Below are 57,671 nucleotides of genomic sequence, written 5' to 3' on the forward strand. Positions count from 1 at the left end.
ACAGGAACTTAACCAGATGAAATGCCTTGACAACAGAGTGCTTTATAGTATTATAGACATAATTAAATACGTTGAATTTTCTTATCAAGAGTAGGTGGAGGGACTGGCCCGATGAAACCCGGCAACCGACAAACCTTTGTTAATCAAAGGAATGCACGGTGCTAATTCTTGCGGAAACGCTGTTATAAAGCGAATCTGGGAGATAAGAGTGAGGATATGACTTTTTATTCTATGACCTTTCTCTGATTCCAGAAAAGGTCTTTTTTGCTTTCATGAACCATTTTTTAAAGGAGGGACAAGATGCCGATTACGATTCCTGACAATTTGACGAAGGATGAAACTCTTAAGTATCACCGGGAAATTCATCCACTTCGTATTGCATTGCTAAGTTTAAAAAGTTCGGCGAGTGGTCTTAAAACTTTACAGCAGTGCAGGATTACCCGAATAGAATGTTTTCGATTTGACAGTGATTTTACAGAAAAGCTGCAACTTGGCGACAAAACTGATATCTGCGGGCTAATTGCTATCTCCACAAGTACAGGAGCAGTTGGCATAAGGGAGTTTGCGGTCCCTTGTAAAAGCCTAAATTGCGATTTGACTATGTGGGTTGCTACTTTTCAGCGAATGAAAGGTCTGACCTTGATGGAAAGTATGAACTACGCTCAACTAAAGCAAGAGGCATGGGGACCCGTAAGATTAGAATTAATTGAGTCGGCATTCATGGATCTACTTGGAGATATTGAACCGACATTAAAAGACAATAAGGATCAAAGATGCTATTGGGATCAATCATATTTATTCGAACATACGCAGGCGTACGTTTCATTTTAATGGAAAAAATATACTTCAGGCAGAAGCCCCATCCACGAATCATGTGGATGGGGCTTCTGCCATATATTACGATTTCCCGGCAAAAGAACATTATGCCGCGTTTCTTCACATTTGAACTATACAGCAAGTCGAGCTAATTCGCCGTTCTGTCCGATATATTCAATTAATGTCTTGTAGGTTTGCAAATCAATAATTAGGCGACACTCGTTTTGGTCTTTGCGCCATTCCAGCCGAACTTCATCTTTCCCTGAAGGAATCACGGCAAATTCGCCGTTAAAAGCATCATATTCATTTCTGAATCGAATAAGCTTAATCAATCTTTGGACAACTTCCTTCTCCAGCGATTGTTCGATTTCCTCAAGACTGAAATTATGCCGGTTGATCTCCCGCCCTTCCCCGGTCTTCTTCACATTCTCCAGATCATTCTCGCCTGCCAGAAGGCCGACATAGTACACTTGCGGGATTCCCGGGACGAAGAATTGAATCGCTCTTGCCGCTAAATAGGCGTCGTCATTACAATCCAGCACAGAATAATAGGAGCATCGAATTTGATGAACGTCAAAGCCGTCTGCAGCCTTATGTTTATCCGATACGATAAGACTGAGGTTCGAGCCTCTTTCTACGCACAGATCTACCAATTTTCTGGCTTCTTTCGTATCGATCAAATCGTCCATGTCAGGCTTAACAGGTATACCATCATGACAATCCAGCATCGTAAACTGCTTCTCGGGTCGAGTCTTCAAATAATCATAGAGACGCTCGCTAGATTTATTGATCAAAGTTTCAAGCACCGTATATGGCAGTATAAAATCATAAATCCAGCAGCCATGTTCGGCAAGCTTGTACTGAATGCTGTAATGAGCGTGAACCTCAGGCAGCAATTCGATGTCCAGGGATTTCGCAACTGCCATCATCCAATCGAGGAATTCGTAGATGTCTGGCTCGACAAAAAAGCAGCTTGTTCCCAGCTTCTTGACGATGTACCCGACTGCATCCAAGCGAACGATCTTGACATTCTGCTGCTTGAAATTGTTAAAAATTTCGATTAACAACTGCTTTACAGCATACGACCGGACATCCAGATCAATCTGTTCGGATGGATCCTGCTTGCCGAACGTCGTCCATACCTTCTCTTCCTCACCGGTTTCTTCAATGATAAAAGTAGAATAGGGGACGGGTCTGCGAAGAAACATGTTGTCCATATCTTCTTGAACCGGCTTCCCATCCGCCCATATTTTATCCAAAGTCAAAAAGAAATCGGCGTACGCCGATTGGCGCCCTTTTCTAAGAAAATCCCGGAAATATTCGGACTGCCTCGAAATATGATTGACCATCACATCGACCAATATATCAAACCGTTCGCCAATAGATCTAATATCGTGCCATGTGCCGAAGCTCGGCTCAATTTCCAGATAGGTAAGCGGGGCAAATCCTCTGTCTCCGGAAGACGGGAAAGGAGGCAAAATATGAACGCCTCCCTTAAACACATCGGAAAAGTGTTGAAAGAGCACCTGTTTCAACGTCTTCAAATCACCGCCCAAGGAATCGGGATATGTGATCAGCTGCACTTGATTTTTTACTGGCATAAAATAATCCCCTATAATCCGTATTTTTCTTTGATAACCTCAAGATGCGGTAAATCCACGATGGCTCCGGTATACTTCAATTTATAGGCACTGACGGCAAATCCCAGGGAAAGAGCCTGTTTCAACGGATAGCCTTTGACGATCGCCGCATAAAATCCCGACCAAAATGCATCGCCGGCTCCCGTGGTATCTACGATCTGAGTAGCCAAAGATTCGAATGCAATCGTCTCTTTTCCATTAGAAACGATGGCGCCTTCCTTCCCTAATGTCAAAATAACCAGCTTAGCGCCCAGCTCTAAGAAATGTTCGAGATAACGCTCAGGTGTCGCTCTCCCAAACAATCTCTCCGCATCGTCCTCTGAAGGCTTGATAATATCAACTTTACCGATCATCGATTTTACATAGTCGATTCCATTCTCGCCCTTTTGCCATATCATCGGATGATAGTTTGGGTCGAAACCGATCAAAATATCGTGCTTTCTTACCGCATCCATCACGTTTTCGATTGTAGAGCGGGACGGGATCCTCGATATCGGCCAACAGGAGAAGTGGACGATTTTGGAGTCGATTACGGCATCTACCAACCCGGATGTATAAGCTAATTGATAATCTGCTCCCCTATAAAATATCGGAATCGGCGTAGATATACTCTTGGTTACGACGACCATGCTCGTTGAATCATCCACACGCTGAATCAGATCCGTTGCAATATCCGCTTGCTGCAGTTGATCGACGAGAAATCTGCCAAACCCGTCATCTCCGACTGCAGAAGCTACAAGAGGGGTGATCCCTAAATTCTTTACATTCAAAGCAATATTGGAAGGAGACCCTCCAAACAACTTTCGGTACGTATCACATTGATCGCTATCGTCATATTCCGTTGTCATCATATCGATCAGAAGCTCGCCGACAGTCAAAATATCATACTTCTTATCACTTAACGGTATACTAGCCTCGAATTCAAACACGTTTCCATCTCCCGACTTTTATTGCAGCGCCCACAATAAAGCTTTTTCAATGTATTCATTCCAAAAATCCCAGGTATGCCCTCCCTTGCTTTCCACATACGTATTCTCAAGCTGTTCCGAAACTAAGAAATCGTGAAATCTACGATTGACATCCAACAAAAAATCTTCGGTACCGCAAGCCATATAGATCGATGGAATCGCCGACTGTTTCCCTTTTAAACCCAAGACCAGCGCCTCCGGATCTTTATCGCTTCCTTGAAGCTGATCCAAGTCGCCAAATACTCTTGTAAAATATTTATAATCCGCTATGCCGTCTTGATAATCGCTGCTTGCGTTAGCAATCTTATAGGTAATAATGGCCGAAGACAACGCGATGATCCGGCTAAAATGCTCGGCATATTTGAAACCGTTCCGAATAGCTCCGTACCCTCCCATGGATAGACCGCCGATGAAGGTGTCTTCTCTCCGCTCGGACAGAGGGAACATTTTCCGTGTAAACTCCACCAGTTCATTTCCGACGTATTCTCCGTATAATGACCCTTTATCAACATCATCCACATAAAAGTGGTTCTCCCCTGCCGGCATAAAAACCGCAATACGGTGCTTGTCGGATAATTCTCGAATTCTCGAGAAGCTGATCCAATCTGAATAGCTGCCTGTATAGCCATTCAACAAATAGAGCGCTTTGAGCGGCTTCTTCTCCGCTTTCGGCATTCCCGGAAAATCAAAATCATCCAACGGAACAAGCGCATTGAACGTGACTTCTCTCCGTAAAGCCTTCGAGTAAAAATGAACCTGCAGTGTCGCCATTGTATTCATTCTCCTTTTCTCTCATTTCAGGACTATGCCCTCGTCTTACAAGTAAAGAAACGGCTCCTTTGCATCGACAAAAGTAACCGGGAGTCCATGGACCAACGGCTTCAGCCATTCGGCCATAAACTTCATTCCCCATTCCTCGCTCCGCTCATGACCTACGACGATCATGGCTTTATTCAGTCCGAGCATGCGGGCGTCGTTGACATAAGCGCAAAGCGTCCATTCCACGATTTCACCGCAGACGATGACATCCAAGCTTTTATTTCGCATCAGCTCCATGGGCATCTGCTCTCTGCCAAGACCCAAACTACCTCCGCCTACCAAAATTCCGACTCTGGAACACTTCATCTCGGGATCGCCTACGATCTGCAGGACATTCATCTCCAATTTGTCTTTAAAGAAGCCGACCAGTTCTGTCAAAGTGACCTCATCGATTCGGTACGTGTGCGGCGGATGCTTTTCCAACAAATTGTCTTCCCAGCCGATCTCTTTAATCAGTCCATCGTAAATTCGGTCTGTCTTGGCCATGTGCATGTAATCATGGTACCGCCATACAGCAATCTGGTGTTCCTCTAACAATTTTCGCTTTGCCTGATACACAGGGTCGTCCTGCAACCATTCCAATTCGTCTATTCCAGTATAGAAGGTAGGCTCGTGTGTGATAATCATATTGGTCCCGCAAGTGACAGCCTGACGAATCACATCGACCGTTGCCATAAACGTCGTTACAATACCGGTTACCTCTGTATCCGGATTTCCAAATACGAGTACATCGCCGGTTTTTTCCAGTCTGAAAGTGCCGCAAGAATCCGTAATAATTGCATCTATGACCTGCTGAACATTCATGCTATAGCCCTCCTTCAATTCGTAAAGCGATTAACCTTTTACCGCACCGACAACGACGCCTTTCGTGAGATATTTCTGAAGAAAAGGCAGTACGATCAATATCGGCACGATTCCGATAATACCCATTACCATCCGTACCGCCGTGGTTGGAAGATCGGCTGCACCGGCTCCCAACAAGCTGCTCGCCTGACTCGATTTTAAAAATTGAATATTACTCATCAGACGGATCAACAAATTCTGAATGCCATAATATTGAGGTTTCGTGACAAAGTATAGGGCATTAATCCAATCGTTCCAGTAGGCAAGTCCCGTAAACAAACCGACTGTTGCCATAACCGGAACCGAAAGCGGCAGCATAATGCTGTAGAACGTTCTTATTTCGCTGGCTCCGTCAATTTGAGCCGATTCGATAAGCGCGGAAGGCACGTTATGCTTATAGAAATTCCTTACCAGCAAAACATTGAATCCATTCATGAGTAGGTTCGGTACGATCAATGCGGCCAACGTATCCTTAATCGAGAACACTTTGGTCCACATCATGTAGGAAGGGACTATACCTCCGTTAAACAACATGGTGAAAAATACGAGAAATGCAAGGACATTATGGTACTTGAAATCTCTCCGCGACATGGGATAGGCAAGCATGGCCGTGATGGCGAGGCTGATGACGGTTCCGACAACAGTCACAATAATCGACACTCCGTATGCCCGCACAAAGGTTGACACATTGCTGAACAAGTATACGTAGGCATTGAAGCTCATTTTATTTGGAAAATAGCTATATCCGTCTCTAATTAGCGTCTTTTCATCGGTAAACGATGCCAGCAGCATCAATATAAAAGGCAAGAAAGCAAATAGGGTCACCAGGGTCATGGCTGCTGCAGAAAATATCGTAAATGCCCGTTCTCCTCTTGATTGTAAACTTGACATGATGGATTCCTCCTAAAACAGTGCATTGTCGGAATTAACTTTCCTTACAATACCATTGGCTACTATGACTAGAACAAAGCCTACCAGTGACTGATACAGACCGGCAGCAGCCGACATGCCAATATCGTTAACCTGCATGAGAGCACGATACACATAAGTATCGATGGTTTGTGTTGTGCTGTATAAAGCCCCCGCATTTAAAGGCACTTGATAAAAGAGTCCGAAATCGGAATTAAAGATTCTTCCTACAGACATTAAGCCCAGTATGATAATGGTTGGCGTCAGCAAAGGCAAGGTGATCATCGAAATTTGTCTGAGTTTGCCTGCGCCGTCAATTTTAGCGGCTTCATAAATGCTTTTATCGATTCCCGCAATAAATCCGAAGTATACGATAGAACCGTATCCCGCCGTCTTCCAAAGCTGTATGATCACAAGGATGAATGGCCAATATTTAGGCTCCGAATACCAATTAATAGCTGGTATGCCAAGCGGCTCTAGAATCGAATGGTTGACAAACCCGCTGTCGGCATTCAAATAAGCAAATACGAGAAAGGATACGACGACCATCGATACCAGGTTCGGAAGAACCAGACCCGACTGGAAATACTTCGAATAAAACTTACTCAACAGCTCCGCCATCAGAATCGCTATGAATATAGAAACAATGGTGCCAAGAATGATAAATGTAACATTGTACAGTATCGTATTTCTTGTCATGATCCACGCATCGGAAGTCCGGAATAAAAACTCGAAATTTTTCAATCCGACCCAATCGCTTCCGAATATGCCTTTGGCAAAATCAACATCTTTAAAAGCGATGAATACCCCGAACATCGGAATATAGTTATTGATCAACAAATATAGCAAACCTGGAGCCGCAATCAGTAAAAGCGGCAACGTATTGCTTACTTTCTTCCTGTTTTTCTTTATTGGCTTCTCCATGCCACTGCCCCCCTTAAGGAAGACAGAATGGAGCAGTTTACGGCTCCATTCCTCACCACTTTTTTTATTTTTTCTGCTCAGCAATCCATTTGTCCAACTGCTCTTGCTTTTTCTGAATGATAGTTTGCGCCCCGGCATCATTCAATGCTTTTACAAACTTAGGAATCATCGTATCAGGATCTAACACGCCGGTGATCAACCCTGGAATGTATTGGTTTACCACATTGTTAACTGCGCTCAACTCCGTTTTTACGGAAGATTGATCGAAGATAAATCCGAAGTACGGCGACCTTTTCGTTTCCTTGTTCTCTTTCAGTTTAAGCTCGATGTCCTTCCAATCCGAGCCTTCGAGTTGATATTGAAGCGACTCGGAGCCGAGAATACCGGAGGATAGCTGTGCAGTATACGGTACGCTTGCAGCATCCTTGCCATCCGGATATTTAACGTGATGATCGTCTACCTTGACATAGTTCCGACCTTCAACACCATAAAGCATCGTATTCAATAGATCCTTATCCGTATAAGTCAAGTTCAAAACTTTCATTGCAGCATCAGGTACTTTAGTCGTGCTCGACATCATCCACACAACGAAGTCTACGGCTTGTGTATCGAAATAAAACGGAGCAATTCGTTTCATCGCGATATTTTTACCGGTCTGAGCGCTTACTGCTTTGCCGGCTTCCATTCCGCTATAACCGCCCAATGTGGAGAACCCGCGCCCCGATGAAACTAAATCGGAGTAATTGGTCGACGTTGTGGCTGCATCTTTCTGCAAATAGCCTTTATTGTACCAATCTCTCATCATGTTAACGCCATTTTTGAAGACATCCGTCTCATAAAGATTGACTACTTTATTGCTATTGCCAACAACGACCCCGACCCCTGACTCATCAGTTAATAGATCGATGTCACTTGTTCCCCTTAACAGTCTAATCAGATTCGTATCGCTTGGATTGACGTTAATCGGCGCAAAAGGCACGACATCCGGGTGATTTTTCATTAAGGCATCGAATACTTTCGGCAAATCGCTGACCGACTTTATATCGTCTGCCGTAAAACCCGTTTCTTTCAATAAATCGGCGTTATATACAAAATTCAGTGGAACCGACATTCCTTTGTTGGCGGGAACGCCGTAAATATGACCATTCATCGTTGTTGCTTTCAATAGACCCTCACCGAAGTCTTTATCCAGAATCGCTTTTGTATCCTGACCGTATTTGTTGATTAGATCCTCAAGCGGATAAAGCTGTTTTTTAGCGGCATAACTCGGGAATTGGCCTGGGCTGGTGAATAAATCCAACTGTTCGCCGCTTTGAAGTGCCAAATTTACTTTTTGCCCGTAGTCTGCTGGACCGTACACTTTAAAGTCCACTTGCACATTAATCTTCTTAGTTGTAATTTTGTTGATCGCCTCATTAATGCTGCTCAAATCATCGGGAATTTTATTGAATGACGGCAAGGCGATGACAACCTTTTCCATCTTGCTGCTGGACCCGTCTGACTTTGAACCGGGTGATTCGTTCGATTTGTCAGTCCCGGTTGAGCAGGCTGTCAAGACGGTGCCGAATAGTGCTACAGACATGACTGATGCTAAGATACCCCTTGTCCTTATCATAGTTTGAAGCCTCCTGAGTAATTTCTGAATACGATTTCATTTTAATCCTTAACGGTCTGTTTATCTTTAAAAAATCAGCGTTTTTTTTGTAAAAATCAGTGATGTCGCAAAAAGAAAAAGGCCATTTCGGCCTTCTTTGCATTATTGTTTATATTTGGCTCTAAAAGAATTCGGAGTCTCACCCGTTATTTTTTTGAAAACTGTTGAGAAATAAGAGATGCTGTCAAATCCAATCTCGACGGCAATCGTTCCGATGCTCTCGTTTCCTTGAATGAGCCGTTCTTTTGCAATATGGATACGATGCTCATTCAGGTAATCTTTCATCGATAGTCCTGTCTTGTTTTTAAACATTTTCGCAAGATAATCAGGTGACAAATAGACGCTGGCCGCAACATCCTCGCGACTCAGTTCCTGATGGTAATGATTGTGGATAAACGTTTTCACCTTCTCCACAACACTTTCGGACTGCTTCACTTCTCTTAAATAATCGATTGTTTTATTGGTTACGAAAGCAGCCCATTTCATCATGTCCATGACACTATGTTCGGATTTCTGCAACAAGATTCCGGAGAAATTATCGGAAAACAATTTATGTGCATGTATTTTATTTTTGTACAGTATCGAATAAACAAGCTGTATAAAGTCCTGTTTGATGGAATGCATGATGCCCGCGTCAAGTTTATTGCTTTTGGTGAGCGATTCGAGATCTTTTTTTAGCTTGTTCACGATTTGTACTTTTTCGCCTTCGATAAACAATGACTCGAATCCGTTCACATCAAGCGTATAGGAATTATTCGTTTCATAATCAAAGTGGTCTTCCTGGTAATGAACATTACCTTTATTAATAATGTTATTCCTGTCCATGACCTCCAAGATAGTTTTCGTTGCATGCAATACGTCAATCGGTACTTTCTTGCTTAAATAACAGGTCGCAGTACACTTAAAATACTCCCGGCAATAACGGATTTGCTGTCGGCATCTCGTTGTAATCTCTTCCAGCGGACTACTTCCACTGATGATCGTCGCAATATAGTAGCGATCGTCTTGCTGATAATTGATAACATGACTGAGATGTAGATTGTCCAGCATCGTTTCTGAAGTCAGGTTGGAGAATGCATAGATGAAGGTGCTTTCATTCCAGTTATCCTCAATATCCGATTTGCCGATGCTCGTTAGCACTAGAAAGTAACCATGTTCCAATTCCAGAGGTAAGTCTCTCTTTCGAATTTCCCCATGAATCAGGTCTAAACGAGGGGAAATCTGGGCAAATAAAATATCCCTCCAAAAGCTTTGCTCGACAAACGATTTATTTTTTAACCAACTGGCACCGAATTGGCTGTATGCTTGCAGCCGTTTTTTCGCCCTCAGCGTATTTACAGTTTTGGCGAGAGCCGCTTCGACCTTACTTTTGTCAAAAGGCTTGATTAAGTAAGCGTCCGTATTGTAAGAAATCGCCGTCGACGCGAATTCAAAATTTTCATGACAAGTAAAGAAAATAAATGCACAGTCATGATGGTTATCCCGCACCCATTTGATCATGTCCAATCCAGAACCCTTGGGCATTTCGATATCGCAAATGATGATATCCGGTTTATCTGCTTCAATAAGAACTTTGGCATCGGCAATATTATGCGCCGTTGACACAGACCCAATCCCCATTAAATTCCAATCAATAAAATCACGCATGACCTCTATGGTAGGAATATCATCATCAATCATGAGACACTTCATTCTTTTCCCTCCTATGCCTGATCCACGGATGACTGAAAAGGAATCCAAATTTCCACCTTGGCTCCGGACGGTTCGTTGTTGGAAATCTTTAATAAACCATCCCTTTTATACAGTAAACGCAACGTTTTTTTAATATTGGAAATGCCGATTCTTTGCCCCGTATCATTGAGATTCGTACCGGCCGCATTAACTTCTTTTATAATCTCCTCAGGAAACCCTTCCCCGTTATCTTCCAATGTAATTTTGACAAAGTCCTCTTGTTGATACGAATACGTTTCCACTTTAATAAATATCGACAGAATATCTCCGTAAACCAACGCATGCTTGAAGGTGTTCTCAATAAAGGTTTGGATGAGAAATTGCGGCAGCATATGTTGTTCCAAGTTTGGTTCGATATCGATCATGTGGAAAATGTGATTTGGAAATTTGATCTCTTGCATGTGAATGTAATTGGTCACGTGGTCGATTTCTTCCCTTACCGTTACGTTTACTAAGCCTCCCTTGAACATATATCTGAGATGCTCCGACAAATAGTTGATCAGTTTTCTGATTTCTTCGTTTTTATTGTGATACGTAAGGCTTGAGATGGTTGTGATGGCATTCAGGAAAAAATGTGGTTTTATTTGCATCTGAAGATACTTAAGCTCAGCTTTGTTTCGTTCCAGCTTCTCTTCATAGGAATGGATTTTTAACTGTTTGATTTCTTTCATCATCGATGTAAATGAAAGAAAGAGCTTGGCGAACTCGATGGACGTTTTATGCAGCGGCAGCTGGTAGTCCCAGTTTCCCTTCTCCAGTTCTTTCGTCGCTTTGACTAGTTCCAGAACAGGTTTAATAATTTGACGTGAAAGTGAAGTTAGTACAGCAGGCACGATCACTAAGGAAACGACTCCAAGAGAAATAATCACCCATTGGATAAAATCCAACCCCGAAAAAACGCTCTTCCGTTCTATCATATTCGAAAGTTTCCCGATCTTCGGAATGTCCTCTGAAATGATTAAATATTTGCCATCGAGCTTGTACGAAGTTTTAGCGTTATCCGGCAGCGGGCTCAATCGAATAAGGGATGGATCGGTCGAAGTAAGCAACCTTCCGTTTTTATCGATTATTCCATAATGGTTTTGGGAATCTGAAGTTTTTTTCACAACATTCATCAAGGTGTCTGCCTTAACAGCTGCGCCAATCATTATGTCCGACACCTTGAAGCTTTTTATTTCATAACTTATTCCATTCACTTGAATCGAGGACCATTCTCTTCCGATCATCGTATTCCCCGCGAATTGTTCACTCTTCAAATAATCGGATAAAGTTTGATTTTCATTGGAAAGTATGTTTTTGCCGAACTGCATCAAAAAGAGATGTTCACTGGGCTCCAAAATAAATAAAGCATCAATGCTTTCGTTATTGGACACTTTCGAGAGCAACGCATTTTTTAAGCTCAAGGCCTCGAAGTATTTGCTGCTTTCATCTTTTTTCGGATATAGAACGATGTCATCGATATGATTCTCAAATACTTCATTTAGATCTTTGGAGACGCTGTTCAATCGATTTTGGATATTCGTAATGTGAATCCCCATCGTGTATTTGGAGCTATTCACGATATTCGTTTCGACCACATTGAAAGAATATACATTGCTAATGATCAGAACCGCGACAAGTATGGTCAATATCAACGTAATTTGGAGCGAAAATTTGTAAACGAACGAAACCGGCTTTGCCCTCTTAAACATATCAGCCTTCCTTGTGAAAAGCTCTTGCCAAAGCATCCACATATCCGTTTCGGGCACGTTGGCTGACTTCTGCATCGGGTACAACGTGTTCGAAGGCATGGTAACATCCGGGATAAAGTTGAAATTCCACATCGACGCCGGCTTGGGCCAGCCGTGCAACATACTCGATCGTCTCATCGCGAAACGGATCCAACTGTCCAACACAAGTATATGTCGGTGGAAGGCCCTTCAGGGTCTCCGCTCTCATTGGCGCTGCATACGGAGAAATGTCGCCTTCGGCATGTTCGCCAAGATACATCTTCCAAGCCGCCAAGTTGTTTTCCCTGTTCCAAACTGCAGGATCCGTGATTTCGTGGCTGGAAGGCGTCAAATTCCGTTCATCGATCATCGGATATAACGGCATTTGGAAATGGATGGATGGACCTCCTTTATCACGAGCCATCAATGTTAATGCTGCGGTCAATCCACCGCCAGCACTACCTCCGCCAATCGCAATCCGCGACAAATCGATATTCAATTCATCCGCGGCGCCCGCCAACCAGTTCAAAGCAGCGTAGCAATCTTCGATTCCCGCCGGAAACGGATGTTCGGGGGCAAGACGATAATCGGGGGAGATGACAACACAGTTGGCGGTTTTTACGAAACCTTCGCAGAGACCTTGTTCGCCATCAGGGTGTCCTAATATGTATCCTCCTCCATGGATCCAAAGCAAAGCAGGCAGCTTTGTTTCATCCCTCTGTGATGGTTCGAATACTTTGATCAACATCTCTTGTTTACCTGCACCGAATATTGTACGGTCGGTGACACGAACAAAATCAGACTTCAACGATGGCGGCAAAGGGGTTTGCCTTATAATTGCCAAATCATCCGGAAGCCGAAAAAGCGGAAGGGACTTCAAAGATTCCCTAATTTCCGGTAACACTCTGTTCTTAAAGTCCATTCAACAAGCCTCCATTATTTGTTACGTAGTATTTCGTTCAATTAAAGTAACCGGTAAAGAATTGATAATCGGCACTTCCTCACCATCAATTTGCTTTGTAATCAAATCGATTGTTAACTCGCCCATCTTTTGAATAGGTTGCCGAATCGACGTTAGGCGCGGAACCACTAATGATGCGATCTTCACATCATCATACCCGATGATTTTCATATCTTCCGGAATTCTTTTGTTTAATTGATAACAGGCTTGCATAACCATCGCCCCGATCACATCGCTGGTGGCAAAAACACCGTCTACATCCGGATTCTCAAGAAGGAAGCTAACAATTGTATCCTCACTTGCCCCAGTATCTAGATCGTGTACCTCTAAATTCAATTGAACATATTCAACCCTTGCATGTTGCAGTTCCTCAGCAAACCCTTGTAACCTTCCTTCGGCAAGCAGACCATGATGGTGCGGTCCGCCAACTCCGCCTTGAATATATGCCAGCTTTCGGCAGCCTTTGTCCACAAGTAACCTTGCTGCAAGTTTGCCGCCCATCAGATTATCAGAGGTAATAACAGGAATCGTATCGTCTACGATTCGATCGAAAGCTACGATTGGAAGGTTCAGATTCCGATAATGTTCGACATCCAAAACCATGCTGCCCATAATGATGGCGTCCACTTGATTTTTTTTCAGCATGTCGATGTATTTGTGTTCTTTCGTTACATCTCGATTCGAATTGCACAATAGAACTTTATACCCGCTTTGGTCTGCGTAATATTCTAAATAATGAGCTAATTCAGCAAAAAAAGGATGGGAAACACTCGGAATAATGAGGCCGATCATATTCGACTTTTTTCGAAATAAAGAACGAGCCATTTCATTGGGATGATAATTTAGCTCCTTCATAACCTGATAGACCTTATCCCGCGTCGCCTGGCTGATATATCCCCGATTATTAAGCACACGGGATACCGTAGTCACGGAAACCCCTGCTTTTTCTGCTACATCATCGATATTGGGCATGCCTTGACCACCTGACTTTTTTAAAGCCATTATACGCTTAATTTTCTTTTTTTTCAGCCGAACTCCGTTCCATATTACGGGACCTTTATTTCAAGGCCCCTTCCGTTATCCCTTTGATGATTTGGTTTTGAACAAAAAGATATAAAACAAACACAGGAAAAACCGTCATGATTAATCCTGCCATCAAGGGTGCGTAATCAACAGAATAAGACGAGAAGAAAGTAAACGTAGAAAGAGGCAATGTTCTTTGTTCCGGCGACAGTAAGACCAAACTGGGCAATAAATAATCATTCCAGATCCAGAGTACATCCAAAACGATGAGCGTCACGATAACCGGTTTCAATAGGGGCAATACAATCTGGAAAAAAGTCCGCAGCCTCGAGCTGCCCTCTATAAAAGCCGATTCTTCCAATTCGTAAGGAATCCCTTTGATAAACCCATGGAAAGTAAAAACGCCGAAGGGAACGCCAAACCCCAAATATAAAAACAGCAACGTTCCCTTCATATTGAGCAGACCCAGCTTTCCGTACAGCATGACCAAAGGAATCATGATGACCTGGAATGGAAGCGCCATAGAGCCAAGCATCATGAAAAATAGCACAGTATTCAGCTTCCATTTGTATCGAACAAACAAATATCCGGTCATTGACGAGAACATAACAATAATGAAAACTGCAGCGACTGTAATAAACATAGAATTGGTAAGTCCTTGCATGAATTTCATGTTGGTAAGTGCAGTAGTATAGTTCTCGAAATGAACATTGCTTGGGATCGATAACGGATTTTCGATGAACTGCTGCGTTTTTTTGAAAGAGTTCATAACGACCAGCAAAAAAGGAATTAAAAAAACAACTAAAAGGACATACAGTAATACGGATTTGATCCTTACTATGGACTGTCGAAAAGCCATCACGATTCGACCTCCAATTTTTTGAGTAAGTAGGATTGAGTAAGCGCAATCAATGCTACGACAGCAAATAAGACAACTGCTTCCGCCTGCCCGATTCCATATTGATTGGACAAGAACGCTTTTTGAACGATATGATAAGAGGCTAATTCGGTGGAATGAAAAGGTCCGCCTTTCGTTAGGGCAAGGTTAATATCGTAAGTTAAAAACGAGCGAGAGATGGAAATAAAAATACAGATGACGATGGCCGGGATCGAAAGCGGCAATATGATTCTGCGAAGTCTTGAATAACCCTTCGCTCCGTCTATGCTCGCTGCCTCCAACACATCATGAGGAACACCTGAGAATCCGGCAATATAAATGATCATCAGATAGCCGACTAATTGCCAAGCTGTTGCGATCACGAGCGCCCAAAATGCGGTATCCGTATCCGTTAACCACGACGATTTAAACAATGCCCATCCATATTTACTCCCTATATAGGGCATGATCTGCGAGAATAGCGTCTGCCACAAATACCCTAACACGATTCCGCCGATTAAGTTTGGAGTGAAAAAACCCGTTCGGAGCCATTTCTCTCCTTTCACCCCGCTGGTCAACGCCAGTGCAATAAAGAAAGCTGCCATATTGGAGATCAATACGGTAAACAATACATATCGAATGGTAAACCACAATTGGGCAAGAAAAACTTTATCATGAAAAACTTTGGCATAATTTGATAAGCCGACAAATGATATGTCGGCCGTTCGGACATCCCAATTCGTAAACGTCAAGTAGAGTCCAACCAGGAACGGAATCAAAACAACTGCAGCAAACGCCAATACGGAAGGAGCCCCAAAAAGAAGAAAGGTTCCCGTATTTCTTATATAAATCTTACTCCTCATAGCGCGCACCCTTTACAACCAGTTTTTAACATTAGCCCTTATTTCCCGGCATTCGATTTCCAATAATCCTGAACCTCTGTCGTGAAAGCCTTCTGGTCGGTTTTTCCTACCAAATATTTTTGCATGGAAGCGCCTGTCTTGGACCAATAGTCTTGCGGAAAATAATTAATGACACCGATATTTAAGATCTTCCCTTGATCGACATATTTCGTTATGGCATCAGAAATCACATTCGTACCTTTTGCCTTTACATCCTTATAGGGCAAGGATAGACCCATTTTGGTCACAATCGCACTTTGCCCCTGCTCGCTAGTAACCATCCATTCGACGAATGCTTTAGCCGCTGCCTGCTGCTCTGGAGTAGATCCGGATTTATCGATAGCGAACAACTTCGGTTCCGTATAGGCTACTTGAGTGTTGCCGTAATCCGCTGGGTTATTGCTAATCGGTACCGGAATGATTCCAAATTCTTTATCCCTACCTTCAAACGTGCCAATGACAGACCAAGTCCAGTCTCCCATAAAATAGAATGCTGCATTGCCTTTTGCGAAATCGGCGCTGTCTTTATTGTAATCTGCGACAAGCGGATCGTTTTTTCTGGCGTTGTATTTCTTTAATAAATCAAATGTGTCCATCAGACCGTTGAATGGCTGATTGTCCGCCAAGTTGGCTTTGCCATTTTTCAAATCGTCTACAAACTTGCGGTTGTCTTCCACTTTTTGCGATTGCAAAGAATAGGCCAATCCCAGATAGTGAGCTCCTAAGGACCAATCTGCCCCGTGAATCATCACAGGCGCCTTGCCGGTAGCTTCGATTTTTTTGAACAATGCTTCCAAATCGTTACGGGTTTTGATGGAAGCCGGATCGAAAGCCCCCCCTATCGATTCCTCAACTACCCGTTTGTTGTATAACAAGCCATATCCTTGAGCAGTCCATGGAACGCCAAGTAATTTTCCATCCAGCAAAGCGCCGTCAACCGCTCCAGGCTTCGTTAATTTTTCATACTTCGTCTTCTCTGTCTCTAAGTCCATGAACTTATCTTTGTATTGGAGAATCGTTCCCGGATCAAGATTTGCTATTGTGGCCGGGTTTCCGGATGCCAGCAGGGATTGAAATTTCTCTAACTGAGCCCCTCCAATCGGTGTCGGAATTAATTCAATCGTTACGTTAGGATTCTGCTCGTGATAAGTTTTAAAAAGGGCCTCGAACACGTTATTTACTTCAGCTGAAGTATTAAAGAAAGTAAGCTTGACTCCCTTTGCATTTTGAGCCGCCGGCGCGGAGCTTGGCTCATTGCTTTGGGAACATGCTACCAATGAGGAAAACAATATAACCGTACAAACACCCGCAGAGATATTCTTCATCTTTCTCATACCTTTTCCCCCTTGAAACTGTAATTTGAATACGCTACCAAAATTATGATAACCGGTTGACATATTGTGTGTCAACCGGTTGACACAAACAAAAATGTTCTTTATGCTTTTCTACAAAGACATACCAATTTGAAAACATAACACCGCTTACATTTCTGAAGATGCCCTGATAAGATCGACTCAAGATAAGAACTCTTTGCTAAGCTTCCCCCCTTTTTCACATTGTAAGAAGGCTATATGACAGCGCCTACAAAACGTTTAATAATGAGGCCGCTGTTAAAATGAAACGGCCTCTTTTTTTACTCTTTTTATTTCGACCTTTGATCCCGATACCAATCGTTAACTTCTTGAGATATTTTATCTCCCCCATAAGTAAACCACTTGTTTACAAATGAATCAAAGTCGCTATCCGGGGAATTATTGAACAGGATTTCTTGAAAAGTCCGCTGTTCCAGTTTTTGAAGAAGTTCCCATTTTGTTTTCATAGTTGGAGTAGGAGGACCTGTGAACGCTTCTTTCTTGGAAGCTCCTCCTGGAGAGAACAATACGGGCGCGATTTCCTTAGGAATTGCATCTACTACTTTTGATGGAATCCGCGCTCCGTCAAAGGTCAGCGTATAGGATGCCACTCGAACGGCTCCCCCCGGAATCAACGCAGGATCAGTAGAAGGGGCTCCATCGACTACCGTCCAATCGTAGTCCTTGTTTGCTAAGCTGCTATTCGGCACGGGTGGCGAGAACACCATTCAGATGAACTACGCCATCAACATCTTGAGAGCTCAACTGGCGAATGTATCGGCGCCTCCTCCACTGGTCCAAGTTGAGCAGACAGTCAGTCAATTACAGATGATGACGGCAAAAGTAACCCCTTCGGCGGAAGGGATTAAAGAAACAGCACCTTCTTCAAGCAACCCACAAAGATGAATCAATTAATATTGGAACTTTTTTCAGATAAAACGAACTGGGTACACACCCACGAGACTGTTGCGCGGGCAATCATCCAATCACTCGACTACTCCGCGATTAAGACGCCCATTTTGCCACGGAATTCGATCTTCTATTCGGAGGGACCTTCGAGACGCTTTGTCTTCATGGAAATCCCCCCCGCACTGCCATACATTTTCATAACCGTTTCTTCAAAAGTATGAGACTCTCTCAACTATATCTACATATCAATTTCACCCCCTTTATTTATTTCCGGTTTCATTTCTTTATCCGTTTATAACCCCTTTTTATTCCAGGATAGCTATAATAGTTAAAACTGAATTTCTAAGTAGTTACCTGCATATTGTATAAAAGTTTCCTTCTCGGCTTCCCTTAGTGACCCGCAGCCGTCACTCGCGCCAAACAACTTAATAATGAATGTCTGACTTTGACTCATTCCTGGGTAGGAACCTTTTCTTTCTTTAATAATTAAAGTTCGGCTCTCCTCATCCCATACCATAGGAATTAGAGCAAAAACATCTTTTTCATAGTTATAATTGTCACCTTCGTCTTCGTAGTAATCGAAATAGCCGTGTTGCCCCGTGTAGACACGAATGTATATATTATCATCGGTTCGTTCTTCAGCAAACTGGATGCTCCTGCCCATAGGCACGATCGATCCAGCCTTCACATAGAGTGGTATACGATCTAATGGTGCCTCTGCTTCTATCGTTTGCCCACCCGCATAAATTTGATTCGTCCAGAAATCGTACCATTCCGTTCCTGTTGGCAAATAAACATATCTGGTTTTCTTCACACCTTCTAGCACTTCAGAATTACTATTGTAGTACATGGGCTCAGTGACTGGATTTACTAAAAAAGCAGGACCAAACATAAACTGATCTCCAATGTTATATGTGTTCGGATCTTGCCTGAAGTCAAATGATAACGCTCGCATGAACGTATAATCATATTGATGAACGTGGGCAGATAAGGAATATATGTATGGCATTAATTCATAACGAAGTCTAAGGAATTTTACAATGGCCTCATATACAGGCTCACCTGGCTCACCAAATCTCCATACCTCCCTGGGGGTATCCGTTCCATGGGAACGGAACATAGGAAGAAACGAACCGTACTGGAACCAGCGAGCATACAATTCCCGGTACCCCATATCCTGGGTGCCTGCGTCGTAATCCCCACTCCAAAACCACAGGTCAGGTTTGTTCTGGACAAAGAAAGCTCCGATATCCACTGTCCAATATGGCGAACCCGTTGCGCAGAAATTTAATCCAGCTGGAATTTGCTTCCGCAGCGTCTCCCAATTCGCCGCAATGTCCCCAGACCATGTAATCGTACTATAACGATGCTGCCCTGCATAAGCTGAACGAGTCAGATTTACGACGCGTTTGCTTTCAGTGGTTTGGCGTTGCCCTTCATAAATTCCTTTGGAATGAAGCAAAGAATATGCATTAATATACTCCGGATCGAGATAAAGCTTCGCTTCTTCTGTATTAATCAGCATCCGTTGTTCTGGCTCAAGCTTAACAGCTCCGCTCCAATCGGATTCGAAAGGCTCCGTACAATCACACCACCAAGCATCGATACCATGTGCAAAGAGACCTTCGTTTGCCTGCATCCAGTACAATTTTCTACCTTTTTCCTGGAAAGCGTCATAAGTCGCTCGATTCCCCAGCAAGCATCCACTTTCATCCATTTCCTTATTGTTATCGCTCTGTGGATTCATAATTGGCCAGATGGAAACCATCAAACGGACATTCATCCGGTGAAGCTCCTCCATCATGGCTTTCGGATCCGGAAAGCGCTCAGGATCGAGCGTTTTCTGACCCCAGAGTTCACCTGTCCAGGACTTCCAATCCAGTACAATGCAATCAAGCGGCAGTCCTCGTTCACGATACTCACGAACAACGGCTATCAATTCTTCTTGCGACGTATATCGTTCTTTGGACTGCACATAACCGAACGACCACTTGGGCAGCATTGGTGCTTTTCCAGTTAATTGGCGGATCCCATGCACAATCCCGTCCATCTCCGGACCATAAATGAAATAATAATCCATTTCATCATCAACTTCTGTCCATAAATAGGAACCAAAAGCATCGTCTCGGAACGTCATCATGGAATAGCTGTCCATTATAATGCCATATCCACGCGTAGATACAAGGACAGGAACAACCGCCTTCATATTTTGTTGATACAAGAATTGATGCGTTCCCCGCAGATTCATTACGCCTTCTTCGTGCGAACCTAAGCCGTATAAAGCTTCTTCTTCCATCCATTCAAACTCAAGCTTTGTATGGAATGCTTTGCGATCTATCACTTTTCTAACGTTGTCGGCTCGGACACGCAGGCCATCGGCCCCCTGCCCAGCTTCAATATTGGCAGATTCATCAAACACAGATGTCATAACATCCATGGGGACAAGCGTTTTTCCTCTACGATCAGGCTCTTTGGTTAATACAGCACCTGACGCATCGAGATAAGTAAAAGCACCCGTCTTCTTTAAGATACGGATTGTCAGATCAGCCGTTGAAAATAGTAAATGACTCTCCTTATCTTCTACGGTGAAGGGAATCTTTGGATCAGGTGAGCCTGTGATCATTAGACTTTCTTTCGTACTAAATTCAGCGTCCAATGTATATCGAATCCTAATGATCTTGTGAGAATAAGGCACCAGCATGATTCTTCCGCTTGTCGTTTCTAAAAGCAGGCGATCTGCCTGCACCGTATGTTGAATGATTTGCATCATGATTCTCCTTGTCAAAAAAATGTCTATTCATTAACCTTTTACCGAGCCAGATGTCATACCTGAAATAATGTACCGCTGACCTAATAAATATAAAATAATAGCTGGTAGACAGGTCATTACAATATCAGCGCTGACCAGATTCCAATCCATTTGATATTGGCCGAAGAAATTATAGACCGATAGAGTCATGGGCCACTGCTTCGCATTGTTTAAAAAGTAAAGCGGGAGTAAGAATTCATTCCATGTATTAATGAAAGCCAAAATAAACGTTGTCACCACAGCTGGCATTAATAATGGAAAAATGATGGAGAAGTATAGTCTTAGCGGGCTGCAACCATCGATAATACCGGATTCGTCGAGTTCTTTGGGGACGGTTCCCACAAATCCATATAAAATAAATACACTGAATGGAATTTGTACAACCGCATACAGAATAATAATTCCGATTTGCGTATTCATTAAATGAGTCATTTGCATTATTTTGGTTAATGTAAAATAATTGATTGGCATGGCAATGCCTAAAATTAAGAAAAAGTAAAAAAAACGATTTAAGCTTGAACGATTTCTAGCATAAATGTATGCAGCCATAGCAGATAATAAAATGCATAAAATCGTAGAAACTCCGGTATAAAATAAACTATTTAAAAGAGAACGAAGTAATTTCCCTTTTTCAATAACAACCAAAAAGTTTTCGAAATGTAGTTGTTTAGGCAAATCAAAACCCATCGAGCTAGCCTGCGTTTTATCCTTTAATGAATTAACAACAATTAACAAAAGTGGCGCTAACGTGATGATACTTACGATCCAAGCAACGATATTTCTCAAACCATTTTTGACCATGTTCAGCTTCATTTGCCCACCCCGTCTTCTTTGCTCATCAATTTGACTGCAAAAAAGCCAATCACGATCATAACAAGAAACATGACTGTAGACAAAGCAGTACCTACCCCATATCGACCGAGAGAAAACTCCTTAAACACACCGGTATAGAGCACTTCTGTTTCGTACCCCGGTCCTCCGTTAGTAAGCGCGTACACAATATCAAATACTTTAAATCCATAAATAAAATTAAGAACCGTCGTAACCGTAAGCGCTGGCATCAAGAGTGGAATAATGATATGCCTGAACTTATTCCAGAAATTGGCGCCATCCATTTCGGCAGCCTCATAGTACATATCCGGAATGGCTTGAAGCCCTGCCAGCAGAATGACCATAATATAACCGACTCCTTTCCAGGTATCGACAGCAATAATTGATTTAAACGCTAAATGGATATCCGTGAGCCAACTCTTAGCCAAAATCCCCAAACCGATGGATCTTAAAAACTCATTTACTAATCCAACTTCAGGATGCAGTACGGATTTAAAAATTAATCCTACAATTAACGTAGGAACGATAACTGGCATAAATATAACGACACGATGAAAGTTTTTACCTCTAATGCCATGATTTAAGATCAGAGCAAGGAAGAGCCCGAGTCCCGTTTTTAGTATGGCCGTTGCTATTGTGAAAATAACTGTATTATTCAAATACGATAAGTACTTCTCATTTCCAGAGAAGATTGTTCGAAAATTATCAAGTCCTACAAATTCAATCCCTTCGCTATAACCGTTCCAATCCGTAAAAGAAAAGTAAATTCCCATAAAGCCTGGAATTACAAAAAAGAGCAGATACAGTACCAATGCGCCAATTGAAAAATAAAATGGATATATGCTTTTGTTCATTGTAGGTTTCTCCACCCCATATTTATCTTCAGTAACAACCCAGCAAGAGGAAATATCCTATCCACTGGGTTGTTCTACTTTATACGTTTAATAGATTATTGTGCCCAAGCAGCGTCTTTTGCTGCTTTCGCTGCATCACTTCTTCTTTTGTCAATGCTTTTCAAAATATCTTTAGGCTGCATTTTCCCTGCAAACATCGCTGAAATGTCTTTCCCCATATCCATCCACTGCGGATTCAGATAACTGATCGATGTTTGATACACGGTTCCTTGTTTTTTACCATAGGTATCGAAGAATGCCTTTTGATCAGGTGTGTAACGGTTTTTAATATCTTTGAAATTCAAGGCTAGGAACTTCGGTTCATTATCCAAATAGAATTGTAAGTTTTCTGGCTTCGTAAGATACTGGAAGTATTTCTTTGCCAAATCAATATGTTTGGATCCTGAATAAATAAATTTACTAGGTGCAGCAGGGTTCACATTTAATATCTGATTGTCAGCAAGCGGCATCAAGAAATAGCCAAACGTATCCGCTTTAACATCAGGGAATGCTTTTTCGATTTGAGCCGGTAATCCAAGGTTATACACGGTCATGGCGAATTTGCTGCTTGCCATGTTCTTTTCTGTATCGGCATACGTATTAGAGAAGTAGTTATCTCCCATGTAGCCTGATTTCGCAAGATCATTGAGTTGCGTAAGTGCTTGTTCCATAATCGGAACGTTCGCGAATTGTTCCTTGTTACTATTCAGCTTATCCGTTAATCCAGGATTAGCTTCTTCGTATTTAGCACCAAGTTCAGGAAACCAAAGCACATGATGCCAACCATCAGAGACTGGTTCATAAATAGGCGTAGTTCCTGAAGACTTGATCTTTTCTGACGCCGCTTTAAACTCAGCATAATTAGTCGGTACTTTTAGATTGAGCTTTTCAAATATTTTTTTGTTATATACAACAACCCAGTCATAACTTGGATCCCAAATTGTTAGCGCATACACCTTTTTGTTAAAAGATCCTTGTTCTACGAAAAGAGGATCTTCTCGTTTTACCCATTCTTCACCGCTCAAGTCAACGGCATTTTTTTCGACACCGTACAAATTGTTCAAATCAAGCTGCCCGTCCTGTCCACCGAAAATATCCGGGGCTTCCTTCGCATTGAGTTTCGTCTTCAAAATATTTTGATACTGATCGGCTGGAACGATTTGATAATCAATATGAATGCCTGTTTCCGCTTCAAACTTCTTTGCCAGCTGCATTTCGGAATCTTTGATCCAATCCTGGCTGGCCATGTAGGTCAGTGTAACCTTTTCTTTAGGCATTTCTGTTGGTTTTGCACTATTTGTAGCACTGCTTGAGGCTGCTGGTGTTACTGTCGCCTCTTTGCTGCCACATGCTGCTAACATCGAAGCCATAACCCCAATCGTTACTATCATCGTAAATGATTTTTTCATTCGATCCGTATCCCCTTTTCGCATTTGGTTTATGATGTTTACGCTTTCATTATATATTCAATTGATCTCTACCTACCATGGATTCAGAATGCTTAATAAATGGACTTTCTTTACCTCGATCAAATTTCTTTTGACAATTCACTATAAACATCGCAAACTAAAAAAAACAAATACCAACACATCCATTCAGTAGGAGACTATGGTCATTCACAAACGTACAATTCAATCCGTCCTTTTTCAGACCTATTCCTTAATCATTATCGTGGTATTAACTTTATTGGTTGCTCCTTTTTATGTTTGGTCATCTGACTTATTAAAGAAAAAGGCTATCGAATCTCTTGATAATCTTTCACAATCTATGCAAGATAAATTGGACCTAGAGATAAAAAGAATTGACTCTGTATCTTTAAATATTTTATATTCCAATTTAGTGAAAGACAGATTTCTCAAATTCACTCAGGAATCGGGCGACTCGATCAATAACAATAAGGATTTAGCAGACATTTTAGTTGCAGCGAATGGACCTGCTCTCCCCGTTAAGCAGATTAATTTATATGATTTAGAAGGCAACATGTTTGGATCCGGCATAGACAACCGGCGAATCAAAGTAACTTTGGCTAATAAACCTTGGTATCGGGAGGTTCTCGAAAATAAAACAGGCAAACACATCACAGTTCCAGAGAAGGATGACGAACTTTCATTATTCTTATCCTCAAAGGATGCGTTTTCCATCTCACTGGTTCGATTGTTTTTTGATGCTAACAATACCCCAGAAGGTATCGTAGAAGTCAAGCAAGATGCAGACAAATTATTTACCAACATCACTGATTATGTGAAACACAACAATTGGCAGCAGGTTATTGTGTATAATGATTCCGGAGACATTATTTACCCTCTTGATCCCAAAGCCAAGGACTTGGTTTCTTACTTTAGTCGTTCGCAAATCAATTCCCCCTCGGAATTGAAATACATTATTAACCCTACTACAAATGAAAAAGAAATCTATAGTATCTCTCATTCTGAGTACACAGGTTGGAACATTGCTCTAGTTGCCTCGGAAAATCATTTATTGGGCCCATTAAATGATTTCACGAAGAGGATTGCTATGGTCAGTCTGGCCATTCTGCTGCTTGCTATTTCGCTTTCATACCTTGCGGCTAAACGAATCACCAAACCTATTGCCAGAATGCATGCCGTTATGAAATCCACAAATTTAGAAGACATCACATCTAGTGCGCATCTAAAATTAAATAGCGGTTTAAATGAGCTTGATCGCTTGCAGTTCGCTTTTAACAAGATGAGTGAACGCTTGAAAGAATCCATGGATCAATTGCTGATGTCCCAGCTACAAGAGCTCCAAGCCAAAATGTTAGCGCTTCAATCGCAGATGAACCCTCATTTTTTATATAATACGTTAGCTACGATTTCCGTCATGGCGGAGGAGAATTTGAATGAACAGATCGTAACCATGATCGAGAATCTATCTGTTATGTTAAGATATATTTCCTCTGACAATTCATCTCAAGTCCCTTTAGGAACTGAACTAGATTACACCGAAAAGTACCTGCAATGTATTAAAATCAGACATAAACAAAACATCGTATATTCGTTTGAAATTGAAGAGAACATGCGGAATATTCCAGTTCCCAAATTAATTATCCAACCTCTTGTTGAGAATTCACTGAAGTACTCCTCCAAATTCTTGCCTCCATGGACGATTAAGATAAAAGGGTATCAGGAGTTCGACCACTGGTTTGTTGAAGTCATCGATAACGGTCCCGGATTTGATCAGAGGGCTATCGCTGAATTTAACAACAGGATTCAGGAAATCGAACAGTCCGGGATATTTCCCGGCTTGAAGCTTGATGGTATGGGGTTATTGAATATTTATCTCAGGTTGAAAATTTCTTACAGTACAGATATGTGTATGGAAACCGTTAACCTACCTGATGGAGGGGCGAAGGTTATAGTTGGGGGAAAAATTTAAAGGGGTGAGGGGAAATGGAGCATACCGCACAGATTCGCGTTGTTGTGGTTGAAGATGAAGAATTAATTTTGAATAATATCGTTAAGAAAATTCAATCTTTAGATCCTTCCTTTGTCATCATTGGTACTGCTCAAGACGGCTTGTCAGCGCTGAAGGTTCTTGAAAATAATGCTATCGATGTTCTATTTACGGATATTCAAATGCCAGCCATTGATGGATTAGAGCTGTTAAAGCAAGTGTCACTTCAATTTCCCCACATAGAAACGGTGATAATCAGTGGTTATAACAATTTCGAATATGCTCGCCAAGCAATTAAATTCAACGTGAACGAGTACTTATTAAAACCGATCATCACCAGCGATTTGGAACAAGTACTAATCAAGATCAAGATGTCGTTTGAAAACAATAGGAAGTTACCTAAGTCACTGCCTTCTTCCGAGAAGAATATGCGTGCACCTGAAGAAATTGTGAAGATGATTCAATTATATTTAAAAGAAAACTTTTATGAAGAAATTACACTGGAGTCGATCTCCAGGCACTTTAATTTTCATCCTTCTTATCTTAGTAAAATCTTCATCAAACATTCGGGGGGACCACCATCCAAATACTTGACAACAGTTCGCATCAATCATGCCAAATATTTGCTTACAAAGGAAAAGGATCTCTCCATCAAAGAAATCTCTCAACGTGTAGGCTATCCAGATCCTTATTATTTCAGTAGAATTTTTAAACAAATTGCAGAAAGAACCCCAACGGAGTATCGAAACTTGCATGAGTGAATTAACAATTACGGGGTATCAGAATGATGAATTGTCAATTGGGGGAAAGGCGCTCGGAAGGTGCAAGGCTGATAATAAAAAAGCGTTCCAACAGGAGCGCTGATCCCCGCCGGAACGCCGTGCCATATTACTGCGCCGTGACTGTGATGCTCATGGCGCTATTTTGGATTTCAATGGATCGTTCCACTGGTTGGTCGTGCGGTTGAATTGCGAGCCGTTGTTCCACAGCTGAACCGTCAAAAAGCTATTGAAGCCGCTTGCGCTTCTGCTTCAACCCCTGCCATATTGGGCAATCAGCCTCTCGTATTCGGCTTGCCAGGTTGGTCGAGAATAAGGCCGTTTCGTTCCCACCCGCCCAAGCGGAAAACGTTCGGTCCTTCTTGGGAACGTACGGTAATGACCGGCCCCTTAACCTCCCAATGGTAGAGATCGCTGCTGTCTGCTGCATACATATGAGAGTGATGTCCCTCATCCTTGTACCACATCCGGAAGCGGCCGTCCGGCAACCGGTAGACGCAAGCATCAATAACATTACCCGAGCTCAAACCGAGCTTGGAAACAAAATGCCTTGATGAGAAATGAAATACCACTCCCCGGAAACCGATAGTACATTTTTTCTTTTAGCAATATGCGATTTACCGGTTTCCTGTAGTACATAAGCTGGAAATGAAGGGTATCCAAATTCCAATAAATCTGCGCATCGATCACAAACTTTTTCTGTGACTTGCTTTTCCTCAATATTACATAGTGGACAAAGTAATTTTGGATTCATATTCACTCACATCCTTTATTAATCTCTCACGTTTCATCAGCGCCGGATCTGGTCAGATACGCTCCTCCGATCAACAATATACTGCTGACATAAAACACAGAGACAAGTCCAACAGTTGAACCTACTAAGCCAAAAAAGAGCGGTGCGATTAATTGAGATAGCCTGTTGGACGCCAACCTAAGTCCAAGGACTTCACCTGTTCTCGTTTTGGGGGAAGCATTGTAAGTCGTGGTCATCGACAAGGGTTGCCCACAACCCAAACCTGCTCCCATTAATGCGCTTAGCATAAAGAAAATAAACAACTGATTTGTAAATGGGACTATGAAAAACGAGATCCCTGCTGTAAGGATGGAAGCTATTAGGATTTGGTTTCGACCAAAGAGGATAGTGAGTTTAGGCAAGAAAAATCGGATAGCGACCATACTTATTCCCTGAACGGCAATTATCCATCCAATGATACTCGGTGAAATATTCAGTTGTTTGGCAAATAGAGGGAAATATGCCACAAATATATCTCGAGAATACAGAACAAGTGCACTAGAAACCAACGCTTTCCTTAAAATTGGCATTTTCAATAGACTCAGGGAACTTGCTAAGGATAAACCAGCCGGCTCGTTCTTTCTAAAAATGACAGGCAAAAAATAAGACAATGCAATCGGTATCACACCGATGAAAGTTGAAACGAGAAAAGCAAACCTATAAGAAAAATGTTCAACCAGATATCCTCCAGCGATAGGCCCCATTACGCTACCGAATGACATCGCCATACTAAACATACTGAAATATTGATCCCGGTTCATAGAATTTGCAGAATTCCCTAGGACATTCTGAAGTGATATATTGATGAAAAGCTGTGAAACACCTACGATAGCTTGAGATACGTATAGGGACCACATGGACGGAAAACAAAAGGGGAAGACCATCCCTACTGTCATTCCTGCTGCTCCAAAAAAAATGGGAAGCCTATCGCCCACATAATCCGCGATTCTACCTGCGTAAATAGCGAAAAATAATGGAAAGAATGCGTAGAAAGCTGTGACCATTCCTATTTCAAATGTATTTGCACCGAGTTGGGAAGCAAATAATGTGACGACAGGTCTGGTGATATTCAGCATGACTTGAAATCCAATTGTGATCATAATGACAATCCTTAATACCATACTCCTCCACCTTCACAACCCTCATCTATGAAAAAACTAGAACATTTAGAGTTAGGTTAGACCCGTCTTTGTTTCTAAGCCCCCAGTACAGAAGATGGTACGTACGAGTATCCATCCATAAGTCTTCTTGCTGTTCTACCGCAAGCCGCACGTTCAACATTCCACTCTACACCCTTGTTCTCTACGACGGTCTCTACGTACATGGATCCTGACGGGTGTCCTATACGTAAACCAGAGATTGTCTGGGACACTTTCTCGTAAGCAAGAGTTCCCGGAATTTTACACGCTGTAGCTAAAGCCATAGCTCCGCTCACCGCAAATGCTTTATGCAAGGATCCCATTGTGATATAGCGAGAAATAAGGTCGACTTCCCCTTGCTCAATTCGTCTATTTGTCAGGGTTACATAATCTGTTGGAGATGTCACCATGACGATCTTCGGCAAGGCATGTGTAGTAGGTTTAACATCCTCTCCTGGCTTAATGAGACCGGCGAGGATGCCGCCCTGCACTCTTATTTGCTCTAACGTATCCATCAGAGTCTTGTTTTGATTGACCTCCTGCTGTAGTTCCGTCCCCTTGGCTCCTACATCCTCAGCTCTTACAATTACAATGGTATTGGCGCAATCCACGATACTTACCTCAAAGCTCCTGCCATCTTCGATTTGAACTGTATCCTTAGCATTTCCTGTAGGTAAGGTTTTTCCTGTAAAGGTCCCACCCGAATTCAAAAAATTCAACATGATCTTCGAAGACACGCCAGGAACGCCGTCAATGGAGAAATCTCCTTCATATTTGATTTGTCCATTAGCTACCGGTATTTCGGCAACAATGATTTTGTCAATATTGGTATTATAGATATGAACGGCTGTAACGGGTTCCGTTAAGGGGACATACCCTTCTTCAGCGGCGTAGAGACCTACTGCAGTTATTAAATTCCCACAGGTCACCTTATAATCAATGACATGATTCTCGACACTCACTTGACCGAAGGTATAATCGATATGTGCACCTGGTCGTGAAGGAGGACCTACGATTGCCAGCTTGCTCGTCAAACTTGTTCCTCCTCCTAAACCGTCGATTTGGCTGCTATCCGGACTACCGAACATTCTCAAAATCAATTTATCCCTAGTTTCCGGATTGGAAGGTAGATCGTATTTTCGTAAGATCAGACCTTTGCTAGTGCCTCCCCTCATGATGGTTGTCGGAATTTTTATCATTTGTCCGAAATCGTACATCTCATACCACTCCTCTAATCGTTCTCTCTTCTTGAGGTCCAAATGACTCATATAATAAATGTATTAGAGAATAAGGAATAAATAAAATATATATTTTTTATTCATTTCAATAAAAATTATTGATTTCTATTTCATTTACAAAAAAAAGACGATATAATAACACTGCTTTAAATCAGCGTCTTACATCGTCTTTTCATTACTTCACTGATATTGACTCTTGCCCAACGAATTTCGACTCATCACTATTGATCTCATCCAGATTGCGCTTATTCGTCTTTGGACCAAAACTAAGGGCCATGGCTGATCCGATCCATGTTGCGGCAATTAGAGAAAAGACACTCATATTTCCAAAGTTAATAATAAAATAGCTGATTACGATTGGCCCCAATACATTTGAAACTCGACCGATACCATAAGTAAAACCATAGCCTGTTGCTCTTATCTCAGTAGGATACAATTCTGAGGTATAAGCATATAGATTCGAAGAGTAAACTCTTTCCATCAAATTCACCAAAAATCCAAAGGATATTAAAAATAGAGGGTTAAAAGTCATTCCGTATAAAAGGACGCAAATTGCGATAATTATAGATGATACAGCCAAATTCCACTTCCGTTCGAAACGATCCGAAATAAAAGCGCCTACTAATGCTCCTAACGGCGCACCAACCGTGATTAATGAACTGTAAATTAATGATTTATTTAATTCGATGCCGTGTTGTACCAGTAAAGTCGGGACCCAAGAGGAAAATCCGTAAAACCCGATGGTTTGGAAAACCCAAACCAGCGTCAGAATCGACGTTCTACCCAGGTATTTCCCTTTAAATATCTCGATAAGAGAACCTGCTTTTAATTGTGTCTTCGGTCTAAGGACAACATCAGTTATAGGAGGCAGTTCGCCTTTTTCCAGGAGAACAGTTTCCTCAATTTTTTGCATGATGGCTTCTGCTTTTTTAAAATCACCTCGCGCAAAGTGCCATCTGGGTATTTCCACCAATTTACGAAGAAAGTATATCGAGAAAAGTCCCATCGCCCCCCACGCGAATACGTATCGCCATCCATCCGGGCCTAGTGTAACCAAATAACTTGAAACCCAAGCGGTTAAAGGAATTCCGAGCAATCCCACCGCAATGGTCATACCTTGGTATTTGCCACGGGAAGCAGAAGGAAAGAATTCACTGACGTAAGTATTCGCGTTTACTAGCGCAGCCGATGCCCCCATACCTGTTAAAAACCGCAAGACGCCTAGTGAAACCGGATCCCAAGCAAAAGCTGTTAGTAAAGAAAGAATTGAGAAAAAGACAGTGTTTGCAATAATGGCATTTCTTCTCCCAAATCTATCGGCTACCCATCCGCCGAATGCAGAACCGAGAAACATTCCCAAAAAAGAACAAGATGTAACAAGACCAATCGTGCTAACGGACATTCCCCAATGTTTTTTTAATGCAGGTGCAACATACGAAAACGTATTCAAGTCGGCAAACTCAAAGAAATAAACAATAGCCAGTGCGGTTATAACTTTTTTATGAATACTTGTAATCGGGAGACGATCTAATCGGCTTGAAATATTGTTTCCGCTTTCATTTCGTGTGATATTCAATTTGATTCCTCCAATTGTACTCATATCATTTGCTTAATAAGCATTCAGTATTCACCCCGGGCGTACAACTTAACTTTAACATCTGAATTGACATAAAAAAAATATTTATTTTTTATCGAATATAATAAATAATTCTGATCCCTAAAAACATTTTAACCTTTTTCATTCACGATAACCCTCTTTCCTTTCCTTTCATAATGAGAGGGATTGAGATCCATAAGTTCGGGAATATTAGTGAAGCGGGCCTCGTTACAAATAGCGAGTAATCAGTCTCGCTGTTTTATCAAGACCGCCGCCTGCCCCGTTCGGAGCAACAAAGGTGACAGGTTTTTCGGGATATTTAGAAACCGTATTTGCGCTGCAGATTGATTGACGACTTCTTTACCTGCACTGCAGGCCGTCAAACTAATGAATACAAGAGCAGATAAAAAAGGTACTTTCCAGTTTTTATTCGCACCATTTTCGATTCCCCCTGATTATTTTCAAATCATGGATTTCACGCTAAATGTAACCGCTTACAATATTAATGAAATTAATACTTGTAGCTAGCTCCCCCCTACAATCAAATGAATAATATGCGATACGATCGACCTAAATTTATTGCGCTCCTCCTTACCTTTAAGGTACCATACATACATATATAAAATTAAATACTTATATTTTATCAAAAATAATAATTAATTTTTATGTCAAACAACTTCATAATATATCCACCCTCCAATCAACAACCTATTCAATTATTATAAAATCAACAAATTATAACTGAGTCACAGAATCTAAATAATAGAACATAATATTAATTTTTTATTGTTTTCAATAAAATTATTTAATATTATAAAATAAAGAATTCAATGAAAACGAATGAGGTACGACATCAATGGAAGATAAAGATTGGACCATGTTGCTAACGTTATATGAACAGCAAAATATTACAAAGACAGCCGAAATTTTATATGTTTCTCAGCCGTCATTAAGTTACCGCATTCAGCAATTAGAAAAAGAGTTTGGTGTGAAAATTATGCATAGAGGACGACGCGGCATTGAATTCACACCAGAAGGTGAGTACTTGGCCAAATATGCTGAAAGCATGCTGCTGCAATTACAACAAGTAAAAGAATTTGTCCAAAGTATGGATAATAAGATATCGGGCACATTAAAAATTGGAACCGCCAGCAGCCTCGCACGGTACCGGCTTCCTTTTATTTTAAATAAATTTCATTCGGAATATCCGGATGTCGAGTTTAAAGTTACGTCTAACCAAAGCTCAGAACTAACAAATTCGGTCTATAAGCAAGATGTTCATATAGGCTTTATCCGGGGAGATTACCACTGGGCGGAAGAAAAACATTTGATCATGACTGAAAATATTTGGATTGTATCGAAGAGAGAAATTTCATTAAGTGAACTCCCTGATCTGCCAAGAATCATTTATAAAACTGACTGGTCCTTAGAGAATTTAATTGATAATTGGTGGAAGGAAACCTTTTCAAAACCATCGACAATCACGATGGAAGTTGATAATATGGAAACTTGCAAAGAGATGGTATTAAGCGGTTTCGGCTATGCAATCATACCCGCAATCGTACTTAAAGATAATGAAACTATAAACCGGATCCAGTTAAGAACAAAACACGGCGAACCTATTCTGCGTGAATCCTGGATGATTTACCGCAAAGCATCCTTAGAAATTTCACTTGTTAAGGCATTTGTGGAATTTGTAAAAAACATGAAATTAATGTGACCATTAAAACAAAACACCCCGTGGTCCGGTGTTTTGTTTTTTATCATATCAAAAGTCCCATGACGAAGGTTGCTAACATCGCATCGGTAGCCTTTTAAGAAATTGGGTATTTGCACGCACCTCAGGTAAAAACGATAAAAAATAAAATTCCCGGAAGCACCAATAAGTACAGATAAAAATTTTGCTTAATCTCTGATATGAAGGTCTTTTTAATCTTTTTTATTACTCTGCTGTCCGATTTGGTATTACTCAAAGCTGTATCCATCATTATCCTCCTTTTTCTGACTTCCTTGATGAGTTGACCGATTTCTATATGCTGCGATCGAGTCAGCCACAGTTAAGCTAATAGGACTACTATCGCAAACTTCCCGCGCATGGAATAGTTTAAGAAGCTTCAAAATCAACGAATTCAAAGCATTGTTGCACTTCAAAAAGCTTCAAATTCAATGATTTTAGTGAAACCCTCCATAGGAGAGGAAAATCCACCCCTGATCTACATACACACCCCCACTCCCTTCAACAGAAAAAGGGACTGTCCCAGGTTAATTACTTTGGGACAATCCCTTTTCAACTTAATTAACTTCCACAATCGTCAATCCTAAGACAGATTCAGCAATTGACCAGCCGACACTTTAATAGACTCTTCTTCAGCGCTGATCCAGACGTCCAAGGCGGAAGGATTGTGAACCACACTTCTATCAACCGAAAATTGCAGTCGTTCTAGTGCATTCTTATAAGCAATAACTTCAGCGTTCGTTGCGTACCATATTGTATCATTATCCTTGAGAAGCTCTCCTACCCGGTCGATGAGCTCCCAATTATCATCATTATCAAACTCGTAACTATGACCCCAAATGTAGAGCAGAGACATCCTGGTAAATCTGTCACCATGAGCAATGAAAGCTTGGGTCCGCTCTACCATTTGCTTATGATGGCATGTGGGGTGCCAACGAAGGGGGTCAGACGGCATATCGAATTTGCCATGACTGTTAACGGTTCTTGCATATTCGATTCCGAGCATCGGCAACATGGACACAACCTTATCATCATAGGTTCCAAAAGGATAACTCATGCCTCGGACGGGGTAACCAACCAGACCTTCGAGCACTCTTCGATCCTCCAATATTTCGTGTGCCACTTGGTCAGGTGGAGAAATTTCCAAAAAGGGATGATCAACCGTGTGTGCAGATACCTCATGACCCCGATACAACGCTTTAACTTCATCCGCTTCTATGTAGCCTTCTTCACCCAAAAAACCAGAATTCAGGTGAAATGATCCCTTGAAGTTGTATTGATTCATTTTGCTTACGAGTAAGCGATCCTGTGACCGTCCGTCATCAAAGCTGAATGTTAAAGCCTTGGACCGTCCTCCTGGAAATAGATTATATTGAATTCTCATTTGGAGCTCTCCTTTTACCTGTATACGTCTTTTGATTATTCAGCTTTGGCAGACTATGCAGTTTGTTATCCCTTTACAGCCCCGCTGCTCAGACCACCCACCACTTTTTCCTGCATCGTCAAGTAGATTACGATCATCGGCAAGATGGCAATGACAATAGCGGCAAAAATCGGGCCCATCTCGACGCTTCGTTCACCCACAAAAGAAAGCATAGAGAGCGAGATTGTGTACATTTCTTTTTTGGTTAAGAACAATACGGCGAAAATCAATTCGTTGTAAATGAATAAAAACGTCAAAATCGCGGTGGTGGAAATAATCGGCATGGATATCGGGATGACGAAAGTAAATAAATAGCGCACCGGGCCGCATCCGTCCACCATAGCGAAAAAGCTGACAACCATGATTAAAGCGAGCATTATCACACTGAATGCGAAAATTAATTACGTCAAAATGGACATGTTTTTCAAGCTGCGCCACTCCCGAACCGACATAACCATTCCTGCTTGAACGATGTCAGCACATTCTACGATTTCTAGGCGATTATGGGCTGCTTGCTGCCCTCAGATCTTCGTTCATATTGTCGAATTAGACGGATTCGTATGGTGAGTCAATCGATACGCAGTCGGAGATAAACCTGTGGTTGATTTGAATAATTTGGATAGATAGGAGATGTCGGGAATGCCAACTTTGGTGCCGATTTCCGCCAGCATGAGGTTCGTGGAGGTCAATAGCCACTTCGCTTCTTCTATCCTTTTTCTGTTCACGTATTGAATCGGAGATGTGCCGAAACGCCTTTTAAACACGCGGATAAAATAGTTGGGATGGAGATGGGCGCGTTCCGCCAGCTCGTCGATCGTTAAGTTTCGATCGTAGTTAAGGTGAATGTGCTCGATGACGGCTTGAAGCGGCTCGGATACTGCAGCGGGTTCGACGCCGGCCCTATCTGCCGCTGCATGTTCTACATAATACGCGATCAACTTAATCATGGCCGCTTTTACCAGCAAAGGAGCGGTTAAGGACGTACCGGCGTTGCAGGAAAGTAGCTCCCGGAACAACTGTTTCGGTTCGCCGTCCTTCCCCGGTTCGAGAAATACGGGGACTTTCAGCAAATTGAACAGATTGTTTTCCCCGACCTTTGCCGTAAAATGGCACCAATATTTCGTATAACGCGGGCCGTCCGTATAAGAGTAAGATTGCTTCACTCCTTGCGGCATCAGGAACCAATGCCCCGGTTTGGGAGCATATTCCGTATCGCCGATTTTCACCCATCCTTCGCCATCGCAAATCAAATAAAATTTGTTATAGTCCGGCATATAATCGAGATCCCGCCAGTCAGACCAAACCTGGTTATGCCCCATTGCGGTTACGTGAACTTGAAGGTTATCGAGATAAAGCCGGATCAGTTGTTGTTGTGCGTTGTCCATGGGTAATCACCGAATGTGGAAAGATAGATAGTTTTGTACAACAGGAAGTTAGGATTCTATATTCATGAGTATACCACAATACTGCTAGGATAAGGCTGTAGCAAAAAAATAGGAGGCCTGATCAGCATGGTTAAGGCGCATATCGCCAAGGGTCCTTTTGAACCCACATTTGAATCGCTCAGAAAATTCGAGTGCCCGGAATGGTTCCGGGATGCTAAGCTCGGCATATGGTCGCACTGGGGCGCACAATCAGTGCCAATGTATGGGGATTGGTATGCACGGAACATGTATTACGAAGGTTCCGAGCAAAACAGGTACCATACCCGCCATTACGGACATCCGTCGAAATTCGGCTACAAAGATATCGTTCAGCTGTGGAAAGCGGAGAAATTCGATCCGGAATCGTTGATGGACTTGTACGTGGCTGCCGGTGCCAAATATTTCGTTGCACAGGCGATGCACCACGACAACTTCTTCAACTACGATTCAAAAATCCACCGCTTTAATTCGGTCAATATGGGACCGAAAAAGGATATCGTTGCGCTGTGGAAAGCCGCCGCTTCCCGCCGGGGACTGCCTTTCGGGCTGACCGAGCATCTGGGAGCGACGTTCAGCTGGTTTCAATTCAATAAAGGACAGGATAAGGAAGGCTCTTATGCGGGCATCCCTTATGACGGCAACGATCCCGAGTACGAGGAATTGTATTTGCCGAACCGTGAGCATTATCATCCGGACAAACCGATCTGGGATCCGAAGGATCCCTGGTACACATCCAACCCTTGGTGGCATCAGCGCTGGTTCGACATCATCAAGGAAGTCATCGATCTGTACCAGCCGGATCTGCTGTACTCCGATGGCGGGCTGCCGTTCGCCAGCTCCTGGGATAAAACGGACGTTTCCTTGGAGGACCCGTCGTTCGCAGCCGGACTGAATGCGGTCGCGCATCTGTACAATACGAGCGCTGCAGTAAGCGGCGGTGTGAATCGCGCAGTTTATAACCAGAAAGACCGCAGGCAGGACATTTACCGCATCGGCATCCTCGACATTGAGCGCAGCCAGGAGCCGGGCATCAAACCTGAACCATGGCAGACCGATACGTGTGTCGGGGATTGGTTCTATAATGTGAAAACTGTCTATAAGAAACCAGGGCACGTAATCGAAATCCTGGTCGATATCATTGCCAAAAACGGCAATCTGCTCCTTAATATTCCGCAGAAGCCGGACGGTACGATTGATGACGAGTGCACGTATATCCTGCAGGAAATGGCCAAATGGATCCGATTTTGCGGGGAAGGCGTGTACGGCACTCGGCCGTTCCGCGTTTCGGGCGAAGGCCATTCCCGTGTCGTCATTGATCATTTCAAGGAAGACAAGGTAGAATGGAACTCCGGCGACTTCCGTTTCACCCAAAAGGGAAATACGCTATATGCTTTCCAAATGCGGTGGCCGGAAGATCAACGTGCCGTCATACGAACATTGACCCAGGCAGACAAAGTGGAATCCGTCCGGCTCCTTGGCGTTGGCGAAATACCGTTCGAACAGCCGTACGGAGCGCTCATCGTTTCGCTTCCGGAACGACAGCCGACGCCGTACGTCAACTGCCTGGCGATCGAACTTAAGCCGTAAGTATTCGATAATCGGGCAAGAAGCAGCCCGTTAATCGGGTAGCTGACTCCGGATAGGTGAGGCCACTCACTGCATATCACCTGTGATTTTTCTCCTTCAAACTTAGATGATAAAAGAGGGCAACACTCACTCCAAGAAAAATAAACCACTCCGAAGAGCGAAGAGCGGTTTATTTTTCTTGGCTTTCATTTACTTACCTTCCGAACCACAAGCTCATCGCGTTCATTCCGATGTCTCCTCTCGAATCGCTCTTCTCCGGCTTACGAAAGGAAACGGAAGCGGCTCAGTCCGATATCCCCGCTCAAGATCAGATAGACAGTGCGAACGTCCGACGCTTCGTCAGCCTTGCAGGCAGCCGTCTCCCACATTTGCTGCCCTCCCGTCTCAGGAACGGTGCACGTTCCGATAAGCGGACCATCCAATGCATCCAGTCTAAGCTCGATTCTGCCGCCGCCCTGTCCGGACGTACAGCGAGCTTCGAAGCCGCCGATCCCAACGCGGAAATCGGCATCGTCAAATCGCAGCCAGCCTGCCTCGCCCGACAACCGGATGCAGCTTCCGCCTTCCCGGCATTCGTCCAGGTAGACGCTTTCGTACTCGTCGTAATTCACTGCCGGAGTCTCCTTGGTCAAGTCGCGCGGAGGCACGGTATCTCCGTCTACCGCCAGCTTCTTCTGCACGCGGATATCTCCTGACGAGCCCCCGATCATGAGCGTATAAGTACCGGACTCGATGCAATAAGCGTCCCTGGTCACATCCCAGAACGCCAGCTCGGAAACCGGCACCGTAAAGCGGACGGTCCGTTTCTCTCCTGGAGCCAGCTGGATGCGCCGGAAGCCCTTCAGCTCTTTGAGCGGCCTCTGCACGCGGGACGAATCGGCGCGCACATACAGCTGGACGACCTCGTCTCCGGTTATAACGCCCGAATTTTCGACCCGCACACTGATTGAGATGTCCCTGCGCGAACCGGCATGATCCAGACTCACGCTCAGCTCATCGTAACGGAAGGCCGTATAGGACAACCCGTAACCGAACGGATACAACGGCTCTCCATCAAAATATTGATAGGTTCGCTTCCCTTTCCGAATATCATAATCCATGATATCGGGCAGTTGCTCCACAGAGCGGTACCAGGTCATATTAAGCCGTCCCGCCGGGTTATAATCGCCAAACAATACGTCCGCCAAGGCGTTCCCCAGCTCTTGGCCGGCATGCGAGGAATACAAAACGGCCGGAATGTGCTTATCGATCCAGTTCAGGGCAAACGGGTAGCTCCCAATGACGACGACAATCGTGTTGGGATTTGCCTTGTATACCTCCCGAATCAGCCTCTCCTGGGAAGCGGCTAGCATCAAGTCCGGGCGGTCGATCTCTTCCTTCCCGTTGATAAGCGGGTGATTTCCGACGATAATAATCGCCGCATCCGAAGCTTCAGCCGCCGCAACCGCCTCCTTCAGACCGTCCTCGACAACCTCTTTGCGCAAAGCCCCGCCTTCATCGCCGGGCAGCGAAACAGGGCTCCCGTTCCAGCTCGCGAGCGACATCGTCCCATCCTGCCCCTCGACCGGATGAAACACTTCTTTGACGAACCAGCCCCAAATGTCTTCAGCCGAAGCAGTCACGACCGTATCGTCGGTCGTCACATATTTGCCGTTCGAGAGCGCCTTCAGCGTAACGCTGCCAAAGCCCCAGTCCGTAAGCAAGAACGTCTCGGCAGAATCGGTTGCCGTCCGGTCCGCCTTCAATAAACCGTTCTCGTCCGGCGCACCCCCTACATATTTTCCCGTTACAGAGGAACGAAGGCGCACACGGTCGCATCCGTCGGCGAAGACAACGGAACCTTTGTTCATTTTGGCCCGAATGCCTTGCAACGGAGTGACCTTATAAGGATGGCTGCCGGAATACCAATCGCGGAACACCGCATCTCCGAGAGGCCCGATCACGGCGACTCGCTGCACGGCGTCCCGGTCAAGGGGAAGCAGCTGATGCTTGTTCTTGAGCAGTACGACGGATTCGCGGGCCGCTTCCAGAGATAGAGCCGCATGCTCCAGCTTGCAAACCGTGTCATCCGGCATCCCGGCATACGGATTGCACTCGTCCGGATCGAATTCGCCAAGGAGGAAGCGCACCCGGAACGTATTGGTCAAAGCCCGGTCCAGGTCGCCCTCCTCCAGCAGCCCCTCGGCGAGCGCCTCACGCATGGCGGAGCAGGTAATCTCGGCATCGTCCGTAATGCTGTCGATGCCGTTCTTGATCGACGCCACGACGGCTTCTTTATACGTCTCGAAATAATGGTGATCCTTCACGAGGCCGATCAAATCTCCCGCATCGCTAACGATAAAGCCATTCATCTCCCACTCGCCTTTGACGACCCCGAGCACATCGGGATGGAGAATGGCTGGGGTCCCGTTAATCGAGTTGTACGCGGTCATCATCGATAGCGCGCCCCCATCGCGAAAGGTCGGCTCAAACGCTTTCAAATAATATTCCCGCATATTGCGTGGGTCGATGCTGGCGGAGCAATGCCCCCGATCCTTCTCGTTATTATTGCCAAGAAAATGCTTCAAGGTCGCAATCGCTTTGCGGTAAACGGGATGCGGACCCTGTATGCCCTTGACGAGCGAGGAGGTGAGCTCACCCGTCAAGTGCGGGTCTTCCCCGTACGCCTCTTCTGTCCGGCCCCACCGCGGGTCCCGCTCCATATCGACCGTCGGCGCCCAAAGTGTCAGGCCGTTGCGCGCAGGATCCCGCTGATAAAATACTCTGGCCTCGTCGCCAATAGCGGAACCGATCCGCTCCATAAGCTCAGGGTTCCAGGTGCAGGCAAGGCCGATCGGCTGCGGGAAGGAAGTCGCCTCGCCGAGCCAAGCGATCCCGTGGGCGGCTTCGGTACCGTGCTTGTATGGTTTCACCCCCAGCCTCTCGACTGCGGGTTGATATTGGCACATGAGCCCAATTTTCTCTTCAAGGGTGAACCGGGACACCAGATCGGCAACGCGGTCTTGGATTGCCAGATCATGATTCTGAAATGGTAAAGCTACTCCCTGAGCATTTGTCATCGCTGTCAAACCTCCATTTTAAGGTATTTAGAAATCGCCTTGGCTCAATCTGCCATGGTTGCCGTGGTATTGAAATTGTCCAATTGCTCGGGTTTGCTTTCTTGTTAACCGGCAGACGCCTTCCAATCCCCGCTGCTCTTCGGGCAACGGGAGTATCTGCTTTAATTGCGGCCGATCGCAAGGAGACGTTCCCAGCCTTCCGCAAGATTGTTGCGGGCCCAATTCCCGTGGTCTTTGCTTTCATATTGCCGGAAGGTACATTCAATCCATAAGATCAGATCCAGATAAAAATCGTACATCACTCTGCGTCGTTGTTGATTTCGGGTTGTGACGGCCAGCCCATAGCCCCTTGAGAACCCAACGGATCGGTTGAAACGGCCGAAATAAACCTCCATCAGCGGGTCGCCCCAAAGCGCTCTTTCGAAATCGATCAGCCCTGTAATTTTCCCATACTCGACAAACACATTTCCATCCCATAAATCCCAATGCACGAGACGGGGCTGAACGACTTCGCGCAAGGCATCAAGATGCCGTTCGATTTCCGATTCGATAACCGCATCGTCAGCAGGCAGCTCGACTCCGCCATCTCTGCCATCAGCCAGTACGCCCTTGATCATCTGTTGAAACGCTTCCGCCCAGGAGTCCTTCCACGATTCTTGCTGCAGGAAATAGCCGAATTTCTCCCCTTGTACTTCATTGATCAAGCGGCTATAGACGCCTAGCTCAAATTCGATCCCGTCCTTCTCTTCCTGGGAAAGCTTCTCTTTGATTTTGTTGTAAGGAACCCCCGGAAGTCGCTCCATAATAAAGTACTCCGCATGAATCAAGGTGCATGTATCGTCGTATGCGAGCACCTTGGGTACAGGCAGCGTGCCGCTGTTGTCAAACAAGCGTAGCGCCTCGACTTCCGTGCGCATCAAGTTTGCCTCATACCGCATCATTTTTGTTCCTTTGAACGGCGCCGCTTTGAGGATAACGTCGCGGTCGTCGCTTGTGGCGATCGCGTATGCGCTGTTTGCCCACCCATCTGTAAATTCTTTCGTTTCGACGACCCGGCTTCCGAAGGCTTGGTGAATAATTCGTTCCATATCGCTGACAGTCAGCTTGGGTTTAATATTGCTTTCCATAATATTTATCCAATCCTTCCATGAATTGAAAATAATTGACCACCCAAACAAACCTATTCGATATGAATGACCGGCTCATAATCGAACCAATCAAAGAGCGCCGGCGTACTCTGTCCTGTTTCGCAAACGGCATACATCCCAATGATTACTCCCGTAAAGCCGCCCGCTACCTCCGTTGAGAGCAGATGCGTTTCTCCCGAGCCCAACTCAAGGACTTCGGATTGATTGGGCTGAATGGTGAAAACAAACCATTCCGGCTGAGCCTCAATCTTTAGCACGACCGGGCCTGCTGCGCAATCGTACGTGTGCTCCGTTCTCAATGATCCCACGGTCCGCCGAAATATGATCACCTTGCGTCCGTCCTTGAACCTCACGGCCAAATCATAATGATACCTTTCGTTCATAAATACGGTAAGTCCGGCTTCCTCACCTTCGCTTTTCGGTTCGAAATCTAGTAGGGCGGCTATGCTGCATGACAAATGGCACAAACGCCGGCCCACAAAGGCGGGGGCGCCGGCGTCGTCGAGCGACACCTTATTCCCGCGCAGCACCAAATTTCCCGGACTTTCGTGGAGCGACCAGCTTTCCGGAGTCGGATTCCGCAGAAACACCCAGTCAAAGCCTAGCGTTGTTTCGTCAAAATCATCTCTGTTTGCCTTATGCTGCCACCGAACTTCCTGCAGCTGCGGAGCCTCCATAACGGACTCGATACGCCCGCCGTTACCGATGATCGGCCAGCCGTCATCCGTCCATGACACGGGCGCCAAGAAGGTCTCTCTGCCCAGATGATGCCGCATCGGATAAGAAACAGGCCTGATTCCCAAGAAAACCGCCCACCAGCTGCCGTCTTGTGCCTGTACCAGATCCGCATGCCCGGTTGCGTGTATGCTGCTCTTCAAGCTTCTATGAGACAAAATCGGATTATGGGGACACGGTTCATACGGTCCATAAGGGGCGCTGCTTCTCGCTATCGTCGCCATATGACCATATTCAGTTCCGCCTTCGGCGATCAGCAAATAGTAAAATCCGTTGATCTTGTAAAGATGAGGAGCTTCCGGATACGCTCCGCCCGTTCCCTTCCAGATCAGACGGCTCTCCGTCAGCAGGCTTCCGGTCGATATGTCAATCTCGCATTGATAAATGCCATTACCTTCATTGCCCTCGCAAGTGGATTGAAAGTATACGCGACCGTCCTCGTCGAAGAGCAGAGAAGGATCGATGCCCTTCTGTTCGACAGGTATTGGATTGGACCAGGGACCTTCTGGCTGCTTGCTGCGGACATAGAAGTTACCCATCCCGCTCACATTCGTCGTCACCATATAAAACCAGCCGTCGTGATGGCGGATCGTGGGGGCGAAGATTCCTCCCGAGATCCAAGTGTTTCCCAACGGCAACTGCTTCTCTGTTGTTAGGCAATGTCCGATCTGGCGCCAATTGACAAGATCCTTGCTTTGAAATAGGGGGACTCCAGGAAAATATGCAAAAGAGCTTGTCACCAGATAATAGTCATCCCCTACCCGGCAGATGCTCGGATCGGGATAAAAGCCGGGAATGACCGGATTCGTATACGGCATTTGGATGCACTCCTACTCGTTTCAAAGTTTGATTCAATTGGTGTAATGCATATTCATAATCATTTATTCAGTACCAGGATAAGAATTCGGCGGCAATGGCTGAACCCGCTTTTCCATTAGGGTGCGGATCGCCCCCTTCGGACAAATATTCAGGCATTAGCAGGTTATCGCGAGGAGCGACTTGAGAGAGCACTTTCGCTATATCGAATACGCGATCAACACCGGAGATGGCATGGCTTCTTATCGCCTGATTCACATGCCTCCAGGCAAGCTCCTCAGAGCCGGTGAAATTGAACGTGGGTACGGTACAAAGGATCACCGACATACCGTTACGGCTGCCTTTAAGCTTGGCCACGATCGTTTGCAAATCCTCCAGCACTTGAGTGGCGCTTCGTCCGGCTGTCATATCGTTGACCCCCAATGCTACGACAACTTCATCGTTCTGCTTGGCTTTATGCAACCAAGCTCCGTCGCTTGCGGCATCGTAGGCTCGCGCCCAGCCCGAACCGATGTTCCATACGCTGTGTGTAGGGGCAAGCTTTTCCGCAATGCGGGCAACCCAGTATTCGTAAGTGTCCGGTCGCGTTCGCACGCCTTGGGTGATGGAATCGCCAAAGAACGCTAATCGCCTTGCTTCCTTTCGTTTGCAGCCTATGAAATCCGGCAGAAACAGACAGTTTGCGGATTTTCGGAAACCACCCGCCGACGTTTGGCCGGCGGCATTTCCGGGCGCATCATAGGCAGGTACCAATGGTGCTTCCGTATTGTAAGGAAAGCTGTCGCCAGCAGCGATTGTCGTGATCGTCCACGAAAATGCCAAATAATGCTCCTCCGGGATTGTGATCTCGGCGGCATCGCTCCAGAACGTTTCTCCAGGTAACGCCGTCCTGGCCATGGACGAATCGAACGTTACCGGGATTTGAGTGCCCTCTACAACGCTCCCGTCAGGCAGTCGACCGCCGTCAGCGATGTAAGCCGCCTCGATTTTCCACAAGCCTCCTGGCAGATTGGCTCTCGATTCGGAGCCGTCTGCCCATGTAGAATCCACCAGATTGCTGCACCAGAATTTCAGCACCATTTTCCCGCATTCGGCCATTTTGATGTAAGCTCTGTACGTATGCGTAAAAGCGGAATCGCTTTTCATGATATAATTTGTGGCCGTCGATAGAGCCGTCGCTGAAGCATATGAACTCCACATGTTTATGTACCCCCAATTGTTTTCATGGCATTTGACAGCCCAGCCGCCAAGCAACTGACCATATATTGTTGCTTCCCCGGAGCCCTCAAAGGCTCCGGTATTGAAAGCTTTTGAACATGACTTTCACTTCCCCGTATGTGTCCAATCCGGCCCCGGATCGATCGCTTCCAAGCCTAACGGGACAGGATCGCTCCATGGCCCTTCGGGAGCCGGAGCGTTAGCGCCACGTTTTCCACTTCACGGACACATAGATATAATTTTACAACAATCATGAAAAAAAATTACCCCAAGAATTAATACAGAAATCATACAAAAATTATGAATGGGCTCACATCGCTTTGCCTCGAAAAACGCCAAGGGCGAAGCTCCTATTCATTAGCTTTCAAAAAACCGACCGGTTTCGGCAAGCTCGACAATTTCTACAGCGTATGGCTCCATTTCCAGCTTTGGCCCGACCCGTCTCTCGCTGAGAAGACTTGGATAAGCTTGACCGAGCGTTACCGTTTGCCGCTTCCGAGAAAGATTCAATAGGAACAAATATCGCTTCTCTCTCTTCTTGCGAACCGAAATTTGTACGCCCTTCGGCAGACTGGTGAATACGCTCGCTCCCACTTTCGCAGCAGTCTCCCGAAAAAAGTCCAAATAAAAGCTCTCCTCGGCAACCATCCCTAAATAATACACCTTGCCACTTCCAAAATAATGAACCGCAGCGGCCGGTCTGCCGGCGAAGAAGTCGTCTTCGTACCAAGCGACCGGTTCCCCGCCGGAAAGCTCCAGAATATCGCACCATTGCATGCATGTGTAGGTCTTCCCATTCTTCGCCCGAATGGTGTGGACGTCTTTGCCGATCGGGTCGTACTCTGACACGTATACGCCAGCCGCTTCTGCCAGAGGCCCGGGCAGCGGCTCCATCCGGCAAACGTTGTTCATGTTTTTAACGCCGGTGCGATTCGTTACAATCAAGGTAGCCCCGTTCCGGACACAATCCTCCAAATGGTCTGCCACCCGTTCATCCAGCAAAAAAAGAGAGGGGGCGACGATTAGCCGATATCCGGTTAAATCGGCTGTCGTATTCACCACATCGATCGGAACGCCAAGCTTCGTCAATGCGCGCTGATACAGCTTCAGATTGTCGAAATAATCCATTCCCTCCGCTTGTGGCTGAATCTGAAGCGCATTGTATTGATCGTGCGAATGAAGAATAGTCAGCAGCGGGTTCCCGTTTTTGATGCTGGTCAGAACTTTGCCGTCATTTTCATGGGCATTACGGCGTCCTGGGCCGGCGCGCCTTTCCTGACGAAGATCAGATTCGGCGTTGGAGGAACGGCTTTTCAAGGCTGCCATGGTGATATTGTAAGTATCCTGATCTTTCCACTGATACGTTGTGCGGTCAAAACGAGTGCCGTTGTCCCACAGCATATGGGTAATGTTGTGACGCGCCAAATGAAGAATGGCATCTATGGCTTTCTTCGCACAATTAAACATACGACTTATAAAAATCAATAAAATAAAGGAGCATACATAGAATTGTGAAAACAATTCTATGTACACTCCCTAATCCCTTGGAAATTATAGTAACATTAAATCATGGAACTACACCTATTCCCGTAACATTCGTTCCGCTCTTTTGAATTGCGTAGTTCATGACTTGCCCATCGTAAAATTCGATCGTGAGCTTGATGGTTCCATCCGATACGGAGCTGTTAAAAAAGCCGCTTAAGATACTGAATGTGCCCTTATTATAGTCTGCCGTAAATTCGCCGCCAAACTGCATATAGGGAAACCAGGAATTAGGGCCAATTCTGTTGCCGGCTGCATCGTAGGTGGAAGCACGTCTTACTTTAGCGCCATTGAAGCTTACCGGAATCGTAATTCCTTCTGTTGTTGTGCCCGTAGCCGTTTGAAATACAGGCGTTGCATATTTGATTATATATTGATGCCAATCGGCACCCGCCGAGAATTGCAAATCCAAATCGGCAATGACGCCGTATGAATCTTCTTTGAAATTTTTATTTACAAATTCCTTGGAAAGAGTAAGGGTTGCCGTTGCAGCATCATAGGAATAATCATTTTTCTTCATTCCCGCAATGCCTACGAAGCTATTGCCATTCAGAGTAAGCGGAATCCGGATGCCGCTTGTAGCCTTCTGTTTGATATAGATTTCGTTTAGCCCTGTTGAATAGGAGGAACGCTGTCCCTGAATAGCTGCATTTATCGTAGAGCCGATTAGAGAATTCCAGCCATATGACGCAACTCTATCAAATGCAGGCGGCCATATCATCGGAGAAACTCCATATTGCGATGCCTTGTAGTTAAAATATTCCAAATATTTCAGCTTTTCACCCGGTTGATTAACTGCAGCGCCTTGATCTGGAGCTAACCAACCGTATTCGCCGATGACAACGCCGATCCCTTTGGCCATAAAAGAATTGTATATGTTATTGAAAAACAAATCTACGTGTGATCTTGGCGTATCAGGAGAACCTTTATAAAGTTGTTCGTCAAAGCCTGTTATGCCCAGGTTGCCGCTAAACACCCAGTCACTATAAAAATGCACTGTGGCAATAAGGTTCGGATCATTCAGACCGGCAATAAAGTTATACGTTGCATCAGCCTTATCAACATCAGAGCTTGTTTGATACGATGGTATTATAATCATTCTTGTTGCATTTTTTCCACCCGATTTACGAATAACATCAAATGCAGCTTTGTTGATCATATTCAATTTGTCTTGTTGCGTGATCGTTCCTGTATCGCTTGCAAATTGGGGCTCATTTATAGTCTCGAAGTTTACGGTACCCGGTTCATCCTTAAAATAATTCGCTAGTTGTGTCCATAAATCAACATATCTTTTATATTCCTCGGATGACGTATTTCCATCCCAGTTCTTAAGCCAAATCCAGGAATCGTGATGGAGGTTGATCATTACATAAAAACCTGCATCTACGGCCCAGTCAACAACTTGCTTATATCTCGCCAGCCATGCCGAATCGATGACGTAATGACCATCGGCTCCTAATGTATATCTTGTATAAGCGGTCATTGGAATACGCACACTTTTGAAGCCTTTCGCTTTAGCTGCCAGAATCAAATCTTGAGTTACCTTCGGCTGACCCCAGGAAGTCTCATCGGATAGCGAGAAGTCGTTCGAATTAAAGCTGTCAAACGTATTAAATATGTTCCAGCCTTGGCCCATTGCCTGAGCATAGGCCAGCGACGGAGATTGGGATTCTGCTGCCGATGCGGGCTGTAAATTGCCAAAACCAAACGTAAACACAATCGATAACGTTACCAGAAATGCTGTCAGTCGTCTTAAGTATCTTGTTCTTTTCATTCTTTAAACAATCCTCCTACCTATTTAGATTAGCTTTTTTATCATGCCGGAAGACTCATGATGCAACATCAACTCGTTTTCAGACTGCACATCACCTCCCGAAAAATTCATAATCGCTTTCGATTTTTGTTCCATTTCTCTTATAAGTAATTCGGTACCAACGTAATCCCTGGTTTTCGAGCCATGAATTAGCACACAATTAGAGACGACTAAAATAGTTGTCATCTTCAAAACCTGTCATCGATCGATCTCATAAATGGGAGCATCGCTTTCCAACAATAAACGCTTGGCATGATCAAATCGCATATCCATCCAAACAAAGACCTCGCTGCTACTTTCAGCGAGGTTTTGTTTGATTTTGTTGCCATCAGGATGGTCCTAATCCTTATCCTTCACCGGATCCCCATTAATAATGCCACGACCATTGGTTCCGAAATAAACCCGTCCATAAATTCGCGGGTCACCCGAAATGGTTGTCGGTCTTCCATACTGGTGTTGATCATCATTAATCCTTACCCAGCTTCTTCCGCCATTATCGGAGCGGAAGATTCCACGTTGTCCATCAATTTTCGCGATGGTATACAATGCCATGTAGTCCTGCCCCGGCGCTGCTTTTCCAAAGCCAATCTCATCTGCTTCTTCCACTTTTTTCAGCTTCGTAAAGCTGTTTCCAGAATCTGTAGAATGCCAGATGCCATATTTGCCCTCAACCGTATTTCCGCCTGCAATCCAAATATCCCCTTCATGACCAGGCATAGCTTTGATCGACATTGTAGGTTCGACACTCGGATCGTTATTTAGAGGTAGATCTGTCGTTGCTGTTTGTGTAAAGGTGGCTCCTTGATCAGTACTCACATAAAACTTGCCTGCCCAATATGCGTAAAATTTCTTCGGATTGATACGATCTGAAATGACCTGCGCTTGCTTAGGAACACCCTGACTTGCTGACCATGTACTTCCGTTATCTGCCGTATAATAGACACTGTCTGAAGATCCACCGCCCCATACAAACGCGATCCCATCAGCAGAGACAGCTACTTTTCCTCCGCTTGCATTGGGCGGTTCCGTGGCATCCGGGTTCCAGGTCGTACCACCATCTGTACTAATTCCTAGCGCTTTTCCACTCGGATTCGAACTCTTGTCGAAAGCTCCTACCCGAACAATCACGTTTGGTTTTAGTTCCGCGTAATCCAAGCTTGACGTTACAGAAGAATAAGGATTCGTAAACATCATGGATGGCGCTTTTGTTAAATCATCATGTCTGAATCCAGTTATATCGCCTATTGCGCTAACTAAATGAGCGCCAGACGGCGGACTGATCAGATCTATAACGTGGGTTTCTTCCACCCCTTTTGCCATCACGGAAATATTGACAGTTCCGCCAGTATCCCATGCAGTCAAATTATTTGTCCCATACAAAGTAGCCCCTGTTCCATACATCATACGATTGGAGTTGAAGGGGTCAATTTGCAAATCTCCAATCATCCATCCAATTTTTGGAGAAGCTGCCTGCAGATCGTAAGGCGCGCCAAACGTGAGCCAAGGCGCTGCCGAAATATCCATTGTGTATTTGAGGGTACGGTTCGGATACGCTCCCCATTGCCAAATGGGGCTCCAAGTGTTCCCTCCATCCGTACTCCGATAAATATTCGCGTCCGGCCACCAGGAATTCAGTGTTGCAACCATCAAAGTGTCTGGATGCGCAGGATCGACCGCAAGTCCGCCATATCCCCAGTTATCGTTGCTATCACTGCTCGCAACTGGGCTGATCTTGGTCCAAGTTCCTGTATTAGTATCGAGCTTCCAGACATCCCCCTTGCTTCCATCATAGGGACCTGCGCCATTGCTGTAGGAAATGTACAACATGCCCGTCGATGATAAGACCCCGTGGTGCGGAAGGAATCCAGTTGGTTGTCCCGGCACTGCCGCCCAAGTTTCCCCACCGTCCGTACTGCAGTAAAGATTGTTACTTGTGTTGTCATTTACACCAGCGTAAATCGTCTGCGTGGGGTGGCCTGCAGTTCCTGTGCGCGGATCAAAAGCGATCCAGGAAAAACCGATCGGATCACCGCCATAAACCTGACCAGGAAAAGGAATATATGTTCCCGCATTAGGGAAATTGTTGACTTTTGACCAAGTCACACCGGAATCTGTACTCTTCCATAATCCATTGCCGCTGCGAGCGCCAAAAAATAAAATATGATTGTCATTGGGATCTACAACCAACCGAGGTCCCTGTGAACGCCCAGGCATATTGCCGCCGACTTTAAAAGGCAGTACCGTCGATTCCCATGTTTCCCCTTGATCATCGGAACGCAAGATATACCCATTATGAGGATCCCAGCTATTGGTGTACATTCCTACGGCAGCATAGACCTTATTGGGATCGACAGGATCGGTTGTCAGTTCATCGACCCCCATTTTATTCCAATCTTCCCATCCCACTGAATCCAACAGAGGAATCCAGCTGCTTGTTTCCGGATTCCAGCGATAGGCCCCCCCTATGTCTGTTCGCATATAAATCAAATCTTTTTGTTTCTGATTGAAGATGACGCCTGGAATGTATCCGCCGCCAGCACCAGTAACTACACTTTGAAACTGGTAACGATCTTTGGATTTTGCAAGTGTGGTTTCTTTCGGGGAAGCAGCGGCCGAGCTGACGGGTGAAAACAACGCCAACAGCAGGGCAACGATCATTGCGACCGACAGATATGATCTTTTTGTGCGCATTGAAATTCTCCTTTGATTTCATATATGGGATTGATTCTGTACATGTGTTGCTTGCCGTGCATTTACTGAGGCTCGCCTGAATATCCTCCTCTGCTTTGAAAAATAGGCACTGCTGCCTTTCGAGCAAAGCAATTCTCAGTGATACTTGTGAATTCGCTTCGGTATTGCTTTTCATGCACCTCCTCATTGGACACTTTATGTAAGCGGTGACATTTTTATTTTAACTGTATGGCGTTCACGATAATACTTCAAAAAATCATCTAAAAATCATGTGGAAATTCAATATTTTGAATAAAAGTATACGTGACCATCGTGATGGAGGATATTTAACCGGGTTCTTTTCTTATGCTATCCTTTCTGAATTGACCAGGGGATCTTTGATACATCCGCTGAAACAGCCGGTAAAAAGACCGCCATTCCATCCCTACCCGATCGGCAACCTGCTCGACCGTCAACATTTTGTTGCCAAGCAGCTCCGCCGCCTGCTCTAGCTGTATTTTCAGGATATACTGATGCACAGAGTAACCCAGCTCTTTCCGGAAAATCCGGTTTAAATGCTGCGGTGAATATCCGAAAATACGGGATAATTCGGTAAGCGTGAGCCTATTTGCGTAATGGTCATGTATATATTCCATAATTTTCTGTATCGTCATCAAAGGAAAAGAGGCCTGTTGCTGAAGGCAGTCCGACTGCATCCTGATCTCGAGCAACAACGAGTAGATGATTTCTGAGGTTTTCCAGTCTGATCCCTGCGCTTGATCTCCATGCCGCCACAACAGCTCGGTCAGCTCCATGATTCGCTGTAAAGAAAATAATGAAATTGGCTTATGGGCCCTGAGGCTAAATTGCGCCAAAACAAAAGGATTGCAATGGAAACCGATAGACACGGTCTCCCACTCTTCGTCAACCGGTGCAAATTCGTGCGGGATACGCTGTTTAATGATAACTGCTTGCTGCGGACTGAGGATGAAATCAGGTTCTCCGGCAATCCGAAACACGCCATTGCCTTTTTTCCCGATGATGACATGGCAAACATTTGTACCGTTAGGTTGATAAACCGGAGGTTGTTTGTGATGACCAATGGAATATAGACCAAGCGGCAGATAATCGTTTGAACGGCTTTGTGCCGGAAACATTTTATTAGGTAACAAGAGCCTCCCCCTCTTTATATGGAATATTCATAGACTCCGTTCTTCAAACCTAGTCAGAAATGCGGTACTTTTGAAGCACCAACGCAAACTCCTATTGAATTAGCCCCCTTGGATTTTTTTGGCAACGCTTTCATATTGGCGAACAAGTGACGCCATGAAAGAAAAGCTTCATTCACGCCTTTTTTACCGCCGGAAGAGTAATGGCAGTTTTTGTTGTTAGCGGTTACATTCCGGTTCCTCCTTCTCTCTTGATCTTATTTTAACGTACCCGGCCCGACGCCAAAACCCGAGAAATTCGACATTAAATCATGTTAAAATAAGCGTTTTCAATGGATTCAAAAAAAGAAGGAGGCCCATGGCCCTCCTCCCGGAACATCTATGGCTTTCGAACGAAAACATCTTGCTGCGAAAATAATCCTCACCCGGCTATAATCGACATGCTGAACATGGCAGCACGGTTTCACCCCGAAGTGGTTTTGGTCGGCTTCATCTTATAGCGGGACGGCGATTCGCCTATATACTTTTTGAATTTCAAATGGAAATAATCGGCGTTGGCATACCCGACACGCGCTGCTACCTGATGCACCTTGAGCCCGCCGGCCAGTAAATGCTTGGCGTTCCGGATTCGGACTTTGTCCAAATAGTTGTGAAAGGTGTCGCCCGTGAAGCTTTTGAACATCTTCCCCAAATACCCGCTATTGTAATTGAATAGCTCGGCGAGTGTCTCAAGCTTTAAGTTCTCGGCGTAATGACGCTCCGCGAAGTCGAGTATTTGCTTAACGGCAGACTCGCTGCTGAACGTGCTTATGCGCTCCGTCAGTCCGAGCAACCTGTCTTCAAGCATCTGACGCAACGACCGAAGATCAGGCTGCTCATAGATTTCCGCGATTACCGAAAGGGCATCCTGTACGGCGGTGAAAGCGGTATCACTTGTCTTCGACAACTTGGTCAGCGCGAGCGATATCCATTGCGAGACGGCGGTTTTCATCGCTTGCTCCGCGCCGTCATACGCGGCGATCGACTGCCCCCCTTCATCCAGAATGCGCCGAACGGCGTCCTTGCTGCCGATATCGAGCGCATAAAATAGCTTATTCGCCAAAGCGTTTATATCAGGTCCGGTCGGCTCGCCGTCTTTTGCGCCGTTCGCGGCAAAGTTGAGCGGCGGGCGCTTAAGGATGACCGTCCGTTCTCCGCGGAACAGGAACTCTTCCTTCAGCAGCCGGACAGCCTGCGAATAGGATAGACCGATATCGGCGAGCTGATGCACTGGTTCTCCCGCTGCTGCGGAGAAGCCGCCGTTCAGTCCCAAAAGCGATTCTTCCAAATCAAGATACATTGAATTAGCCTGCAGCTCAATCGGCACCCTCTCATTCAGCAAGACGCCGACAAAGGGTTCTACGGCGAATACGATGCCTGTACCCGACGACTCAAAACGCTCTGCCAGCTTTCTCCTGACTTCCGCCCGACCGTTTGCATGGCTGCCAAGCTGCGGATGCAGCTTCAGGAGCATTACCCGATACGAACGCCAATCGAGCTCCGGCTCCTTCGGCGGTTCCATCGCCGTACGTTGACCCTCCTCATCATACATTAGCAGCGATATGATCTGATCCGCGAGCTGCTGCGCCGATGTCTGTTCCGTTTTTTGCAGCGATCCGGAAGCCTCTCTCAACACTCCGCAGATCCTGTCAAGCTCTGCTTCGAATTCATCCGTATCTACTGGCTTGAGCAAATAGGCGTTCACTCCCCATGAAATCGCTCGCTTGGCGTACGAGAAATCGGCGTGGCCGCTTAAAATGATAAATTGGCATTCCTTATCGTTCTTGCGAATTTCTTCGATAACCTGCAGCCCGTCCATCCCGGGCATGCGGACATCCATGATCATAAGGTCGGGCTTCAGCTCCTGGTGCCGAAGCAGCGCCTCCCGGCCGTTACCCGCTTCCCCGATCACCTCGAAGCCGTGCCGCCGCCAGTCCACAATCGCCTTCAAGCCTTGGCGTATAGCTTTTTCATCGTCTACGAGAACAACTTTATACATGCGAATCTCCTCCAATCGGTATCATGAAACGAATTTCCGTCCCTTCATTTTCCCGGCTGACGATGCGGAGTCCGGATTGCTCTCCATAGGTAAGGATAAGCCGCTGATGCACGTTGCGCAGGCCAATGCGATGGTTCTTCCCGTCTTCGGGGTCATCCAGCGAGCTGATCAGCGCATTCAGCCTAGTTTCCGGAATTCCTGCTCCATCGTCGGCAACAGTCACATACAGGGCGTCATCCTGAAGCTCCGTCCGAATCCGTACGAAGCCCGCCTCTTCTTTATTCTCAATCCCATGGATCACGGCGTTCTCCACCAAGGGCTGCACGATGAGTGGAAGAATCTGGATTTCAGTTGATGCCGGGTCGAGCTCAATCTCGTAGGAAAGCCGGTCCTCATAGCGGAACTGTTGTATGGCCAAATAACATCGGACCATGTCCAGCTCTTCGCCGAGTGTAATCGTACCGCCTCTGATCTCGAGGCTCTTGCGCATCAGTTTCCCAAGCACCCTGACGATGTCGGCGATATCCGCACTCCCCCGCAAATGAATCTTCATCCGTAGCGACTCAAGGGCGTTGAACAAGAAATGGGGATTGATCTGGCTGGCCATCATTTTCAGTTTGATTTCTTTCTGCTTGAGCTCCAGCTGCGCTTTTTGCCGGTTCGATTCGGTCACTTCCTCCATCAACTCGCGGATATTGCCGACCATATTATTGAATTGCCGTGACAACTGGCCGATTTCGTCGTCACCATCAATCACGGAGCTGGCATGCAAATCGCCTAAAGCCACTTTATTGATTTGCTTGCTCAAGCGAAGGATGCGTTTTGACAACAGGGAGGAAAAAATATAGATGAACACCAAGGCAATTAAAAGGCTCATGATGATAATGGAGAGTGCGAACATGCTGATCCGGTTCGCCCCCTTAACGATGCTTTGCACCGAGAACACGGATATGATTTTCAAGCCATTACTGCTCACGTCCGGAATGAGGGACTCTATAATGAGCTTCGACGTTTCCCCGTTGTAATCGATTTGGTACGTGCCGCTCGGTTTATCCAGCATTTCCTGGGTGATGTGAAAATCGCGAATACGCTTGCCCACGAGACCCGTGTTTTTGGCCGCATCGATATATCCATCCCCGTCGATGACCATCGTATCGAACTGCTCCTGCCTCAGAACTCCGTTCAGCTCCGTTCGGCTGATATCGATGACGAGCACGCCGGTCGTTCGGTAATTCGGAAAATAGACGCGGCGCACCAGGCTCAGGTAAGCATTATCGCCCTTCGTTTCGTCTCCGATGTAATACCAGCCGATTTTAGCCGAGTTCTTTATCGTCGCCTTGTACCATTCCGAATTCGCAATCGACGGCTCTGGCTGTAAATAGTCCCAATTATTCAGCAGCGTCGGATTATCCACGTACAACCGGATATTGGCGATTTCTTTATACAGCCGCACGTATTGCTCGAACTCCCGATATTCTCTATAGGCCTCTACAACAGAATAGTTCGATTCATAACGCTTATTGACGAGAGCCTCCAATCGCGGGTCCGTCGACAACTTGTTAGAAATCTCGATCGACATCTTCAATATTTCGCCGATTCGCGTCTTCACCTTCTCCACGTCGTTCGACGTTTGCTGGACCGCATCGTTAAGTGCCGTCTGGCGGAGCGATTGGGTCAGCAAAGCGCCCACGATCCCGACCGGAATAAAGACAACAAGGATAAATGAAATGATCAACTTCTTTTTCATGCGGATGTTGTTCGTTTTATCTATCCATTTCATGAGTACCTCGCCACCTTGACAGCGTTTTCATTAATGAAAAACAATTAGTTTCATGCTTCTGCTATGGGGCAATATGATTATAAAATAACTTTCGAATGCATCCTACCCAGCGGACTCATCGTAATTTCATGTCAAAATTAGATATTTATATCCTAGCACAAAAAGATCGGCGTTGCATTATGACCCGCCTGCTTGCAGTATAAAAATACCCTCAATCTCGCCAAGCGGCAAAATCGAGGGCATTTATTCGCCTTTTCTGAAACTCATCGACAAAGTCGATTGATCATCTTCATTTACTCGTTCCAAAGCTTGACGCGGTCCTGCACCAGCTTGGTTTCCAATTCGCCGAGCTTTTTCGCGCCTGCCTTATCCAAATCGTTCATAAAGTTTTGCCATACCGTATCGAATTGATCCGGCTTCGCCAAGATTGCTTCCGGGACGCGCTTCTTCATGACTTCTTCGCATTTCTGGAAGATGACGTCGGCATCGGATCCCGTCGGAACCGGGATATTCCAGGCTGCTCCCCAAGGCTTGACCGGGAACTCTTCCTTCTTCGGGAACAGGTCTTTCCACGTCTTCGCGTTGTAATGCGAAAGCACATCCTTCGCTGCATCGGGGTAATTCTTGATGATCTGTTCGACATTATTCGTCGTATACGTGTTGCCGGTCGGATCGACCACGCCGTCGCCCCATCTCGCGGAAAAGCCGCCGTAGTTCCCTATGCCGGTCGCTTTTTGCCAGTTTGCCGTGTCATTTGTTCTGCGTTCTTGCTGATCGGGCGGAATGACGCGCTTGCCGTTCTCCACCTTGTAATCGACGCCCTCTACGCCCCAATTGTTCAGCACTTGCGCCTCGTCGGAAGCGAGCCAATCCAGAAACTTGATTGTGCGGACCGGGTCCTTGTTGCTCTTCGTAATGGCGGTGCCCCATCCCGCCAAATACCCTCTATCCTGGAAAGAATGGTCTTTAATGCTCTCGTTCATCGTAACCGGATAAAAGCCGTACGTACGATCGGACTTGCCGGCTTTATTCAGTGCATTCACTCCGTCACCGATATCCCAATTCGCGTCAATCACGCCGAGTACGCGGCCGGTGGCGATCTTCGCGTTGTATTGGTCGAATTTCTGCACGAAGCTTTCCGGATCCAGCAGGCCGATATCGTTCATATGGTTCAGCCAGCGGAAATATTCCTTATCTTCCGGACGCAGGTAATGCAGCGACGCTTGGTACGTTTTCGGATCGATATAGTATTCGCCGTCGTCCTGAAGTCCCGTCGCATAAATGGCAGGATTCGTTACGGAAATCAGAATGTGCCAGTCATCGGCATTGAGCGACAGCCCGAGCGTCGGTTTGCCGTCGATCGTCGGATGCTTGTCTTTATACGTCTTGATCGCATTTTCATAATCCTGAAGCGTGCGCATTTTCGGATAACCGAGCTCCTTCACCACCGCATGCTGCAGGGCGAAGATGGCGCCCGCATCGAAATCCGTTTGATTCACGCCCCCCAGTGTCGGCAGCACATAGATGGCATGGTCATCATTGCTCCAACGCAAACGTTTCATATAAGGGCCGTATATTTTTTTCAGATTCGGCGCATATTTATCGATCAAATCCGTCAAGTCGATGAGCGCGCCCGCATCCACGAGCTTGCCGGCATCGCCACTCGCCTGGATGATATCGGGATACTGTCCGCTGGAAATCATGAGCGGAATTTTTTGATCCGTCGTGCTGAGGCTGAACTCCATCTTGAGGGTAACGCCCGTTTTCTGCTGAATGATTTTGCCGACTTCGCTTTGCATGGCGTCCCAATTCGCATTATTGCCCGAGAACCCCGTTAGCGTGATCGGCTTATTGTCGGCAGCGCCTTTGCCGGCGTCGCCCGCTGCGGATTGGGCCGGCGCTTGTCCGGCATCGCTTTCCGGCGTCTTGCTGCAGCCGACGGCCGTGAATGTCATAACCCCCGCGAGCATGAGGCCCGCAGCCA

General features: G+C 45.2%; 42 protein-coding genes and 1 riboswitch (1 of these 43 cut by a window edge). Of the genes, 5 read left to right on the top strand and 37 right to left on the bottom strand.

What is annotated here, in order from left to right; genetic code table 11:
* The first annotated feature begins 78 nt into the window (after nucleotides 1–78).
* Nucleotides 79–209, top strand: a riboswitch (SAM riboswitch).
* A 91-nt stretch (nucleotides 210–300) separates the two neighbouring features.
* Nucleotides 301–831 carry a hypothetical protein gene (locus ACFQZT_RS05905; protein WP_379297493.1) on the top strand — a complete coding sequence of 177 codons (531 nt, stop codon included), beginning with the start codon at nucleotides 301–303 and terminating at the stop codon, nucleotides 829–831.
* A 116-nt stretch (nucleotides 832–947) separates the two neighbouring features.
* On the opposite strand, the gene gtfA is transcribed toward ACFQZT_RS05905, so the two are convergent.
* The 19 genes from gtfA to ACFQZT_RS06000 all read right to left on the bottom strand — a co-directional run bounded on the left by gtfA (nucleotide 948) and on the right by ACFQZT_RS06000 (nucleotide 23,979).
* Entirely contained in the window at nucleotides 948–2,417 is a 1,470-nt protein-coding gene (gene gtfA, locus ACFQZT_RS05910; RefSeq protein ID WP_379297495.1) for a sucrose phosphorylase, read from the bottom strand.
* Between the two features lie 11 nt (nucleotides 2,418–2,428).
* Entirely contained in the window at nucleotides 2,429–3,385 is a 957-nt protein-coding gene (locus ACFQZT_RS05915; protein ID WP_379297497.1) for a carbohydrate kinase family protein, read from the bottom strand.
* An 18-nt stretch (nucleotides 3,386–3,403) separates the two neighbouring features.
* The gene (locus ACFQZT_RS05920; RefSeq protein WP_379297499.1) at nucleotides 3,404–4,195 is read right to left on the bottom strand and encodes an alpha/beta hydrolase; all 792 of its coding nucleotides are present in this window, start codon (nucleotides 4,193–4,195) and stop codon (nucleotides 3,404–3,406) included.
* A gap of 45 nt (nucleotides 4,196–4,240) precedes the next feature.
* Nucleotides 4,241–5,047, bottom strand: coding sequence for a Nif3-like dinuclear metal center hexameric protein (locus ACFQZT_RS05925; protein WP_379297501.1), 807 nt, complete (start codon nucleotides 5,045–5,047; stop codon nucleotides 4,241–4,243).
* 30 nt (nucleotides 5,048–5,077) lie between these two features.
* On the bottom strand, nucleotides 5,078–5,977 hold the full coding sequence (locus tag ACFQZT_RS05930; RefSeq protein WP_379297503.1) for a carbohydrate ABC transporter permease: 900 nt from the start codon (nucleotides 5,975–5,977) through the stop codon (nucleotides 5,078–5,080).
* Nucleotides 5,978–5,989: 12 nt separating this feature from the next.
* On the bottom strand, nucleotides 5,990–6,919 hold the full coding sequence (locus ACFQZT_RS05935; protein ID WP_379297505.1) for an ABC transporter permease: 930 nt from the start codon (nucleotides 6,917–6,919) through the stop codon (nucleotides 5,990–5,992).
* Between the two features lie 64 nt (nucleotides 6,920–6,983).
* Nucleotides 6,984–8,534: an ABC transporter substrate-binding protein gene (locus ACFQZT_RS05940; protein ID WP_379297507.1), complete on the bottom strand. Its 1,551-nt coding sequence runs from the start codon at nucleotides 8,532–8,534 to the stop codon at nucleotides 6,984–6,986.
* A gap of 141 nt (nucleotides 8,535–8,675) precedes the next feature.
* Nucleotides 8,676–10,265, bottom strand: coding sequence for a helix-turn-helix domain-containing protein (locus ACFQZT_RS05945; RefSeq protein WP_379297509.1), 1,590 nt, complete (start codon nucleotides 10,263–10,265; stop codon nucleotides 8,676–8,678).
* A gap of 11 nt (nucleotides 10,266–10,276) precedes the next feature.
* On the bottom strand, nucleotides 10,277–11,995 hold the full coding sequence (locus ACFQZT_RS05950) for a sensor histidine kinase (RefSeq protein WP_379297511.1): 1,719 nt from the start codon (nucleotides 11,993–11,995) through the stop codon (nucleotides 10,277–10,279).
* A 1-nt stretch (nucleotide 11,996) separates the two neighbouring features.
* The gene (locus ACFQZT_RS05955) at nucleotides 11,997–12,935 is read right to left on the bottom strand and encodes an alpha/beta hydrolase (RefSeq protein ID WP_379297513.1); all 939 of its coding nucleotides are present in this window, start codon (nucleotides 12,933–12,935) and stop codon (nucleotides 11,997–11,999) included.
* 21 nt (nucleotides 12,936–12,956) lie between these two features.
* Nucleotides 12,957–13,946 (bottom strand): LacI family DNA-binding transcriptional regulator, encoded by a 990-nt coding sequence (locus ACFQZT_RS05960; protein WP_379297515.1) that lies wholly within the window; start codon nucleotides 13,944–13,946, stop codon nucleotides 12,957–12,959.
* 85 nt (nucleotides 13,947–14,031) lie between these two features.
* Entirely contained in the window at nucleotides 14,032–14,856 is an 825-nt protein-coding gene (locus tag ACFQZT_RS05965; protein ID WP_379297985.1) for a carbohydrate ABC transporter permease, read from the bottom strand.
* A complete protein-coding gene (locus ACFQZT_RS05970) occupies nucleotides 14,856–15,737 on the bottom strand; it encodes a carbohydrate ABC transporter permease (RefSeq protein ID WP_379297517.1) in 882 nt (293 codons plus the stop codon). The genes ACFQZT_RS05965 and ACFQZT_RS05970 overlap by 1 nt, the downstream gene beginning before the upstream one ends.
* A gap of 38 nt (nucleotides 15,738–15,775) precedes the next feature.
* Nucleotides 15,776–17,110 carry an ABC transporter substrate-binding protein gene (locus tag ACFQZT_RS05975; protein WP_379297520.1) on the bottom strand — a complete coding sequence of 445 codons (1,335 nt, stop codon included), beginning with the start codon at nucleotides 17,108–17,110 and terminating at the stop codon, nucleotides 15,776–15,778.
* A gap of 308 nt (nucleotides 17,111–17,418) precedes the next feature.
* A complete protein-coding gene (locus ACFQZT_RS05980) occupies nucleotides 17,419–17,838 on the bottom strand; it encodes a type 2 periplasmic-binding domain-containing protein (RefSeq protein WP_379297522.1) in 420 nt (139 codons plus the stop codon).
* A 527-nt stretch (nucleotides 17,839–18,365) separates the two neighbouring features.
* Complete coding sequence (locus ACFQZT_RS05985; protein ID WP_379297524.1) at nucleotides 18,366–20,807, bottom strand: glycoside hydrolase family 31 protein; 2,442 nt, start codon at nucleotides 20,805–20,807, stop codon at nucleotides 18,366–18,368.
* Nucleotides 20,808–20,837: 30 nt separating this feature from the next.
* Complete coding sequence (locus ACFQZT_RS05990; RefSeq protein WP_379297526.1) at nucleotides 20,838–21,659, bottom strand: carbohydrate ABC transporter permease; 822 nt, start codon at nucleotides 21,657–21,659, stop codon at nucleotides 20,838–20,840.
* On the bottom strand, nucleotides 21,656–22,531 hold the full coding sequence (locus ACFQZT_RS05995; protein WP_379297528.1) for a carbohydrate ABC transporter permease: 876 nt from the start codon (nucleotides 22,529–22,531) through the stop codon (nucleotides 21,656–21,658). The genes ACFQZT_RS05990 and ACFQZT_RS05995 overlap by 4 nt, the downstream gene beginning before the upstream one ends.
* A 95-nt stretch (nucleotides 22,532–22,626) precedes the next feature.
* Nucleotides 22,627–23,979 carry an ABC transporter substrate-binding protein gene (locus ACFQZT_RS06000; RefSeq protein ID WP_379297530.1) on the bottom strand — a complete coding sequence of 451 codons (1,353 nt, stop codon included), beginning with the start codon at nucleotides 23,977–23,979 and terminating at the stop codon, nucleotides 22,627–22,629.
* Nucleotides 23,980–24,178: 199 nt separating this feature from the next.
* Between ACFQZT_RS06000 and ACFQZT_RS06005 the strand changes: the two genes are divergently transcribed.
* Together ACFQZT_RS06005 and ACFQZT_RS06010 are read left to right on the top strand one after the other, a co-directional pair.
* Nucleotides 24,179–25,966 carry a cache domain-containing sensor histidine kinase gene (locus ACFQZT_RS06005; protein ID WP_379297533.1) on the top strand — a complete coding sequence of 596 codons (1,788 nt, stop codon included), beginning with the start codon at nucleotides 24,179–24,181 and terminating at the stop codon, nucleotides 25,964–25,966.
* Nucleotides 25,967–25,980: 14 nt separating this feature from the next.
* The gene (locus ACFQZT_RS06010; RefSeq protein ID WP_379297535.1) at nucleotides 25,981–26,745 is read left to right on the top strand and encodes a response regulator transcription factor; all 765 of its coding nucleotides are present in this window, start codon (nucleotides 25,981–25,983) and stop codon (nucleotides 26,743–26,745) included.
* A gap of 293 nt (nucleotides 26,746–27,038) precedes the next feature.
* On the opposite strand, the gene ACFQZT_RS06015 is transcribed toward ACFQZT_RS06010, so the two are convergent.
* The 4 genes from ACFQZT_RS06015 to ACFQZT_RS06030 form a co-directional block, all read right to left on the bottom strand.
* Entirely contained in the window at nucleotides 27,039–27,335 is a 297-nt protein-coding gene (locus tag ACFQZT_RS06015; protein WP_379297537.1) for a glycoside hydrolase family protein, read from the bottom strand.
* 208 nt (nucleotides 27,336–27,543) lie between these two features.
* Nucleotides 27,544–28,677 carry an MFS transporter gene (locus ACFQZT_RS06020; RefSeq protein WP_379297539.1) on the bottom strand — a complete coding sequence of 378 codons (1,134 nt, stop codon included), beginning with the start codon at nucleotides 28,675–28,677 and terminating at the stop codon, nucleotides 27,544–27,546.
* A gap of 74 nt (nucleotides 28,678–28,751) precedes the next feature.
* Nucleotides 28,752–29,912 carry a 2-methylaconitate cis-trans isomerase PrpF family protein gene (locus ACFQZT_RS06025; protein ID WP_379297541.1) on the bottom strand — a complete coding sequence of 387 codons (1,161 nt, stop codon included), beginning with the start codon at nucleotides 29,910–29,912 and terminating at the stop codon, nucleotides 28,752–28,754.
* Nucleotides 29,913–30,108: 196 nt separating this feature from the next.
* Complete coding sequence (locus tag ACFQZT_RS06030; protein ID WP_379297543.1) at nucleotides 30,109–31,509, bottom strand: MFS transporter; 1,401 nt, start codon at nucleotides 31,507–31,509, stop codon at nucleotides 30,109–30,111.
* 877 nt (nucleotides 31,510–32,386) lie between these two features.
* On the opposite strand from ACFQZT_RS06030, the gene ACFQZT_RS06035 reads away from it, so the two are divergent.
* Nucleotides 32,387–33,250 (top strand): LysR family transcriptional regulator, encoded by an 864-nt coding sequence (locus ACFQZT_RS06035; protein WP_379297545.1) that lies wholly within the window; start codon nucleotides 32,387–32,389, stop codon nucleotides 33,248–33,250.
* Nucleotides 33,251–33,848: 598 nt separating this feature from the next.
* Here the strand turns inward: ACFQZT_RS06035 and ACFQZT_RS06040 are convergent.
* The 3 genes from ACFQZT_RS06040 to ACFQZT_RS06050 all read right to left on the bottom strand — a co-directional run bounded on the left by ACFQZT_RS06040 (nucleotide 33,849) and on the right by ACFQZT_RS06050 (nucleotide 36,073).
* Nucleotides 33,849–34,649 carry a polysaccharide deacetylase family protein gene (locus ACFQZT_RS06040; RefSeq protein WP_379297547.1) on the bottom strand — a complete coding sequence of 267 codons (801 nt, stop codon included), beginning with the start codon at nucleotides 34,647–34,649 and terminating at the stop codon, nucleotides 33,849–33,851.
* A 65-nt stretch (nucleotides 34,650–34,714) separates the two neighbouring features.
* Nucleotides 34,715–35,008 (bottom strand): ABC transporter permease family protein, encoded by a 294-nt coding sequence (locus tag ACFQZT_RS06045; RefSeq protein ID WP_379297549.1) that lies wholly within the window; start codon nucleotides 35,006–35,008, stop codon nucleotides 34,715–34,717.
* 213 nt (nucleotides 35,009–35,221) lie between these two features.
* A complete protein-coding gene (locus ACFQZT_RS06050) occupies nucleotides 35,222–36,073 on the bottom strand; it encodes an AraC family transcriptional regulator (RefSeq protein WP_379297551.1) in 852 nt (283 codons plus the stop codon).
* Nucleotides 36,074–36,199: 126 nt separating this feature from the next.
* On the opposite strand from ACFQZT_RS06050, the gene ACFQZT_RS06055 reads away from it, so the two are divergent.
* On the top strand, nucleotides 36,200–37,699 hold the full coding sequence (locus tag ACFQZT_RS06055) for an alpha-L-fucosidase (RefSeq protein WP_379297553.1): 1,500 nt from the start codon (nucleotides 36,200–36,202) through the stop codon (nucleotides 37,697–37,699).
* Nucleotides 37,700–37,959: 260 nt separating this feature from the next.
* Here ACFQZT_RS06055 and ACFQZT_RS06060 read toward each other — a convergent pair whose 3' ends face one another.
* The 11 genes from ACFQZT_RS06060 to ACFQZT_RS06110 all read right to left on the bottom strand — a co-directional run.
* A complete protein-coding gene (locus ACFQZT_RS06060) occupies nucleotides 37,960–40,758 on the bottom strand; it encodes a glycoside hydrolase family 3 protein (RefSeq protein WP_379297555.1) in 2,799 nt (932 codons plus the stop codon).
* 161 nt (nucleotides 40,759–40,919) lie between these two features.
* Nucleotides 40,920–41,885: a phosphotransferase gene (locus tag ACFQZT_RS06065; protein ID WP_379297557.1), complete on the bottom strand. Its 966-nt coding sequence runs from the start codon at nucleotides 41,883–41,885 to the stop codon at nucleotides 40,920–40,922.
* 53 nt (nucleotides 41,886–41,938) lie between these two features.
* On the bottom strand, nucleotides 41,939–43,459 hold the full coding sequence (locus ACFQZT_RS06070; RefSeq protein ID WP_379297559.1) for a glycoside hydrolase family 43 protein: 1,521 nt from the start codon (nucleotides 43,457–43,459) through the stop codon (nucleotides 41,939–41,941).
* A gap of 67 nt (nucleotides 43,460–43,526) precedes the next feature.
* Nucleotides 43,527–44,657 (bottom strand): SGNH/GDSL hydrolase family protein, encoded by a 1,131-nt coding sequence (locus tag ACFQZT_RS06075; RefSeq protein WP_379297561.1) that lies wholly within the window; start codon nucleotides 44,655–44,657, stop codon nucleotides 43,527–43,529.
* Between the two features lie 375 nt (nucleotides 44,658–45,032).
* A complete protein-coding gene (locus tag ACFQZT_RS06080; RefSeq protein ID WP_379297563.1) occupies nucleotides 45,033–46,196 on the bottom strand; it encodes a beta-galactosidase trimerization domain-containing protein in 1,164 nt (387 codons plus the stop codon).
* A gap of 46 nt (nucleotides 46,197–46,242) precedes the next feature.
* Complete coding sequence (locus ACFQZT_RS06085) at nucleotides 46,243–47,991, bottom strand: cellulase family glycosylhydrolase (protein ID WP_379297565.1); 1,749 nt, start codon at nucleotides 47,989–47,991, stop codon at nucleotides 46,243–46,245.
* Between the two features lie 378 nt (nucleotides 47,992–48,369).
* Complete coding sequence (locus tag ACFQZT_RS06090) at nucleotides 48,370–50,721, bottom strand: WD40/YVTN/BNR-like repeat-containing protein (protein ID WP_460871656.1); 2,352 nt, start codon at nucleotides 50,719–50,721, stop codon at nucleotides 48,370–48,372.
* A 326-nt stretch (nucleotides 50,722–51,047) separates the two neighbouring features.
* A complete protein-coding gene (locus ACFQZT_RS06095; RefSeq protein ID WP_379297567.1) occupies nucleotides 51,048–51,872 on the bottom strand; it encodes an AraC family transcriptional regulator in 825 nt (274 codons plus the stop codon).
* A 460-nt stretch (nucleotides 51,873–52,332) separates the two neighbouring features.
* Nucleotides 52,333–53,907: a response regulator transcription factor gene (locus ACFQZT_RS06100; RefSeq protein ID WP_379297569.1), complete on the bottom strand. Its 1,575-nt coding sequence runs from the start codon at nucleotides 53,905–53,907 to the stop codon at nucleotides 52,333–52,335.
* Complete coding sequence (locus ACFQZT_RS06105) at nucleotides 53,900–55,687, bottom strand: sensor histidine kinase (RefSeq protein WP_379297571.1); 1,788 nt, start codon at nucleotides 55,685–55,687, stop codon at nucleotides 53,900–53,902. The genes ACFQZT_RS06100 and ACFQZT_RS06105 overlap by 8 nt, the downstream gene beginning before the upstream one ends.
* A 293-nt stretch (nucleotides 55,688–55,980) precedes the next feature.
* On the bottom strand, nucleotides 55,981–57,671 hold the 3' portion of the coding sequence (locus ACFQZT_RS06110) for an ABC transporter substrate-binding protein (protein ID WP_379297573.1). Its footprint extends 19 nt past the window's final position; 1,691 of the gene's 1,710 nt are visible here — the last part of the coding sequence; its start codon lies beyond the right edge, outside the window; the stop codon is at nucleotides 55,981–55,983.

Origin of the sequence: Paenibacillus sp. GCM10027628, assembly GCF_042676385.1 — a bacterium.
In the GTDB taxonomy this organism is placed as follows: domain Bacteria; phylum Bacillota; class Bacilli; order Paenibacillales; family NBRC-103111; genus Paenibacillus_E.

Excerpts from the sequence above, each read along its gene's own strand:
- ACFQZT_RS05930 (WP_379297503.1), bottom strand. The coding sequence starts at position 5,977 with ATGTCAAGTTTACAATCAAGAGGAGAACGGGCATTTACGATATTTTCT.
- ACFQZT_RS06075 (WP_379297561.1), bottom strand. The coding sequence starts at position 44,657 with ATGTGGAGTTCATATGCTTCAGCGACGGCTCTATCGACGGCCACAAAT.
- ACFQZT_RS06020 (WP_379297539.1), bottom strand. The coding sequence starts at position 28,677 with ATGGTATTAAGGATTGTCATTATGATCACAATTGGATTTCAAGTCATG.
- gtfA (WP_379297495.1), bottom strand. The coding sequence starts at position 2,417 with ATGCCAGTAAAAAATCAAGTGCAGCTGATCACATATCCCGATTCCTTG.
- ACFQZT_RS05955 (WP_379297513.1), bottom strand. The coding sequence starts at position 12,935 with ATGGACTTTAAGAACAGAGTGTTACCGGAAATTAGGGAATCTTTGAAG.
- ACFQZT_RS05995 (WP_379297528.1), bottom strand. The coding sequence starts at position 22,531 with ATGAACAAAAGCATATATCCATTTTATTTTTCAATTGGCGCATTGGTA.
- ACFQZT_RS05960 (WP_379297515.1), bottom strand. The coding sequence starts at position 13,946 with ATGCCCAATATCGATGATGTAGCAGAAAAAGCAGGGGTTTCCGTGACT.
- ACFQZT_RS05940 (WP_379297507.1), bottom strand. The coding sequence starts at position 8,534 with ATGATAAGGACAAGGGGTATCTTAGCATCAGTCATGTCTGTAGCACTA.
- ACFQZT_RS06065 (WP_379297557.1), bottom strand. The coding sequence starts at position 41,885 with ATGGAAAGCAATATTAAACCCAAGCTGACTGTCAGCGATATGGAACGA.
- ACFQZT_RS05950 (WP_379297511.1), bottom strand. The coding sequence starts at position 11,995 with ATGTTTAAGAGGGCAAAGCCGGTTTCGTTCGTTTACAAATTTTCGCTC.
- ACFQZT_RS05935 (WP_379297505.1), bottom strand. The coding sequence starts at position 6,919 with ATGGAGAAGCCAATAAAGAAAAACAGGAAGAAAGTAAGCAATACGTTG.
- ACFQZT_RS06070 (WP_379297559.1), bottom strand. The coding sequence starts at position 43,459 with ATGCCGTATACGAATCCGGTCATTCCCGGCTTTTATCCCGATCCGAGC.
- ACFQZT_RS05970 (WP_379297517.1), bottom strand. The coding sequence starts at position 15,737 with ATGAGGAGTAAGATTTATATAAGAAATACGGGAACCTTTCTTCTTTTT.
- ACFQZT_RS05990 (WP_379297526.1), bottom strand. The coding sequence starts at position 21,659 with ATGAAGCTGAACATGGTCAAAAATGGTTTGAGAAATATCGTTGCTTGG.
- ACFQZT_RS06010 (WP_379297535.1), top strand. The coding sequence starts at position 25,981 with ATGGAGCATACCGCACAGATTCGCGTTGTTGTGGTTGAAGATGAAGAA.
- ACFQZT_RS05945 (WP_379297509.1), bottom strand. The coding sequence starts at position 10,265 with ATGAAGTGTCTCATGATTGATGATGATATTCCTACCATAGAGGTCATG.
- ACFQZT_RS06105 (WP_379297571.1), bottom strand. The coding sequence starts at position 55,687 with ATGAAATGGATAGATAAAACGAACAACATCCGCATGAAAAAGAAGTTG.
- ACFQZT_RS06000 (WP_379297530.1), bottom strand. The coding sequence starts at position 23,979 with ATGAAAAAATCATTTACGATGATAGTAACGATTGGGGTTATGGCTTCG.
- ACFQZT_RS06055 (WP_379297553.1), top strand. The coding sequence starts at position 36,200 with ATGGTTAAGGCGCATATCGCCAAGGGTCCTTTTGAACCCACATTTGAA.
- ACFQZT_RS06035 (WP_379297545.1), top strand. The coding sequence starts at position 32,387 with ATGGAAGATAAAGATTGGACCATGTTGCTAACGTTATATGAACAGCAA.
- ACFQZT_RS05975 (WP_379297520.1), bottom strand. The coding sequence starts at position 17,110 with ATGAGAAAGATGAAGAATATCTCTGCGGGTGTTTGTACGGTTATATTG.
- ACFQZT_RS06040 (WP_379297547.1), bottom strand. The coding sequence starts at position 34,649 with ATGAGAATTCAATATAATCTATTTCCAGGAGGACGGTCCAAGGCTTTA.
- ACFQZT_RS05965 (WP_379297985.1), bottom strand. The coding sequence starts at position 14,856 with ATGGCTTTTCGACAGTCCATAGTAAGGATCAAATCCGTATTACTGTAT.
- ACFQZT_RS05905 (WP_379297493.1), top strand. The coding sequence starts at position 301 with ATGCCGATTACGATTCCTGACAATTTGACGAAGGATGAAACTCTTAAG.
- ACFQZT_RS06090 (WP_460871656.1), bottom strand. The coding sequence starts at position 50,721 with ATGCGCACAAAAAGATCATATCTGTCGGTCGCAATGATCGTTGCCCTG.
- ACFQZT_RS05920 (WP_379297499.1), bottom strand. The coding sequence starts at position 4,195 with ATGGCGACACTGCAGGTTCATTTTTACTCGAAGGCTTTACGGAGAGAA.
- ACFQZT_RS05925 (WP_379297501.1), bottom strand. The coding sequence starts at position 5,047 with ATGAATGTTCAGCAGGTCATAGATGCAATTATTACGGATTCTTGCGGC.
- ACFQZT_RS06060 (WP_379297555.1), bottom strand. The coding sequence starts at position 40,758 with ATGACAAATGCTCAGGGAGTAGCTTTACCATTTCAGAATCATGATCTG.
- ACFQZT_RS06085 (WP_379297565.1), bottom strand. The coding sequence starts at position 47,991 with ATGAAAAGAACAAGATACTTAAGACGACTGACAGCATTTCTGGTAACG.
- ACFQZT_RS06005 (WP_379297533.1), top strand. The coding sequence starts at position 24,179 with ATGGTCATTCACAAACGTACAATTCAATCCGTCCTTTTTCAGACCTAT.
- ACFQZT_RS06025 (WP_379297541.1), bottom strand. The coding sequence starts at position 29,912 with ATGTACGATTTCGGACAAATGATAAAAATTCCGACAACCATCATGAGG.
- ACFQZT_RS06100 (WP_379297569.1), bottom strand. The coding sequence starts at position 53,907 with ATGTATAAAGTTGTTCTCGTAGACGATGAAAAAGCTATACGCCAAGGC.
- ACFQZT_RS06050 (WP_379297551.1), bottom strand. The coding sequence starts at position 36,073 with ATGGACAACGCACAACAACAACTGATCCGGCTTTATCTCGATAACCTT.
- ACFQZT_RS05985 (WP_379297524.1), bottom strand. The coding sequence starts at position 20,807 with ATGATGCAAATCATTCAACATACGGTGCAGGCAGATCGCCTGCTTTTA.